Origin of the sequence: Actinomycetospora sp. NBRC 106378 (assembly GCF_030269685.1) — a bacterium.
Taxonomy (GTDB): Bacteria; Actinomycetota; Actinomycetes; order Mycobacteriales; family Pseudonocardiaceae; genus Actinomycetospora.
The window spans coordinates 1-57425 of record NZ_BSTT01000014.1 but is presented as its reverse complement, the minus strand read 5'-3'; the positions used below and the strand labels follow the sequence as shown (position 1 = coordinate 57425).

The window sequence follows — 57425 nt, the reverse complement described above, 5'->3', positions numbered from 1 at the left end:
GTCGGCGAAGGACTCCGCGGACTCCATCTCGGCCTTGGACCGGATGTCGGCGCCGAAGCCGAGGCCACCACGGCCGACCCGCTCGGCGATGATCTTCTCGAGGCCCGCGAAGGCGCCCGCCACGATGAACAGCACGTTCGTCGTGTCGATCTGGATGAACTCCTGGTGCGGGTGCTTGCGCCCGCCCTGCGGGGGCACGCTCGCCGTGGTGCCCTCGAGGATCTTCAGGAGTGCCTGCTGCACGCCCTCGCCGGAGACGTCACGCGTGATCGACGGGTTCTCCGACTTCCGCGCGATCTTGTCGACCTCGTCGATGTAGATGATGCCGGTCTCGGCGCGCTTGACGTCGTAGTCCGCGGCCTGGATCAGCTTCAGCAGGATGTTCTCGACGTCCTCGCCGACGTAGCCGGCCTCCGTGAGCGCCGTGGCGTCGGCGATCGCGAACGGGACGTTCAGCAGCTTCGCGAGCGTCTGGGCGAGGTAGGTCTTGCCGCAGCCCGTGGGGCCGAGCATGAGGATGTTCGACTTCGCGAGCTCGACGGTGTCGTCGCCGCGGGAGTTCTCGCGGTTCTTCTCCCCCGCCTGCACCCGCTTGTAGTGGTTGTAGACGGCGACCGAGAGCGTCTTCTTCGTGTCGTCCTGACCGATGACGTACTGGTCGAGGAACTCGTGGATCTCGGTCGGCTTCGGGAGCTCGTCGAGCTTGACCTCACCGGCCTCGGCGAGCTCCTCCTCGATGATCTCGTTGCAGAGGTCGATGCACTCGTCGCAGATGTACACGCCGGGACCGGCGATGAGCTTCTTGACCTGCTTCTGGCTCTTTCCGCAGAACGAGCACTTCAGCAGGTCCCCGCCATCACCGATGCGTGCCATCGCAGCAGACCCCGTGTCCCATCCGGCGCACCCGGACGGTGCGCGCTGTCGTGATTGACCGTACCCGTCCACTCCGCCACGGCGGGAGGCTTCGGGGTGCGGCGATCCTGCTGGTCGAGTGCCCGGGACGAGCGGCGACGCGCCGTCCCGGCCGGGCGACGCGGTGGACGGCCCCGATCGGGGACCGTCCACCGCGGAGCGCTACCGGTTCGCCGAGAGCTTCCGGCTCGCGACGACGTCGTCGATGATCCCGTACTCCTTGGCCTCGTCGGCCGTCAGGATCTTGTCGCGCTCGATGTCCGCACGAACCTGCTCCGCGCTGCGCGTGGTGTGGTTCGCGAGGGTGCTCTCGAGCAGCCGGCGCATGCGGGTGATCTCGTTGGCCTGGATCTCCAGGTCGGAGGCCTGCCCGTAGAAGCCCTCGGTGGCCGGCTGGTGGATCATCACGCGGGCGTTCGGCACGGCCAGGCGCTTGCCCGGCGCACCGGCGGCGAGCACGACCGCCGCGGCCGACGCGGCCTGCCCGAGGCAGACCGTGGCGATGTCGGGCCGGACGTACTGCATGGTGTCGTAGATCGCCATGAGCGCGGTGAACGAGCCGCCCGGCGAGTTGATGTACATGGTGATGTCGCGGTCCGGGTCGTTGGACTCCAGGAACAGCAACTGCGCCATGACGTCGTTCGCGGACGCGTCGTCGATCTGCACCCCGAGGAAGATGATGCGTTCCTCGAAGAGCTTGTTGTAGGGGTTCGACTCCTTGACGCCGTAGCTCGTCCGCTCGACGAACGACGGCAGGATGTAGCGGGCCTCCGGCGACGCCGAGGCACGCCCACCCGGAACGTGAAGCTCACTCATGGTGCGTCTCCTCAGGCGCTCGGGCCGGAACCGTTGCCGTTCGAGCTCGCGTCGCTCGCCCGGCTCACGACGTGGTCGATGAAGCCGTACTCCTTGGCCTCGTACGGGTCGAACCAGCGGTCGCGGTCGGAGTCGGCCGTGATCTGGTCGAAGGTCTGACCGGTGTGCTCCGCGATCAGCTCGGCGAGCTGACGCTTGAGCTTGCGCAGCGACTCCGCGCGGATGGTGATGTCGGTTTCCGTGCCGCCGAGACCACCCGACGGCTGGTGCATCATGATCTGCGCGTGCGGGAGCGCGAAGCGCTTCCCGGGGGCACCGGCCGAGAGCAGGAACTGCCCCATCGAGGCCGCGAGGCCCATCGCCACCGTGGACACGTCGGGCTCGATCCACTGCATGGTGTCGTAGATCGCCATGCCCGCGGAGACCGAGCCGCCCGGCGAGTTGATGTACAGCCGGATGTCGGACTTCGGGTCCTCCGCCGACAGCAGGAGGAGCTGCGCGGAGATCTGGTTCGCGATCGTGTCGTTGACCTCCTGGCCGAGAACGATGATCCGCTCCCGGAGAAGGCGCTCGTAGACCGAGTCGTTGAGCGTCATCGACCCGCCGGCGGAACGCATGACCGCCCCGGACGGGTCGGAGAGGTGCTGGCTCACCTGTCCCTGCTTTCCTTGGGTGTTGGGGGTACTTGACGCAGCGCTGCCATCGACCCTAACGATCGGGACGGGCCCGATCGTCCGTCACGGGGCCGTGTTCGCTGTGGGCACACGGACCCGGGACGGCCGGGGTGTCAGCTCTTCGCGGGGGCCGGCTCGACGACCGCGTCCTCGTCCTGGTCGGACCCCGAGGCGACGGTGGCGGTCTCGTCGGCCACCTCGGCGGCGTCGGCCGCCTCCTCGCCCTCCTCGGGCGTGGCCGTGCCGAACAGCTCCGACAGGTCGACCGGCTCGCCGTCGGGACCCAGCACGGTGGCGGCCTGCACGACGGAGGCCAGCGCCTTGCCGCGGCGCACGTCGGCGAAGATCGCGCCGAGCTGGTTGGCCTGCTGGGCCTGCTGGATGTACTCCTCGGGGCTGATGCCGAAGCGCTGGGCCTGCATGAAGATGCGCTCCATCAGCTCCTGCTGGTCGACCTGGATCTCGCCCTTCTCGGCGACCTCGTCGAGCAGCAGCTGGGTCTTCACGGCCTGCTCGGCCGCGGTGCGCAGCTCCGCGTCGAACTCCTCGCGCGTCTGCCCCTGGGACTCGACGTACGCGGTGAGCTTGTCCTCGTCGTGGTCGAACTCGTGGACCGCCTCGTGGGCGCGCACCTCGACCTCGGAGTCGACGACGCCCGACGGCGCGGGGATGTCGGCCGCCTCGAGCAGCGCCTCGAGGACCTTGTCCCGCGCCTGCCCGGCCTGCTCCATCTTCTTCACGCGACCGTGGCGCTCACGCAGGTCGGCCTTGAGCTCCTCCAGCGTGTCGAACTCGCTGGCGAGCTGGGCGAACTCGTCGTCGGCCTCGGGGAGCTGACGCTCCTTGACCTGCGAGACCGTGACGGTGACCTCGGCCTCCTCGCCGGCGTGGTCGCCCGCGACGAGCTGCGTGGTGAAGGTCTTCGTCTCGCCGGCCGACATGCCCTCGAGCGCCTCGTCCAGGCCCTCGATCAGCTGGCCGGAACCGATCTGGTGGCTCATCCCGGAGGTCTGCGCCTCCTCCACGGCCTCACCGTTCACGGTGGCGGAGAGGTCGATGACCACGAAGTCGTCGTTCGCGGCCGGGCGCTGGACGCCGGTGAGCGTGCCGAAGCGGGCCTGCAGACCCGTCAGCTGGTCGTCCACGTCCTCGTCGGTGACCTCGGCGGCGTCGACCGTCACCGAGATCGTCGAGAAGTCCGGGAGGGTGATCTCGGGGCGGACGTCGACCTCGGCGGTGAAGGCGATCTTGTCACCGTCGTCGATCGAGGTGACCTCGATCTCCGGCTGCCCCAGCGGGTTCAGCTCGGCCTCGCCGACCGCCTCGCCGTACTTCTGCGGGACGGCCGTGTTCACGACCTCCTCGAGCACGACGCCGCGCCCGAGCCGCTGGTCGAGGATGCGGGCGGGAGCCTTCCCCGGGCGGAAGCCGGGGACGCGGACCTGCTGGGCGATCTTCTTGTACGCCTGGTCGAAGGTCGGCTTGAGCTCGTCGAACGGCACCTCGACGGCGAGACGGACGCGCGTCGGCGACAGGTGCTCGACGGTGGACTTCACAGCTCGTTCTCCTCCGGGCGGGACTTCTGAGAGATCGCGACCCGGGGGTGTACGGCGGTGACCCGTACGGGCCTCGACGTCGACACCCGCCCGGGCGTTGTCCGCGAGTCTAGACGTGCCCCCCGACATCGTGCCGTGGCGGCCCTGACCAGCCCCGATGCGGCGGAGCTGGTCGATAGGCTGCGCACATGACCACGTTCGGCCTGGGTCTCGCCGCGCTCGGCCGCCCGACCTACGTCAACGTCGGCCGGGACGGTGTGCACCGCACCGTCGACGAGCTCCGGGCGCTCGCCCACGCGACGCTCGACGCCGCGTGGGAGGCGGGCGTCCGACGCGTCGACGCCGCCCGCTCCTACGGCCGGGCCGAGGAGTTCCTCGCGAGCTGGCTGGCGGGCGACCCCACCCGCCGTCGGGACGCGGTCGTCTCGAGCAAGTGGGGCTACCGCTACACCGCGGACTGGGATCCCGACGCCGAGGTCCACGAGGTCAAGGAGCACTCGCTCGCGCACTTCCGCACGCAGTGGACGCAGACCCGCGCGCTGCTCGGTGCGCCCGACCTCTACCAGGTGCACTCCCTCACCACCGACTCGCCGCTGTTCGACGACGGGCCGTTGCAGCGCGCGCTCGCCGACCTGCGGGACGACGGGGTGCGCCTCGGCTTCTCGACGTCGGGTCCCGACCAGCCCGACGCGGTCCGGCGCGGCCTCGCCCTCGAGATCGGCGGCGCGCCGCTGTTCACGGCCGTGCAGTCGACGTGGAACCTGCTCGAGACGTCGGTGGGCCCCGCGCTCGCCGAGGCGCACGACGCCGGGGCCCTCGTGCTGGTCAAGGAGGGCGTGGCGAACGGCCGGCTGGTGGTCGACCCGCCCGCGCCGCTCGCCGCCGTCGCCGCGGCGCACGGCGTCGGGCCGGACGCGGTGGCGCTCGCCGCGATCGCCGCGCAGCCGTTCGTCGACGTCGTGCTCTCCGGCGCGGCGGACCCGGACCAGCTGCGGTCCAACCTCGCTCCGGTGTCGCTGTCCGGCGACGACCTCGACGCGCTGGGGGCGCTGGCCGGTCCGGCGGACCGGTACTGGGCCGACCGGCGCGCGATGGCCTGGGTCTGAGCGAAGTCCCGGCGTCGATGTCGGACCCGTCGGGCACACTCCGGGGCATCGCAGTGATCACCGGGGAGGGACCGACGTTGCCCGGCATCGGCTCGTACGACTTCAGGAACACCTATCGGCACGGGTTCGCCCGCGTCGCGGCCGCGACGGTCCGCACCTCGCTGGCCGACCCGCCCGCGAACGCCGCGGCGGTGGTCGAGATGGCCCGCGTCTGCCACGACGACGGAGCGGCGCTGGTCGTGTTCCCCGAGCTCACGCTCTCGGGCTACTCCATCGAGGACCTCCTGCTGCAGGACACGCTGCTCGACGCGGTGGAGACGGCGTTGGGCACGGTGCTCGAGGAGACCGCCGCCCTGACGCCGGTGCTCGTCGTCGGCGCGCCCCTGCGCCACCGGCACCGCATGTACAACTGCGCGGTCGTGATCCACCGCGGCCGGGTGCTCGGGGTGGCGCCGAAGTCCTACCTGCCGACCTACCGCGAGTTCTACGAGCGCCGGCAGGCCGCCGCGGGGGACGACGAGCACGGCGGCACCACCCGGCTCCTCGGCGTCGACGTCCCGTTCGGGCCAGACCTGCTCTTCGCCGCGACCGACGTGCCGGGCCTCGTGCTGCACGCGGAGATCTGCGAGGACATGTTCGTCCCGGTGCCGCCGAGCGCGGAGGCCGCCCTCGCCGGGGCGACGGTGCTCGCGAACCTGAGCGGCAGCCCGATCACGGTGGGCCGCGCGGACGACCGGCAGCTGCTCGCCCGGTCGGCGTCCGCCCGGTGCGCCGCCGCGTACGTCTACGCGGCGGCCGGCGAGGGCGAGTCGACCACCGACCTCGCCTGGGACGGCCAGACCTCGATCCACGAGTTCGGGCGGCTGCTGGCCGAGACGCCGCGCTTCCCGCAGGGCCAGCAGCACGCGATCGCCGACGTCGACCTCGACCTGCTGGTGGCCGAGCGGCTGCGGACGGGCACGTTCGACGACAACCGGCGGGCGCACGCGGACCGCCTCGCCGGCTGGCGCACGGTCGAGTTCACGCTCGACCCCGCCGACGGCGACCTCGGGCTGCGCCGCGAGGTCGAGCGCTTCCCGTTCGTGCCAGCCGACCCGTCCCGGCTCGAGCAGGACTGCTACGAGGCCTACTCGATCCAGGTCTCGGGCCTCGAGCAGCGGCTCCGGGCGATCGGACAGCCGAAGATCGTGATCGGGGTGTCCGGAGGCCTCGATTCGACCCACGCCCTCATCGTCGCCGCGCGGGCGCTCGACCGGGCCGGGCGCCCGCGCACCGACATCCTCGCCTTCACGCTGCCGGGCTTCGCCACCGGCGAGCACACCAAGAGCAATGCGCAGCGGCTCTGCGAGGCCCTCGGCGTCACGTTCACCGAGATCGACATCACCGAGACCGCCCGGCTCATGCTGAAGAACCTGGACCACCCGTTCTCGCAGGGCGAGCCCGTCTACGACGTGACCTTCGAGAACGTCCAGGCGGGGCTGCGCACCGACTACCTCTTCCGGGCCGCCAACCAGCGCGGCGGGATCGTGCTCGGCACCGGCGACCTCTCCGAGATCGCGCTCGGGTGGTCGACCTACGGGGTCGGCGACCAGATGTCGCACTACAACGTCAACGGCGGGGTGCCGAAGACGCTGATGCAGCACCTGATCCGCTGGGTCATCTCGTCGGGCCAGTTCGACGACGAGGTCGGCGAGGTGCTGCAGTCGGTGCTCGACACCGAGATCACGCCGGAGCTCGTGCCGGCGACCGAGGACGCCCCGGTGCAGTCGAGCGAGCAGAAGATCGGCCCGTACAACCTGCAGGACTTCACGCTCTTCCAGATCCTGCGGCACGGGTCGCGGCCCTCGAAGGTCGCCTTCCTCGCCTGGCACGCCTGGCACGACGCCGAGCAGGGCGCCTGGCCCACCGGGTTCCCCGACGACGACCGGGTCGCCTACGACCTCCCCGAGATCCGGCGGTGGCTGGAGGTCTTCGCCCAGCGCTTCTTCCAGTTCGCGCAGTTCAAGCGCTCGGCGGTGCCCAACGGCCCCAAGGTCTCGGCGGGCGGCTCGCTCTCCCCGCGGGGCGACTGGCGGGCGCCGTCGGACTCGTCGGCCCGCATCTGGCTCGACGAGATCGCCCGCGAGGTGCCGGAGGCATGGCCGCACTGACCGACGCGTCGCCCGCCGTCTCGACCCCCGGCGGGCGGATCGTCGCGCTCGACGTGCTCCGCGGGGTCGCGCTCTGCGGGATCCTCGTGATCAACGTCTACCAGCAGCTGGTGTGGGTCCGGGGCACGGGCGAGCGGACGCTGCCGCTCCCCGTGCAGCTGATCTTCTTCGAACGCTTCCTGTCGCTGTTCGCCGTCCTGTTCGGCGTGGGGTTCGGCCTGTTCCTCGCCCGTGCCGCCGACCGGACCCCGCACCCGCGGGTCGTCCTCGCCCGGCGGCTGGTCGTCCTGGTGGTGATCGGCGGGCTCCACCAGTTCCTCCACCAGGGCGAGGTCCTGCTCCCCTACGCGCTGGTCGGGCTCGCTGTGCTGCTGCCGCTGTCGTTCGCGGGGCGGTGGGAGTGCCTCGTCATCGGGGTCGGGATGGTGCTCGTGCTCCCGCAGATCGAGGAGTCGCTCGGGCTCGTCGTGGCGCTGCTGGTCCTCGGCTTCGCCCTCGCCCGGGTGGGGGTCGCCGACCACCTCACCGACCGGCCCGGGCGGGTCGCGGTCGTCGGCGCCGTCGCCGCGGCCCTGACGTCGACCTGGGTCGTCCTCGCGCTCACCGGCACGCCGGTGCCCCGGGTCAACCTCATCGGCGGCGGGCTCGGCGGCACCCAGGATCTGCTGCCGTCGCTGGCCGCCGTCGCCACCGCGACGACCTGGTGCTGCGTCGTGCTCCTCGCGTTGCGCACGCCCGCGGCGCCCGCGGTGACCGCGGTCTTCGCCCCGATGGGGCGCATGGCGCTCAGCAACTACCTCGCCGCGACCGTCCTGATGCTCCTGATCGGTCCGCTGCTCGCCATCGACTCCCCCGCCGACGGCCCGGCCATCGCCGCGCTCACGGTCGGCGTCCTCGTCGGGCAGGTCGTCGTGAGCCGGCTGTGGCTGCAGCGGTTCGCCTACGGACCGGTCGAGTGGGCGTGGCGGTGCCTGACCTGGGGGCGTCGGGCGCCGCTGCGCCGATAGGAGCGCAGCGGCACCCGCCGTCGTCGGCTACTGGCGCTGCGCCAGGCCCTTGAGGCACCACGAGCCCTGCGCCTGCCCGAGCACGAGCTCGGAGGGCAGCGTCTGGGTCTGCCCCTGCGCGCTCAGGGTGAGGTCGATCGGCGTGCGCGCCTCGGTCTCGATGTAGGTGGTCGTCGGCCCGGTCGGCCGGACACCCCCGATGAGCTGCAGGACCTGCGGCGAGAGCTGGGAGACCGGCGCGCCGTCCGGCCCCTTGCAGGACAGCTGCGTGAGGGCACCCGCGTCCTTCGCGGCCAGCGCGGAGACGACCTGGTTCGCGGTGTCGTCGGGGCTGCCGGGCCCGCCCAGGTAGCCGGGGTAGACGAAGGCGCCGAGCAGCAGCGCGACGATGGCGCCCAGGACGAGCCCACCCGCCGTCCCGAACGCGAGGCCCTTGCGCAGCTCCTGCTTGTAGGCCCGGTCCTCGGCCTCGGCCCAGTCGTCGTCACCGCCGTCGGTCTCCGCGGCGCTGTGGCGGCCGTCGTCGGTGGCGTCGGCCGCGCCCGGCAGCGTCGCGGCCGCGACGGTGTCGCCCTCGCGCGGCGCGTCCCCGACGGCAGGTGCGGTCGCGTCCTCGGCGTGCTCGGACCCGGCGTGCTCGGTCTCGGTGTGTTCGGTCCCGGCGTGCTCGGACCCGGTGTGCTCCGTGTGCTCGGTGTGCTCCGTGTCCTCGGCGTGCTCGGTCCCGGCGTGCCCGGTCGTCTCCGGCGTCGAGGTGCGCTCGACCTCCGCGTCCGTCTCGCCGACGCTCGTGCGTCCCTCGGTCATCGCGGGTCCCTGCTCCCCTTCTCGCCGGTACGGCACGGGTACGTGCCGTGCGCCCGACCCTGCCTCATCGCCCGGGTCACCATCCCGGCGGGGGCCAGGTGGAGTAGACCAACGCCCGTGGATCCGAAGACGACGTTGCACCGCTATCTGACCCAGGCGCGCGACGCCGTCGTGTGGAAGCTGGAGGGGCTGGGCGAGTACGACGTCCGTCGTCCGCTCACCCCGACCGGCACCAACCTCCTCGGGCTGGTCAAGCACCTCGCGATCGTCGAGTCCGGCTATCTCGGCGAGGTGTTCGACCGGCCGTTCGCCGAGACCGTCGGCTGGTTCGAGGCGCACCCGGAGCCCGAGGCGGACCTGTGGGCGAGCGCCGAGGAGGCCCGGGACGACGTCCTCGGCCTCTACGCCCGGGCCGCCGCCCACGGCGACGCGACGATCGAGGCACTCGACCTCGACGCCGAGGGACACGTCGCCCACTGGCCCGAGGAGCGAGCGACGGTCACGCTGCACCAGATCCTGGTGCACGTGGTCGCCGAGACGAACCGGCACGGCGGCCACGCCGACGTCGTGCGTGAACTCGTCGACGGCGCGGCGGGGCTGCGCCGCGACAACGACAACCTGGGCAACCTGGCCGCGGCGCAGCGCCTCGGACACGTGGCCCGGCTCGAGCGCAGCGCCCGCCGCGCGGCCGAGCTCACCGGCTGAGGCGCGCCTCCAGCTCCGCGGGGTCGGCGACGAACCACAGGTCGCCGCCCCGGTTCGCCTCGCGGATCCAGTCCCCGACCGGGCCCTCCGTCGTCGTGGGCTCGCCCAGGACCACGAGCCGCACCCCGTACTGGACGAACTTCTGGGTGATCGCGCCCGCGACGCCGGTCCGCAGCACGAAGAAGGACGGGGCGAGGCGCCGGACGGGCACGACGACGGTGCGCGCGTCCGCGCCGAAGGCCTCGGCGAGAAGGTCGAGCGCCGCGCGCTCGCCGTCGAGCTGCGGCCCGTCGTCGGACAGGGTCAGGACGTTCGCCATGGGCGCCGATCCCAGTCCGGGACGGGTCGCCCGGCAACCGGGTTCCGCGTTCCCGACGGCGGGTCGGTCACCCGCGCGACCCGCCGTCAGGACGGGCGGGGCAGCAGCCGCGGCGTGGTGGCGGCGTACGCGGCGTAGCCGGGGAGCTCGCGGAGCAGCAGGGCGTCCTCGGCGTCCATCCGCTCGCGGTAGGCGGTGCCGACGGCCGCGAGGGTCAGCAGGGGCGCGAGCGCGTTGCGGGCGCTCGTCGCGGCGCCGAGCCAGAGCAGCAGCACGCTCGCGTAGCCCGGGTGCCGCACGTGGCGGTAGGGACCGGTCCGGACGACGGGCTGGTCGGGGACGACCCGGAGGGCGTGCGCGTAGTGGCCCTGCAGGGTGCGCATGGCCCACACCCGCAGGCCGACGGCGCCGAGCTGCAGCGCGAGTCCGGCCGGGCCGGTCCACCGAGGGAGGCGGACCCCACCCGCGACCAGCGGGCTCGCGGCGGTCACGCCGGCGGAGAAGAAGTAGGCCCGCGTGAGTTCGCCGATCCCGACCTGGTCCTCCGGCGCCCCGACGTCGTCCGCGCGGACGGGAGGGCGCAGCCGCTCGATCGCCCACATGGCGCCGAAGGCGCCGCCCACGCCGAGACCGGCCCACAGGGTGTCGGTCAGGGTGCGGCTCACGGGTCGGAGCGTAGGCCCGCGAGCACCACGAGGGCCGCGGACATCAAGATCTGATCGTGCGTAGCGAAGTGCTCGCTCAGCGATCACTTCGCTCGGCAGTTCCGGATCTTCACGGCGGACCCGGGTACACCCGCCTCCGCTGCCGGCGTTCGTGCTGGTCGAGTCTGGTCGGGGTGGCGGGATTCGAACCCACGGCCCCTCGCTCCCAAAGCGAGTGCGCTACCAAGCTGCGCTACACCCCGTCTGCGGACGAGTGTAGGGCGCGGGCCGCGCTGACCTGACGCCCGTTCGACGACGCCGACTCCGGAGGGTCGCCCCGGGGCGTCGGTCGGCGGTCGGTGGCCGCAGCGTGACGGGCCACCGGGTCCTCGACGGCCGGGCGACGGTCGCCACTCCGGCCGGAGATTCGTGCTGGGTCCTGCTCGACGGGCCGTGCGGACTTCGTCGTCCGCACCCGTCGTCGTTCCGGGGCTAGTCGAGCCCGCGGACGATGTGGTCCTCGTCGGTGTCGATGACCCTGGTGTCGCGCTCCGTGTCCATGCTCCGGTCCCTTCCGGTCACTCTCATCGGCCTGTGCCGCCATGGTTCCCGCATCGCCGGAGCTACCGTGAAGTACCAGGTGAGCGTCACACATCAACAACGTGTGCCGCACCCATCGCGTCCGTCGACCGCGCTTGTGTACCCGTTCACATGGCGTTCGGCCAAGTGCTGGACCGTGACAGAGCGTCTACTGAACGATCCAGAGACCCGAGATTCACACGCCCGGGCAACCACCTGGACGGAGCAACGTCTCGAGGGGCACGCCCGGCAGCGTGCGGCCGTCCGGGTATCGGCTACGGTGATTGCGGTCCGGGGTGCCGGACCGCACGCGGGCGTAGCTCAATGGTAGAGCCCCAGTCTTCCAAACTGGCTACGCGGGTTCGATTCCCGTCGCCCGCTCCACGCCTCCACAGGGGGCGGACGACACCGTCCGTCCCGCCCCGCCGGACCTGCTGTAGCCTCGTAGGCGTTGCAGTCTCGTTTTCCTCGCCGTGCGCGGTGCCGTGGATGATGTGACAACGGCCCGGTCAGCACCGCTGGAGGAACCTCTCCCGCATCCGTGCCCCGGCGTCGGGCAACGCTCGTGGACAGATCGCCCGCGAGGAGCTCGACCTGAAAGAGGATTCGTGGCTGAAGGAACTGTCAAGTGGTTCAACGCGGAGAAGGGCTTCGGCTTCATCGCGCCTGACGACGGTGGCAAGGACGTCTTCGTCCACTACTCGGCGATCACCGGCGGCGGCTTCCGCTCGCTCGACGAGAACCAGCGTGTGAGCTTCGAGTCCAGCCAGGGCGCGAAGGGCCCGCAGGCGGACCAGGTGCAGGCTCTCTAAGCCCGCACCCGACCTGGTCGGGCGCCGCCATCCAGGCGATGCCGCCCGATCCGCTGAGGGGCTGTGGACCCATGCCTCATACCCGTGGGCTCACAGCCCCTTCGTCGTCTCCGGGGGCCGATGCGCTCCCTCGGGACGGCGCCACCCGTCGTCAGGACAGCACCTCGTCGAGACGCTCGTAGCCCTGCACGACGCCCTCCTCCATCCCGGAGGCCAGCATCGCGTCGCGGCCCTCGAAGGAGCCGAAGAGCGAGAACCCCTCGAGACGGCAGCGGCCGCCCGGGAGCTCGGTGAACGTCACGATCTCCAGTGCCACCTGGTCGGCGAACGGTACGTAGGCGAACGTCTGGACGATGCGCTCGTCGCGCCGGACCTCGTGGAACGAGCCGAGGAAGTGGTGCTCGGTCCCGTCCTCGCCGACGTGGGTGTAGCGGTAGGCGCCACCGGTGCGGGCGTCCCAGTGCTGCAGCGTCATGGTCAGGCGGCGCGGGCCGAGCCACTGCACCACGAGCTCCGGGTCGACGTGGGCACGGAAGACCGCGGCCGGCGTCGCGTCGAACTCGCGCGTGATGCGGACGGCGGGCACGGTCGGGTCGGCCTCGATGGTGGTGGCGAGCGTGGTGGTCACGGGTTCCTCCGCAGGACGTCGTCGAGCCGCTGGTACCGGAGCTCGGCCCGGCGGCGGTAGGTGTCGATCCAGCCCGTCAGCAGGTCGAACACGTCGACCTCGAGATGCGCCCAGCGCTGCTGGCCGTCCCGTCGGCGGCTGACCAGGCCCGCGGTCTCGAGCACCCGCAGGTGCTTGGAGACGGCCTGGAGGCTCACGTCGTAGGACGACGCGATCTCCGTGACGGTCAGGTCGTCCGCGGTGAGGCGGGCGACGATGTCCCGTCGGATCGGGTCGGCCAGCGCGGCGAAGGCCCGGGAGAGCTCGTCCTCCACCGGCCGCTCCGATCGTCGTATTCAACCTTTCGGTTGAGTACGAAGATAGGACCAGGAACCTCGGTACGTCAACGAGGACGGCGGCGACGAGCAGGAATCACCAGCAGTGACTCCTCGGCGTCAGCTTCACCCGAAGAGACCAGTCGTCACCCGGTCGAGCGGCTCGACCGCCCGTTCGCCGGGCGCGGGAGGACCGAGAGGCGGCAGGTGGACCGCCGAACGGTTCACTGAGGGTCGGTTCAGTGAACGGGCCCTAGATGAGAGCGCCTCTCAGGTTCGGGAGAGAGTCCCCCCGTCCCAACGACGCCCCGACGGGGAAGGAACGCCGAGGTCGTCGTGACACCCACCGAGAAGGAGTTCTCATGAGCAGGATGACCAGCAGGTTCGCCGCCGCCACGATGCTGGCGGGCGTCGGCACGGTCGCGATGGCCGGCGCCGCGAACGCCACCGAGTCGCACTCCCACGACCACCCGCACGCCGCCCAGCACCAGACCAAGGGCCTCGTCGGGGGTCTCGTCGGCGCGGGCGGGGAGCTGCTCGGCGGGGTGACCGACCTCGTCGGCGGTGTCGTCGGCGGCGTGGACGGCGTCGCGGGCCCGCTCGTCGGCGGTGTGACGACCGGCGTGTTCGGCTCGTCGAGCTGACCGCGACCGGCCGACCCCCGAGCGGCCGGGACCCGTTGTCGGAGCTGGGGAGCACCGACGACGCGAGGACGGTGCGATCCGTGCGTGTCGGGGCGCGGAGGAGCACCAGGTGACGCGGGGCGGGTGGGTGATGCTGGAACCATCACCCACCCGCTCCGCCGATCCTCCCGCAGAGGGGAGACTGTCGGCCATGTCCGGCAGTCGGGCCGCCGCGAAGGCGCGCACCCACGAGAACCTCCTGGACGCGGCGGCGACGGTGTTCGCCGAGCGCGGCTACGGCGCCGCGTCGGTCGAGGAGATCGCGCGCACCGCCGGCACGTCCGTCGGGTCGGTGTACGCGCACTTCACCAGCAAGGAGAAACTGTTCGTCGCGCTCATGGAGCGGCGCTCCGCGCACGAGTTCGCCGCCGCGCAGGCCGAGCTCGTCGACGGCTTCGAGGCCGCGGTGCCGGCCCTGAACCGGCAGCTGCTCGCCGAGGCCGACTCGGACCACCTCGCGGAGCTCGGGGCGGAGGCATGGCTCTACGCCCTGCGCTCCCCCGCCTTCGGCGCGGAGCTCGCCGCCCACCACCGGCGGGTGCACGAGATCATCACCGACATGGTCGCGCAGGAGCGCACCCGGCGCGGGACCACACTGTCGATGTCCGACGCCGAGGTCGGCACGGTCGCATCGGCCCTCGCACGTGGTCTCGTGCAGTACCGACGGCTCAGCCCGGAGTCGGTGCCCGACGACCTGTTCGGGCGCACCCTCAGCGCTCTGCTGGCGGGTCTGGAGGCGTCTCCTGCGTCTCCGCCGGCATCGGGTCCGGACGCTGCGGCGTCAGTCGACGCATGAGGTGGTAGCCGGCGATCGCCACGACGGTGCCGAACGCGATACCCCCGAACTGCCCGCCGGCGAACTCCATCGTCACGTCGCCGACCCCGATGACGATGCCCGCGGCCAGCGGCACCAGCACCTCGGGCCGGGAGAAGTCGACCCGGTTCTCCACCCAGATCCGGGCCCCGAGCAGGCCGATCATCCCGTAGAGCACCACGGTGATCCCGCCGAGCACCCCGCCCGGGGTGGCCGCGACGACGGCGCCGAACTTCGGGCAGAAACCGATGAGCACCGCGACCACGGCAGCCACCCAGTACGCCGCGGTGGAGTACACGCGGGTCGCGGCCATGACGCCGATGTTCTCGGCGTAGGTGGTGGTCGGCGACCCGCCGACCCCGCCCGCGACCGCCGTGGCGATCCCGTCCGCGGCGAGAGCCCGTCCCAGGTAGGGGTCGAGGTCCTCCCGGGTCATCGAGGCGACGGCCTTGACGTGCCCGGTGTTCTCGGCGATCAGCGCGACCACGACCGGCACCACGAGGAGGATCGCCGTCGCGCTGAACGCCGGGAGGTGCAGCCCGGGGGCGTCGGGCGTCCCCAGCGGCAACCCGACCCACGGCGCGTCGGCCACCTTCGAGAAGTCGAGCCGCAGGTGGGTGGACACCACCCCGGAGGCGTCGGGCGCGGTGATCGGGCCCAGCACCGCGTCGAGCACCGCCGAGAGCACGTAGCCGACGACGAGCCCGACCAGCACGGCCAGCCGACCGAGCATCCCGCGGGCGGCCACGGCCACCACCATGACGACGAGCATGGTCACGAGGGCCACGCCCTGGTCCTGCGGCCAGTACGTCCCGGCGACGACCGGCGCGAGGTTGAAGCCGATCAGCAGCACCACCGCACCGGTGACGGCGGGCGGCAGGATCGCCGAGATGATGCGGGCGCCGCCGAGGTGCACGGCGAGCCCGACCAGCGCGAGCACCACGCCGGTGACGGCGATCGCCCCGGTGACCTCGGCGCTCGTCCCGCCGTCGGCCCGCACGGCGGCGACCACGCCGACGAACGACGCGCTCGTGCCGAGGTAGCTGGGCACGCGTCCGCGCGTCATGAGCAGGAACAGCATCGTCGCGAGCCCGGAGAGCAGGATCGCGAGGTTCGGGTCCAGGCCCATCAGCACGGGGAAGACGAAGGTCGCCCCGAACATGGCGAGGACGTGCTGCATCCCGAGACCGACGGTGCGGCCCCAGCTCATCCGCTCCTCGGGCCGCACCACCTCCCCCGGGCCGGGAGCACGGCCGTCGCCATGAACCGTCCAGCGCAGGGTTCCGGTCACTCGCGACTCCTGGTCGGGCATCCGAGCCGCTCGGCGACCTCGGCGCGCGGCGGTGGGTCGAGCGGGGGCAGGGAGGAGTACTCGGCGCGGGCGGCGAGTCCGTCGAGGAGCAGGGGGAGGTAGCGGTCCCAGGCACTCGGGTCGATGTCGGTGCCGAACGGTGCGGCGACCGACGCGAGCATGTGCGCGGTCGACGGGATGTCCCGGGCCTCCAGGTCGGAGCGCACGACGCCCTGCTCCTTCGCCCGCTCGACGAGGTCGTGCAGCGGGCCGATGAAGCGCAGCACGATCTCCGGGGTGAAGGCCCCGGCGTCCTTGGCGGCGCGCAGGATGCCGCGGCGGTGCACGAACGCGCGGGCGATGCCCTCGACGAGCACCGCGATGGCGCGCGCCGGGTCGGGCTCGGCGTCGACCCGGGCGAACAGCGGCTCGACGGCATCGGCGAAGTACTCCGCGAACACCGCCGTGACCAGTTCGTCCCGCCCGCCGAAGCGCCGGTAGAGCGTGGACGGGCCGACCCCCGCGCGCCGCGCCACCTCCTCGAGCGGCACGTCGGGGCCGACCTCCTCGAACGCCTCCCGCGCCGCGGCCACGATGGCGCGGTGGTTGCGCGCGGCGTCGGCGCGCAACGGTCGGGAGGACAGCTCGGTCACGGCCGGGACGCTAGCAGCGTGACGACGCGATCCGGACGTGTCGCGTGCGACCGGACGGCGTCGTCCACCTCGTCACGGGCGGGTCAGGACTCTCGCCGATGGTCGAGCTCCGCTGCGCTACGTCTCCTCGCCGATGGTCGAGCTCCGCTGCGCTACGTCTCCTCGATGGAGAGCGCCCCCGACGGGCACGACCCCACGGCGTTGCGCGCCGCCTCGGCGTCGGCGCCCTCCGGGGTCTCCTGCAGGACGACGACGATCGCGTCGTCGTCCTGGTCGAACACGTTCTCGGCGGCGAGCACGCAGTTGCCCGCCCCGATGCAGACGTCGCGGTCGGCTCGGATCTTCATGGTTCCCCTCCGGTGGTGGGCGAAAGGACGGTTGATCTCACCAGGTGACCGGCAGGTGCCGCAGTCCGTAGACCACGGCGGCCGACCGGAACTCCGGTTCCCCTGCGACGGCGAGCGACGGGAAGCGCCGCAGCAGGGCCGGGAACGCGGTGGCCATCTCCATGCGCGCCAGCGGTGCGCCCAGACAGTGGTGCACCCCGTGCCCGAAGGCGACGTGCGGGGCCGCGGCGCGCCCGACGTCGAGCCGTTCCGGGTCCTCCACGAGCGCGCGGTCCCGGTCCGCGGCGGGCAGCGAGACGACGACGAACTCCCCGGCGCGCAGCGGTGTCCCGCCCACCTCGGTGTCGCGCGTCACCCGCCGCGGCATCCCGGAGTGCACCACCGACAGGAACCGCATGAGTTCCTCCACGGCGGGGGCGGTCACGGTCGGGTCCTCGCGCAGGGCCGTCGCCTGGTCCGGGTGCTCCAGGAGCGCGAGCGTCCCGAGCGCGAGCATGTTCGCGGTGGTCTCGTGGCCGGCGATGAGCAGCAGTGACGCCACCCCGATCAGCTCGGCCCGGCTGAGCTCCCCGCCGTGCTCGCGCACGAGCATCCCGAGCAGGTCCTCGCCCGGGTCGGCCGTGGCCCGGTCGACCAGCGTCCCCATGTAGGCCCGCGACTCGGCGGCGATCGCGCCCCGCTCGGCCAGGGGACGGGTGAGGTCGAGCTGGATCGCGGCGCGTCGGTGGAAGTCACCGCGGTCGGCGTACGGCACGCCGAGCAGCTCGCAGATCACCAGGCTCGGGATCGGCAGCGCGAACCGCTCGACGAGGTCCGCCGGGGGCCCCGCCTGCTCCATGGCGTCGAGGTGCTCGGTGACGATCTGCTCGATCCGCGGCTGCAGCCGCCGGATGCGCCGGACCGTGAACTCCCCGGTGAGCAGCCGCCGCAGCCGCGTGTGGTCGGGCGGGTCCAGCGCGAGCAGGTTGCCCACCCGCTGGTCGGGCTCCGCCCCGGGCAGCGCCGGCATGCCCGCGGAGGAGAAGCGTTCGGCGTCGCCCAGGACCTCGCGGACGTCCTCGTACCGCGTGGCGAGGTGGGCGCGCAGCCCGAGCGGCGTGGTGATGGCCTCGAGGCCCGGCCGCTCCCGCAGCTCCGCCATGCGCACGGGCGGGTCGTACCGGTCACGCTGCATGTGGAGCGGGAGGGTGATCGCGCCGGCCATGCGCCCGACGTTAGCACCGGAAACGGTAGGGGGCTTTCAGATAGTCGGGCGCGTCCAGCGGGCACCCGACCGGATGAGTCGCACCGTCCTCGTCACCGGCGCGTCCCGGGGCCTCGGCACCGAGATCGCCCGTCAGCTGGCCGCCGCCGGGTGCACCGTCGTCGCCGGGACCCGCGACCCCGCCGACGGCGAACGCGTTGCCGCCGAGCTCGGTGTCCACGCCGTCGGGCTCGACGTCACCGACCAGGCCTCGGTCTACTCCGCGATCGCCTGGATCGGCGAGCACCTCGGCCGGCTCGACGCGGTGGTGAACAACGCCGCGACCCACTTCGACGCCGGGGCCGACCCGCTCACCGAGGATCTCGCCGTCGTCGACGAGGCGTGGCGCACGAACGTGCTCGCCGCCTGGCGGCTCATCCAGGCGGCCGCGCCCCTGCTGCGGGACGGGACCGAACCCGTCGTCGTGAACGTGACGAGCGAGCTCGGGTCGCTGGCCCGGATGCGGGCGTACTCGCCGGCCTACTCGGTGTCCAAGGCCGCGCTCAACGCGACGACGCGGGTGTTCGCGGACGCGCTCGCGCCGATCGTCGTGCAGTCGGTCTCGCCGGGCTGGACCGCGACCGACATGGGCGGGCGCGGCGGCCGCCCGGTGGCCGACGGTGCCGCCGGCATCGTCGCGACGGTGCTGCGCCCGACCGTGCACCCCAGCGGCTCGTTCCTCGCCGACGGTCGCACCGTCCCCTGGTGAGTCAGCCGGCCCCGGCGCACCTCTTCGCCGCCGCGACGAAGTGCGCGACGGCGGGTGAGCGGTCGCTGCGGCGGTAGGCGACCTGCAGCGCGACCTGCGGGACGTCGCCGTCCAACGGCAGGAACACCACGCCCGGGGGCCGCAGGTTCGCGTAGTAGGACGGCTGCAACGAGACCCCGAGCCCGGCCGCGACGAGGCCGAGCTGGGTCTCGATGTCGGCACCCTCGGCGACGATCCGCGGACTGAACCCGTGGCCGAGGCAGTAGCTCACGATGATGTCGAAGAACGCCCGTCCCAACGGCCGGGGCCAGAGCACGAAGGACTCGTCGGCGAGCTCGGCCGGGTCGACGGTGGGGCCGCCGGCGAGCCGGTGGTCCGAGGGCACCGCGCACAGCAGGGGTTCCGCGACGAGGTGCTCCACCGCCACCGCCTCGGTGGGCTGCGCGGCCCGCACGAGCCCGACGTCCATCCGCCCGTCGGCGAGAGCGACCAGCTGGGCCGAGGTGTCGTGCTGGCTCACCTCGAGCTGCAGGTCGGGGAACTCCGCACGCACCGACCGCAGGATGCGGGGCGCGATGGAGGCGAGCGCGGTCCCCACCGACCCGACGGTCAGCAGCCCGACCGCACCGCGCGCCGCCTGCGTCACGAGCGACTGGGCCCGCTCCGCCTCGTAGAGCACCCGCGGGGCCGCCTCGAAGAGCACCCGCCCGGCGGCGGTCAGCTCGGTGGCGCGGCTGGACCGGTCGAACAGCGCGGTGCCGAGGCTCTTCTCCAGCGCCCGGATCTGCTGGGAGAGCGCGGGCTGGCTCACGTGCAGGCGCCGCGCGGCCCGGCTGAAGTGCAGCTCCGAGGCGACCGCGAGGAACGCCCGCAGCTGGCGGAGCTCGAGGTCCATGGGGTCGATGGTGCACGCCCGGACCGCGGACGCGGTGGCCCCCCATCCATAAGGCCCGCCTTCTCAGACCAGTGGGGTTGCCGATCGCCCGCCGCCACCACGACCCCGCGGCGGGACGCAGGGTGGGTGCCAGACCCGTCGCATCCGACCCCGGGAATCCCCATGAGCTCCGAGCACCGCGTCATCGTCATCGGCTGCGGCGGCCCGGGCGCTGCCGCGCTCTACTGGACGGCGCGCGCGACCCGGGGCGGGGTGCTGGGACTCGACGCCGGCCGGGTCGGCGCCGTCCCCGAGCGGGGCCACGTGCTGAGCCGCACCCAGCCCCTCGACGTGCACGCCGCCCTCGCCCCCGCGGCGCTCGACGCCTGGGACGCCGTGGCGCGCGTGTCCGGCCAGCAGCTCGTCACGGACACCGGCGAGCTCGTCGTCGCCGAGGCCTCCCCCGTGCTCGACGGCTACCGCGCCGTCGCCGCCCGCCACCGGGTGCCGCTCGAGGAGCTCGACGCGGCCGCGCTGCACGCACGGTGGCCGCAGCTCCGGCCGACCGGCCACGAGCGGGCGCTCCACCAGCGCGGCGCGGGCGTGGTCGACGCCCGTCGGGCCGCCGCGGTGCACCTCGCCCTGGCCCGCGGGCAGGGGGCGCACGTCCTGGAGAACACGCCGGTCCGCGCGGTGCGGCCGGGCCGTGAGCACGTCGAGGTGGTCACCGACGACGCCGTGCACCGGGCCGAGCAGGTCGTCGTCACCGCCGACGCCGTGGCCGTCGACCTCCTCGCCGGGCTCGGCCGCCCGCTGCCGCTCACGACGCGCTTCGAGCAGGTCACCCGCTACGCCACCGCGAACCTGCTCGACCACTCCCCCGGGGCCCTCCCGGTGGTGCGCTGGCACGGGGCGGAGGAGCTCGTCGCCCTGCCGGTGGACGGCGCGATCGCGACGACGCTGGACCAGGAGCTGGACACCGCCCCCTCCTTCGAGGCCGACGCGCTGGCCCGCAAGCGCCGCGAGGAGTTCCTCGCCGAGCACCTCCCGGGGTTCGGCGGTCCCGAGCTGTCGAGCACGACCTCCCGGTCCGCCCTCGCGCCCGACCGCCACCTCGTCGTCGACACCGTGCCCGAGGCACCGTCCGTGCACGTCGCGGTGGGGACGGGGCACGCCGCCGCCTACGCGTCCCTGCTGGGCAGGGTCCTCGCCGAGTTCGCGACGGCGGGTCGGTCCCGGTTCCCGGTGGACACCTTCACCCTCGAGCGGCCGGCCCTGCAGGACGCCGACTTCGAGCGGCGGTTCGCCTTCTAGGAGGGCCCGCCGGGACCAAGCCCGGGCCGGGGAATGCGCCCGCGGGACCGGTTCGGTGCCCGACGGGCAGGGCGCACCGTGGGACCGCCCGGCAGCCGCCGGGACGTCACGGTGCACGACCGCCCCGGTGGAGGCCCTCCATGACCCTGATGCGATCCGACCTCGTTCCCCGAGGAGGAGACGCGACGACGAGCCTGCGCGACCGGGCCTGGGTGATCCCGCTGCGACTCGCGACCGGCGGTTACGTCCTCGACTCAGGACTCGCCAAGTGGGGCGCCGACGACGCCACCGCGGAGCAGCTGCACGGGTTCGCCCGCGGCGCGTACCCGTTCCTGGGGAAGGTCGATCCGGCCACGTTCACGACGGCGCTCGCCGCGGGCGAGGTGGGGCTCGGGGCAGCGCTGCTGGTCCCGCTCGTCCCGGACGTCGTCGCCGGGGTCGGCCTGCTCGGCTTCGGCGGGGCCCTGCTGGGGCTCTACGCGCGCACGCCCGGGATGCGTCGTCCGGGCAGTGTCTTCCCGACGCCCGACGGCATCCCGCTCGCCAAGGACGCGTGGCTCGTCGCGATCGGAGCGGCGCTGGCGCTGGCGCTGGGCGAGCGCACCCGCGATCGCCGGCGGCGTCCTTCCGTCACCCGCCGCCGGAGGCCTCTCGGCGGGTAGACGATCGTGGTCGGGTTCCGCAAACGGACCTTTCGGACACTCTGCGTAACGATCACCCGACCAGGGGTAGTGGCACTCCATGACGGAGACCCGCCGCGAAGCCCCCGCGACCCGGGCGGACGCGGGTCTGCGCAAGGACCTCGGCTTCTGGTCGCTGCTCGCGGCGGGGCTCGGGAGCGTGATCGGGTCGGGGTGGCTGTTCTCCTCGCTCTACGCCGCCCAGGACGCCGGACCGGCGGCGATGCTCGCCTGGGTGATCGGCGGCGCGCTCATGCTCTGCGTCGCGCTCGTGTTCGCCGAACTCGGGATGGCCAAGCCGGAGTCCGGCGGGCTCGTGCGCTACCCGATGTACAGCCACGGCGGGCTCGCCGCGGGCGTCGTCGGGTGGGCGAACTGGATCAGCTACGTCGGCAACCCCCCGACCGAGGCGGCCGGCGTGGTGCAGTACGCCGCCGCCTACCTGCCCGGGGTCTACGAGGGCGACCGGCTCACCGTCCCCGGCATCGCCCTCGCGGTGGTGCTGATGGCCGGGTTCGTGGCGCTGAACTGGTTCGGCGTGCGGCTCTTCGCCCGCTCCAACACGATCATCACCGCAATCAAGATCCTCATCCCGACGACGACCGTGGTCCTGCTCGTCGCGAGCGGCTTCGACTCGTCGAACCTCACCGACCACGGCGGCTTCGCGCCCTACGGCTGGAGCGCCGCGCTGGGCTCCATCGCGACGGCGGGGATGGTGTTCGCCTACACCGGCTTCCGCAACGTCGTCGAGCTCTCCGGGGAGGCCCGCGACCCCCGCCGCACCGTCCCCCGGGCCCTGATCATCACGATCCTCGTGACGATCGTGCTCTACCTCGGCCTGCAGCTCGCGTTCCTCGGCGCCGTCCCCGGCTCCGCGCTGCTCGGCGGCTGGCACGGCGTCAACTTCGACTCGCCCTTCGCCGACCTCGCGATGGTCCTCGGCCTGAGCTGGCTGTCGTGGACGCTGATCGCCGACTCGATGCTCTCGCCGTCCGGGTCCGGGATCGTGTTCACCGCCGCGAACGCCCGCAACGTGTTCGGGCTGGCGAAGAACGGGTTCTTCCCGTCCTGGCTGACCGGGCTCAACGCGCGGGGCGTCCCCGCCCGGGCCCTCGCGGTCAACTTCGTCATCGGTCTCGCCTACCTGCTGCCGCTGCCGAGCTGGCACTCGATCATCTCGGTGACCGGGTCGATCGCGGCGTTCACCTTCCAGATCGGCTCGGTCTCGCTCATCGCGTTCCGACGCTCGGGCCTGACCCGCCGGGACACGCGGCTGCGCGGCATGACCGTGGTGGCCCCGGTCGCGTTCGTGGTGTCGTCGCTGGTCATCTTCTGGGTCGCCTGGCCGAAGCTGCGCATCGCGATGGCCATCACGGTGATCGGCGTCGTCGTCTACGTCGTGGTCTGGCTGCGCTCGGGCCGACCGGCGGGTCAGCTCTCGGGCGGCTGGTGGCTCGTGGTCTACCTCGCCGGCATCACGGTGCTCTCCGCGCTCGGGAGCTTCGACGGCGCGGGCCTGCTCCCGGCCCCGTGGGACAGCGTGGTCGTCGCGGTCTTCGCGCTCGTGATCTACTCCTGGGGCGTGCGCAGCGGGGTGGCTCACATGCTCGCCCGGCCCGACATGGTGCGGGACCTGCGCGCGGAGGCCGACCACGACCGCGGTGACGCCCCCGAGGTCACAGCTGCGCGCTGAGGGTCCGGGGCGCGACGTGCCGGAAGGCGTCGGTGACGAGGCCCCGCAGCTCGTCGTCGTCGAGGGCGTCCTCGCCGGTCAGGTCGAGGCGCAGGCCGACCCACCCGCGGTGCCCGACGTAGGGCGGCCGGAAGAAGCGCGCCGGCTCGTCGTCGATCAGCTGCTGGGCGACGCCGGGCGAGGCGGCGGCCCAGAGCGCGACGTGCGGGTCGCCGTGGTGGTGGTCGGCGAACATGACGAACGTCTTCTTCCCACGCACGAACCAGCACGGCGTGCCGTGGCTCGGGCGCTCCACCACCTCGGGCAGGGCGAGGCAGGCGGCACGGACGCGGTCGAGCAGTTCCACGTCGCCTAGAAGAGCAGAGCACCCACCAGCAGCGACAGGATGAACACCGCGAGCACCACCAGGGTGACGACCTTCGTCCACGGCGCGTGGGTGGTGGTCGTGCCCTCGCGCTGGTCGTCGTCCACGGGAGCCCCTCGCGTCGTCCGGTTCGTCCGGATTCGAGGCTACCTGCCCGCTAGCCTGCGCGACGTCGTCCCGGTGCGACCGGCACGGCGTGGCGGGCCGCGCGGTTCGGCACGTCCTCGTCGTTCGGGGTGGCCAGTGCGGCGTGCCGACCGGACGACGGCTCGGGGACCGGGCCGCGGGGCGCCGGCGCCCACGCCTCGGGCGCGGGATCGGCAGGGACGGCGCCCGCGCCGAAGGTGAGGCTGCCGCCGAAGGGGGCCGTCTTCTCGGTCGCCGCGGGGGGCCCTTCCCGACGACGGGTCGGTGCGGGGCGTTCGGCTTGCTCGGCTCGCCGCGCTCGCTCGGCCGCGAGTGGCACATCAGGCATGCGGGCTGGCGCAGAATCCTGCCTGGTGTGCCTCTCGCGCGGGGCCTGCTCGCGCTCCCGCCGGGCCCGCGCACCGAGTGGCACGTCAGGCATCCGGGACGGCCCAGAATCCTGCCTGGTGTATCCCTCCCGGTCCTGCGCCGCGGTCCGGCGGGCGTGCGAGGACCGGCGGACCGTCGGCTCCTCCACCCGGCGACCGGGGGCCGGGCGGGGCTGCTCCACGCTCGGGGCCGGGCGGGGCGACGGCACGGCGTCGGCGGGGGCGGCACCCGCGGCGCGGGCCGGCGGCGCGACCCGCGGCTCCTGTGCGAGGCGTCGGCGTCCGCCGCCGGGACGAACCGCGGCGGCCTCGGAGCTCGCCGACGGTCGGGGCCGGACACGGCCGTCCCGGATCGCGACGGTCTCCGCCGTCATCCCCCGCTGGGCGACCTCGCGGCGGTCGGCCGCGTCGACGGCCTCGACGGAGACGGCGGGCACGGCGACCGGCCGCGACACCGACTCGACCGCGGCCACGGCGCGCACCGCGTGCCGGGAGGTGACCGCGACGGTGGCGGTCCGCTCCTCCGCCGCCCGCGACGGGCGCCAGGGCGGGGCGGGCCGCGGGGCGGACGCGATCCGTTCCCGGGACACGGAGGTGGTGGTGCGCTCCTCGCCCCCGCCCGCCCGCGCCGGTGCGGGCCGGGGTCGGACGGCCGTGGTCGGAGCCACCACCGGGTCGGTGGGCTCCCCCATCTCCGCCCGACCCTCCGTGCGACCGCGCGGACGGGCGGGACGGACGGGGACGGGGACGAACGGCGCCGGGTCCACGGGCGGCCGGGCGGGGGTGGCTGCACGCCGGCGGGCGCGGGCCCGACCGCCGAGGGCGGAGGCGACGAAGGCGACGCCGACCACGACCCAGAACACGACGACCGCGACCTGGTACCAGGGCGTCGGCGAGGAGAACAGCGCGGCCTGCACCCCGGCGGCGGCGAGCGACACCAGCGCGAGGACTGCCGACGTCGAGGGGCGGGTGGTGAGCTGCCACCAGGGCCGACCCGGACGGGTCCGCAGACGCACTACGGAACGCACAGGGCGACCTCCTCGGACGTCACCCGGACGAGTGACCCCGCCGTTATAGCACCTCGATCAGCCCGTGTTCTGACAGGACGGGCACCAGAACAGGTTCCGGGCGACGTGCGTACTCCGGACGATCTCCGTGCCGCACAGCAGACACGGCCGGCCGTCCCGCCGGTAGACGTACACCGGACGTTCCTGCGCGAGATCGGCGTGCTCGGGCCGGAGCGTACGGATGGACCCGCGCTTCACCCCGTCACGCAGGAGTTCCTGCAGGTCGTCCCACATCGCGAAGAACCGGAGCCGGCCCAGCGCCCGCCCCTCGAGCAGAGGGTCGAGCCCGTGCCGGAAGAGGACCTCGGCCCGGTAGACGTTGCCGACCCCGGCGATCACGGCCTGGTCCATCAGCAGCGTCGCGATCGGTGCCCGCGACCTCGAGACCCGCGCCCAGGCCCGCTCCGGGTCGCCGTCGGGCCGCAGCGGGTCCGCGCCGAGCCGCGCGTGCAGCGCCTCGACCTCACTCTCGGTGAGCACCTCGCAGGCCGTCGCCCCGCGCAGGTCGGCGAAGTGCGTCGGCCCGACCATCCGCATCCGCACCTGACCCACCGGCTCCGGCACCCCGTCGTCGGGAATGGGGCTCATCGAGAACTTGCCGTACAACCCGAGGTGGACGTGGACGACGAGGTCGTCCTCGTAGACGTGGAACAGGTGCTTGCCGTGCGCGTCGACGCCGCGCAGCACGCGACCGTCGACGAGCTCGGCGCCCGACAGGAAGCGGCCCTGCGGGGAGGAGATCGCGAGGGACTTCCCGCGGAAGCGGCGGGCGTGGACGTTGGCGAGCCGCCGGACCGTGTGGCCCTCAGGCACCCGTGATGTGCCCGGTCTTCTCGTACTCGGTGAGCATGTCGAGGCGACGCTGGTGCCGGCCGCCCTCGAACGCCGTGGCCAGGAAGGTCTCGACGATCGTCGTCGCCTCGTCGGCGGTGTGCATGCGCGCGCCGACCGCGACCACCTGGGCGTCGTTGTGCCTGCGCGCGAGCTCCGCGGTCTCCGTGTCGTACGCGAGCGCCGCGCGGATGCCGGTGACCTTGTTGGCCGCGATCTGCTCACCGTTGCCCGAGCCGCCGATGACGACGCCGAGCGAGCCGGGGTCGGCGACGACGCGCTCGCCGGTGGCGGTGCAGTAGGGCGGGTAGTCGTCGGCCGCGTCGTACTCGGCCGGCCCGACGTCGACCACCTCGTGCCCGGCGTCGGCCAGTGCCGAGAGCAGGTGGGCCTTGAGCTCGAAGCCGGCGTGGTCGGAGCCGATGTAGACGCGCACGGCCGCAGTCTCCCAGCTCCCTACCCCTTCCCGACGGCGGGTGCGCCCCGTTCGGGGGAAGGTCACGACCGCGACCCGTGAAACATCCCCGTGACACGGCCGATCTAGCGTGCTCACCATGGCGGAGGGACTGGCGGGCCCCGGTGACGCGAGCGGCGTCGTTCTCGGTGTCGAGGAGGAGTTCCACGTCGTGGACCTCGAATCGCGCTGCGCGGTCCCCCGGGTGCCGGAGATGCTCGACGAACTCGCGGCCCTGGACGCGGACGCGTTCGCGGCGGAGCTGAAGCCCTCGATCATCGAGACCAACTCCGACCCGACGGCGAGCCTGACCGACCTGCGGGCCGACCTCGTGCGGCTGCGCCGGATGCTCTCGTCGCTGGCCCAGGAACGCGGGCTGGGGATCGTCGGGGCGGGCAGCGTCCCGCTGGTGACCGGCTCGCCGTCGGAGATCACGCCGAACCCGCGCTACGAGCGGATGCGCGACGAGTACCAGATGCTCGTGTTCGAGCAGCAGATCTGCGGCACGCAGGTGCACGTCGACGTGCCCGACCGGGACGCCGCCGTCGCCGTCATGCAGCACTCCGCCCCGTGGCTGCCGGTCCTGCTCGCCCTGTCCGCGTCGAGCCCGTTCTGGGACTCCGAGGACACCGGGTACGCCAGCTCGCGCACCCTCGCCTGGCACCGCTGGCCGACGGCGGGCCCGCCCGCGCCCTTGCGCGACGCCGCCGAGTACGACGCCCTCATCGACGACCTGGTGCGCTCGGGGACGATGTCCGACCCCGGCATGGTCTATTTCGACATGCGCCCCTCGGCCCACCAGAAGACCGTCGAGCTGCGCATCTGCGACGCCTCCCCCACCGTCGACGGCGTCGTGCTCATCGCCGGTCTGGCCCGCGCGCTGACGACCCACGGCGTGCGGGCGCACCTGGAGGGACGTCCCCAGCCGCGCTACCGCCCGGAACTGCTGCGCGCCGCCTCGTGGCGGGCGGCGCGCTCCGGGGTGGAGGGCGACCTCGTCGACGTGACCGGCCGCGAGCTGGTGCCGCCGTCCCGGGCGGTGCGGCTGCTGCTCGACCACCTGCGCGACGACCTCGAGGAGGCCGGCGACTGGGACGTGGTCTCCGACCTCGCGCTCGAGGCGCTCGCCCGCGGGTCGAGCGCGGCGCGCCAGCGCCAGCGGTTCGCCCGTACCGGCACGCTCGAGGGCGTCGTCGACATGCTCGTCGGCGAGACCCGCGGCGAGCCGCAGGTCGAGATCGAGCTGCCGGTGCCGGAGGTGGCCGCGCCGGTGCTGCTCGGCGACTACCACCCGACGTCGTACGACGAGGCGGTCGACACGGAGGGCCACGTCCGGCCGACCTACGCGTGGATGGTGTCCGCCCTCGAGCGGATCGGCCCCGGTGGGCTCCTCGCCCACGAGAAGAGCCGGGACGCCGAGCAGCGGGCGCGGTCGATGTTCTTCCCGCAGCCCGACGACCCGGAGCGGCTCTTCCCGCTCGATCTCATCCCCCGCGTCATCACCCGCCACGACTGGGAGCAGCTCTCGACCGGGCTCGTGCAGCGCGCCCGCACGCTCGAGGCGCTGCTGCAGGACCTCCACGGCGAGCGGGCCGCGCTGGCCGACGGCATCCTGCCGCGCGCCGCGCTGCGGTGGCTGCCCGAGCCCGGCGACGCGTCGTCGATGATCCCTGCGGGACGGACACGAGCGCTGATCAGCGGGCTGGACGTGGTGTGCGACGGCGAGGGCCGCTGGAAGGTCCTCGAGGACAACCTCCGCATCCCGTCGGGCATCGCCTACGCGATGGCCGACCGTCGCGTGGTCCGCTCGGTGCTGCCGGAGCTGCAGGCGCCCGAGGGCGTCGTGGACTCCGACGAGGGCCCGGCGATGCTGCGCGACGCCCTGCTCTCCTGCGCGCCGTCCGCCGCCGGCGACGACCCGTCGCTCGTCGTGCTCACCGAGGGCCCGCACGACTCGGCCTACTTCGAGCACTCGATGCTCGCCGAGGAGATGGGCGTCCCGCTGCTCGAGCCCTCCGGGATCCGGGTGACCGACGACGGGACGATCACCGTCGCGGTGACCGGCCGACCGATCGACGTCGCCTACCGGCGCATCGACGAGGAGAAGCTCTACGCCTCGCCCGACGCCGACGGGCGGACGTTGCGCGACCCGCTGCAGGCCGCGGTCCGGGAGAACCGGTTCGCGCTGCTCAACACGCCCGGCAACGGGCTCGTGGACGACAAGGCCGTCTACCCGTTCGTGCGGGCGCTGACCGAGTACTACTTCGGCGAGAAGCCCCTGCTCGACGACGTCACGACCTACTCCTGCGCCGAGCCCGACCAGCTCGCGTACGTCCTCGAGCACCTGGACACGCTCGTGCTCAAGCCCGTGGACGGGTACGGCGGGGCGGGCATCGTCATCGGGCGCGACGCCTCGGAGCACGAGCTCGTCGCGGCCGCGGCGGACCTGCGCGCGAACCCGGCGAGCTACGTCGCGCAGGAGACGATCGAGATCTCGACGCACCCGACGTTCACCGGTGCGGAGCTCAGCCCGCGGGTGGTCGACCTGCGCGCGTTCGTGGTGCTCGGCGACACCCCGGCCGTGCTGCCGACCCCGCTCACACGGGTCGCGCCCCCCGGGAGCCTCGTGGTCAACTCCTCCCGCGGCGGCGGTTCGAAGGACACCTGGATCCTGCGCTGAAGCCCCCGGCGCGGGAGACGCAGCGGAGCGGAGCTCGACCCAGGGGTCGGGAGACGCAGCGGAGCGGAGCTCGACCCGAGCTCGAGTCGTGATGGGAGTCGACGCATGTGCGGCATCGCCGGTGAGTTCCGGTTCGACGGGAGCGCGGCACAGGTCGGGGCCGTCCTGGCGATGGCCCAGGTCCTCGAGCCACGCGGCCCCGACGGCTGGGGCGTCGTCGGCCACGGCCCGCTCGCCCTCGCCCACCAGCGGCTGAAGATCATCGACCTCACGGAGACCGGGGCGCAGCCCATGGTCGACGCCGAGCTCGGGCTGACCGCGGTGTTCAACGGGTGCATCTACAACTACCCGGAGCTGCGCGAGGAGCTGGGCCGCGAGGGCTACCGCTTCTTCTCCACCTCGGACACCGAGGTGATCATCAAGGCCTACCACCGGTGGGGCCAGCGGTGCGTGGAGCACTTCAAGGGCATGTTCGCGTTCGCGATCGCCGACCGCGCCACGGGCCGGCTCGTGCTGGGCCGCGACCGCCTCGGCATCAAGCCGCTCTACGTGGCCCCGGTGTCGGGGGCGCTGCGCTTCGCCTCGTCGCTGCCCGCGCTGCTCGCGCCCGGCGGGGTCGACACCTCGATCGACCAGGTGGCGCTGCACCACTACATGAGCTTCCACGCGGTGGTGCCCGCCCCGCGGACGATCCTCGCCGGGATCCGGAAGCTCCCGCCCGCCGTCGTCCGGACCGTCGAGCCGGACGGGTCGTCGAGCGACTGGACGTACTGGGAGCCGGAGTTCGTCCGGGGCGACCCGGAGCACTCGGAGGCCGACTGGGCCGACATCGCGCTGGAGTCGCTGCGCACGGCCGTCCGGCGCCGGATGGTCGCCGACGTCCCCGTCGGCGTGCTGCTCTCCGGCGGCATCGACTCCTCGATCGTGGTCGCCCTGCTCGCCGAGGAGGGTCAGAAGGACCTGAAGACCTTCTCCATCGGGTTCGAGTCCGAGGGAGGCCAGAGCGGCGACGAGTTCGACTACTCCGACCTGGTCGCGAAGACCTACGGCACCGACCACACGAAGATCGAGGTGCCGAAGCGCGAGACCGACGAGGCGCTGCCCGGCGCGGTCGCCGCGATGTCCGAGCCCATGACGAGCCACGACGTCGTCGCGTTCTACCTGCTCTCCCGCGAGGTCTCGAAGTCCATCAAGGTCGTGCAGTCCGGGCAGGGCGCCGACGAGGTGCTCGGCGGCTACGACTGGTACCCGCCGATCGCGCAGGTCGGCCGCGACGGGGCCGTCGACGCCTACCACCGGTCGTTCTTCGACCGGCCCTCCGCCGAGATCGCCGACCTGGTCGCGCCCGAGTTCCTGGTGTCGGGCGATCCCTCGCTGGACCTCGTCCGGGAGCACTTCGGCCGTCGCGGCGCGGACGAGGCGGTCGACGCCGCGCTGCGGCTCGACACCACGGTGATGCTCGTCGACGACCCGGTGAAGCGGGTCGACAACATGACGATGGCGTGGGGGCTCGAGGCCCGGGTGCCGTTCCTCGACCACGACTTCGTCGACACCATGGGCGCCTGCCCGCCGGCCTACAAGATGGCCGACGGCGGCAAGGGCGTGCTCAAGAACGCGTCCCGTGGGGTCCTGCCCGACGAGATCATCGACCGCAAGAAGGGCTACTTCCCGGTGCCCGCGATCCGGCAGCTCTCCGGCCCGGTGCTGGAGCGGGTGACGGCGGCCCTGACCGACCCCGCCGCGAGGCGTCGCGGCCTCTTCCGCGCCGACGCCGTCGCCACGATGCTCGACGACCCGAACTCCGGCCGGACCAACCTGGGCGCCAACGCACTGTGGCAGGTCGCACTCCTGGAGATGTGGTTGCAGGCCCACGAGATCGACTGACGTAGGTTCGTCCTTCCCGGCCCACCTGGGTGGCAGGAAAGCGTCGTTGCTGCCATCGGGTGGCAGGGGAACCACATCGTCAGGACGGAACCGGGAGGTCGGCAGCGGTGGACGAGTGGATCAGCGCCACCCGATGCTGGTCGCCCAGCCCGTCGCCCGACGGCACCACGATCGCCTTCGTGTGGGACGGCGACGGTCGGCCCGTCGTCCGGATGCACGAGCGACGCACCGGTCGGGAGTGGTCGATCGACACCGGCGACGAGCTCGTCTCGACGGTGCGCTGGTCCCCTGACGGCCACTGGCTCGGGGTCGAGGCGGCGGCCGACGGCGGGGAGCGCACGAACGTCTTCGTCGTCCGCCCCGACGGCACCGACATGCGCCCCGTCCGCGGGGTCGGCGACGACGACCGGGGCGCGGTCTCGCTCGACCGCTGGACCCACACCGGCGCCGTCCTCGCCATCACCGAGTCCGACATCGAGACGACGACGGCATGGCTGGTCGACGTCGACACCGACCTGCGGCAGCGGCTCGGCTCCGGCCACGCCCTGCAGATCCTCGACGTCTCGCGCGACCGGCGGCGGGTCCTGCTGCGCCGCGGTCGCCGCGGGTCCCGGCACGTCGGGATCGTCGACCTCGACGGCACCGAGGGCTGGCACGAGATCGACAGCGGCCGCGGCCCCGGGGGCCCGCCCGGCGCCGTCGAGCACCCCGTCGCGATCACCCGCGACTCGTCCGTGGTGGCCGCCCGCTTCACCCCCGACGGCAGCCGGATGCTCATCCTCACCGACGGCGGGCGGGAGCGGGCCGCGCTGGTCAGCGTGGACGTGGCGACCGACGCACGGCCGATGTTCCCCGAGGTGCTCGCCGAGCGGGAGGACGCCGAGCTCGAACGGTTCGCCCTCACCGAGGACGCGCAGACGGCCGCGCTCGTGTGGAACGTCGTGGGCCGCAGTGAAGTCGACCTGCTCGACCTCACCACCGGGAAGCCCGCGCACTACGCCCCGCCCGGGGACGTGGTCACCTCCGCGGTGTTCAGCCACGACGGCGACTCGCTGGTCCTCGGCATCCAGGCCCCGTCGGTCCCGTCGGCGGTGTGGTGCCACGAGCTGTCCTCGCAGACCACCGCGCTGATCTGCCCGCACGAGGAACCGCACGCGACGGTCGTCCACCCGACGCTGGAGACGGTGACGACCCCGGACGGGCTCGCGCTGCCCGGCTGGCTCTACCGCCCACGGGGGACGGTCGGGCCGATGCCGACCGTGATCTACCTGCACGGCGGGCCGGAGGCCCAGGAACGGCCGGTGTTCACCCCGCTCTACCAGGTGCTGCTGCAGCACGGGATCGCCGTCTACGCCGCCAACGTCCGCGGGTCGTCCGGCTTCGGACGGTCCTTCGTGAACGCGGACAACGGCGCCGGCCGGTTCGCCGCGATCCGCGACGTCGCCTCGTGCGTCGAGCACCTGGTCGGTTCGGGCGTCGCCGACCCCGCGCGCATCGGCGTGATGGGGCGCTCCTACGGCGGCTACCTCACGCTCGCCGCCCTGGTGAACCACCCCGAGCTGTTCGCGGTCGGGGTCGACGTGTGCGGGATGGCCGACTTCGAGACCTTCTTCGCCCGCACCGAGCCGTGGATCGCCGACGCCGCCGTCGGCGAGTACGGGCACCCCATCCACGACCGCAACCTGCTCCGCGAGCTCTCCCCGGTCCACCGGATGTCGCGGCTGGCCGCGCCCCTGCTCGTCGTCCACGGGCGCTACGACACGAACGTCCCCGTGCACGAGGCCGAGCTCGCGGTGCACGGCGCGAAGTCGGCGGGCGTCGACGTGCGCTACCTGCTCTTCGAGGACGAGGGCCACGAGATCCAGCGCCTGGACAACCGGCGCATCTTCATCCACGCCGTCACCGACTGGCTGACCGCGCACTTCGGGCTCCCGGGCCCGCGGTAGGGATTCCCGTCGGGTGAGGGGAACCCTCGGGCCACCAGAGCGCTCGAATCCTCCCCTCACGCCCCGCGGCGGCCGCCGAGGCCGAACACGTCCGGGGCTCTTCCCGACGCCGGGTCTGCGCCCCAAGGCCGGAGCGTCACCTCCCCCGTGGGCGTCGGGTCCTCGAACGGCTCCGGCAGCCACGGTTCGAGCGGCAGCGGGTCGGCGGCGTACGGGTCGGCCGCCGGCGTCCACGTCGCGACGGGCACCGGCCGCAGGGCACGCACGGGTGCGACGGCGGGGAACGGCGCTCCCTCTCGTGGCAGGAACGCGTCGTTGCCGTCATCGGGTGGCAGCAACGACGCGTTCCTGCCACGGGCACCGAGGCGGTCGCGCAGCGCCTCCAGGTCGACCAGCAGCGGCCCCGACCAGTGCTCCTCAAGCGCCCGGAGCCGCCACGTGCCCAGACCGAGGACGAGGCCGAAGACGACGTGCCCGAGGAAGGACAGCGTGACGGTGACCGGGGTCAGCGGGAACATCAGCTGCTGGCCGCGCGGGAGGAGCACCGTCGCCATCAGACCGCCCCACGTCGGGCCGACCGCGAAGAGCACCGCAGCGCCGACGGTCCATCGCGGGCCGAGGCGGCGCAGGCCCGTCGCGGCCGCCAGGGTCACGAAGACGACGCCGAGCCCGCCCCCGTCCCCGGCGTAGCGCCAGACGTAGCCCGCGACGCCACCGAGGACCTGCTCGGAGCGGTCGACGCCGAGGAGCCACGTCCCCATCGTCGGGATGAAGTCGTCCCACCAGCCGAGCAGCGCGACCGTGTCGAGGCGGAACACGTCGTAGACGACCGTCGCGATCAGCCCCCACCGCAGCCCGACGAGCACGAGCCGGTCCTGCGGGACGGGCGCGAAGACCGCCAGGAGCACGAGCACGGCGGCCGCGGGCACGATGACCAGGCCCGCCGAGACGTGCATCGGCACCAGCCCGCCGACGTGCGCGGTGATCGAGAGCAGCGGCAGCGCGGCGAGGACGAGGTGGACCGCCACCCGTGGCGTCATCGGTGCCCCCCGCCGTGCGCGACGCCGGCGTTCTTGTGCCCGGCCATCGCGGTCGCGAAGTTCTTCGAGACGGCGAGCTCGTCGCTGCGCCCGCGTGGTCCGGAGTCGGCGGTGTCGTCGTCGGGCCCCTGCTCGCAGCGCTGCGCCTCGTTGATGCAGTCCGCGCCCGCCTGGGCCCGCGACTCGGTGGACAGGTACTCGAGCAGGGCGTGATCGGTCACCGGGTCGTGCTGCTGCTCCGGGAAGCTGTCGATCGCGAACGACCGGCCCGGCGGCTGGTCGTAGGACACCGTGATCCGCAGGGCGGGCACGGGGATCAGGTCGTCGGCGCACTCCCCCGTCTCGTCGGGGTACTGCAGGTGGCTCACGAAGTCCTCCGACGAGAGGTCCTGGCCGTTCCAGCAGGACGGGAAGTCGTACACCCGTTGCAACTGCGACCCGGACGGGCAGATCGGGTAGCGCTCGGTGAGCCGGTCGGCGAACCCGGAGCAGGTGAACTTCGAGTTCGACCCCTCACCCGTGCTGCCCGCCTTCGCCGACCCGGTGATCAGCTGCATGTTCAGCGGCATCGGCTCGGTGCGCTGCGTGCCGTGCCCGTGGAACGTGTAGTCCACCGAGGCCGGCACCACGAACGACCCGATGTTCCCGTCGAGGCTGCCCCCGTCCGCGCCGACGTCGGGGCCGACGCCCTCGAGGTCACGCAGGACCGGCCAGAAGATCGGTGACCGGTCACCGTTCGTGCAGGTCGTCTCCGCCTGTTCGAGGGCGTCCTGGTTCTCCGACGACGCCGCGTTGGTGGACTCGTTGCCCGCGTAGTCGTGGGTGTGCTGGGCACCGTTGCGCTTGCCGGGCGCGACGATGAAGTTGTCGGAGTTGTGGTGGTCCGAGAGCGGGCACGAGAACGAGTAGCTGCCGCCGGAGAAGTCGCCGCCGTTCTTGATGTTGCCGTTCGGCTCGACGTCGGAGATGGTCACGTACTCCTGGGCGGATGCCCGGCCGATCTGGTCGCGCCCCTCGAAACCGCCCTCGCCCGCGGCGGCGCCGGACCCGTTCTCCTGACTGCCCGAGTCCTTGTCGCCCGAGTCCTTGTCGCCCGAGTCCTTGTCGCCCGAGTCCTTGTCGCCCGAGTCCTTGTCGCCCGAGTCCTTGTCGCCCGAGTCCTTGTCGCCCGAGTCCTTGTCGCCCGAGTCCTCGTCCTCGCCGGACTTGTCCTTGCCCGAGTCCTCGTCGTCGCCGGACCCGTCGTCGCCGTCGCCCTCGTCGTCCGTGTCCGCGACGAGCACCACCCCGACCGCGGCCGCCGCCTGCCGGGCCACCGTCCCGATCGCGCTCGCGAGTCCGAGCGGCACCCCGACGCCGAAGATCAGCACCAGCGCGACGAATACGGCCACGAGCTCCGCTCGTCGCCGGCCGGGCGCGGTCCGCCGCATCACCCACCTCCGCGAGCGGACGCTAGAGAAGCGGGCCGGGCCGTGGGTGCGCTTTGGACAAACTCGCGCCGCCGAGGTGCACACCACGCAGGTCCGAGCGCTACCGAACCTGCCCCACGTGACCCTCGGCGCCGCCGTCGCGGGCAGTCCGCGCCCGGGTCATCGGACTTCAGTGGCACGGCGACACCCTGACGGCGCTCCGTGCCACTGAAGTTCGCCGACCTGGACCCGCAGCAGCCGGGACTCCCCCGACACCATCCGAGTCACCACGACTCGGATCCGCAGACATGGATCGCGCCCCGGACGGCGCCCGCCCACCCCGAGATGCACACCACGCACGCCCACGCCGCCGAAAACCTGCCCCACGTGACCCTCGCGGCCGGCCCGGCCGTCGGGGCTCCCCCACACTGGGGCCCGTGCGACCCGGACCCGTGGCCCGCCTGATCGCCCTCGTCGTCCTGGTCGCCGCCGGCGCGGCGACCTTCCTCGGGCTCCGCCCGCCCGACCCGGTCCCCGCCGACACCCCGGCCAGCGAGTTCAGCGCCGAGCGGGCCTTCCCCGTGGTCGCCGACATCGCCCGCGAGCCCCGTCCCCTGGGCAGCGCCGCGAACGCGCGGGTCCGCGACGACCTCACCGACCGCCTCACCGGGCTGGGCTTGACGCCGCGGGTCGAGAGCCCGCTCGGCAACGTCGTCGCGACCCTCCCCGGCACCGCACCGACCGGGCAGGTCGTCCTCGCTGCGCACCTCGACTCCGTCCCGCAGGGACCGGGCGCCGCCGACGACGCCGCCGGGGTGGCCGCCGTCCTGGAGACCGTCCGCGCCCTGCGGGCGGGCCCACCCCTGCGCAACGACCTCACCGTCCTGCTCACCGACGGCGAGGAGGCCGGCCTCCGCGGCGCCCGGCAGTGGGTCCGCGACGGACTCGACCGGACGACTCCGACCGTCGTCCTCAACCACGAGGCCCGCGGCGTCTCCGGGCAGAGCCTGCTGTTCCGCACCTCACCGGGGAACGCCGGGCTGGTCCACGCGATGCGGGCCGTGCCGCATCCGGCGGGCAACTCCAGCCTGGTCGCGATCTTCCGCCTGCTGCCGAACGACACCGACCTGTCCGTCGTCATCGGCGCCGGCCGGCCCGGGATCGACTCGGCGTTCGTCGAGGAGCCGGAGAAGTACCACACGGCCGCCGACAGCCCGGCGAACCTCGACCCCGCGAGCGTCCAGAGCCAGGGGTCCACGATGCTCGCTCTCGCCCGCGAGCTCGGGGCCACCGACCTCGCCCCGCTCGACCCGACGGCGAGCGGCCTGCCCCCGCAACCCGACGCTGTCTACTTCCCCCTCGGCGACGTCCTGGTCACCTACCCGGTCGCCTGGGAGTGGCCGCTCGCGGGGCTCGCCGTCGTCGGCCTCGTCGTCGTCGCGGCTCTGGCCCGCCGCCGGGAGCTCCTGACCACCCGCGACGCCCTGCTCCCCGGCGCGACGAGCCCGCTGCCCCTCGTCGGCGCCGCGGCGCTCGCGATCGGACTCTGGCAGCTCCTGCTCGTGCTCCGCCCCGAGTACGCGGACCGCCCGTTCCTGGACCGGCCGGTGCCCTACGAGGTCGCCACCGTCGCGCTCGCCGTCCTCGCCGTCTCGGTCTGGCACGTCCGGGTGCGACGACGGGTCGGGCCGTGCGCCGCCGCCCTCGGTGCCGCCGCGCCGCTCGCCGTGCTCGGCCTCCTCGCCGCCGCGTTCGTCCCCGGCGCCGCCTTCCTGACGACGTGGCCCGCGCTCGGCCTCGTCATCGGGCAGGCGCTGTCGGTCGCGACGAGGAACAGCACGGCGGCCACCGTGCTCGCCGCCGTGCCGTCGGTCGTGTTCCTCGCCCCGTTCGCGGTCGCGGCGTTCGGGATCGGAGGTGTCGCCACTCCGATCCCGGCCGTCGCGTTCGCGCTGCTCGGCCTGCCCGTCGTCGCCGTCCTCGACCCGGTCGGCCGACGGGCCGCGGCCCTGCCCGCGCTCGCCCTCGTCGTCGCCGTCGGGGCGACCGCGGTGGGGCTGGCCTAGAGCTGGATCGACTTCACCTCGAGGAACTCCTCTAGCCCGTAGCGCCCGAGCTCGCGGCCCGTGCCGGACTGCTTGTAGCCGCCGAACGGGGCGAGCGGGTTGAAGGCGCCGCCGTTGACGTCGACCTGGCCGGTCCGCATCCGGCGCGCGACCTCGATCCCGCGCTCCTGCGACCCCGCGAACACCGCTCCGGCGAGCCCGTAGATCGTGTTGTTGGCGATCGACACGGCCTCGTCGACGTCGGAGTACGGCAGCACCGACAGGACCGGGCCGAAGATCTCCTCCTGCGCGATCGTCATGTCCGGACGCACCCCGGCGAAGATCGTCGGGCGCACGTAGGCGCCGCCGTCGAGCCCCTCGGGCGCGCCGGGCCCGCCGACCGCGAGCTCGGCACCCTCCTCGACGCCCCGCGTGATGTAGCCCTCGACGCGGGCCTGCTGCGCGGCCGACGACATCGGGCCGATGCGCACGGACTCGTCGGTCGGGTCGCCCACGGTGTACTTCGCCGCGGCCGCGACGAGCTGCTCGACCACCTCGTCGTGCAGCGCCGCGGGCACCAGCAGGCGGGTCCAGGCCGTGCAGGTCTGCCCGCCGTTGATGAAGCAGTTGCCGAGCCCGACCTTCACGGCCTTCGTCAGGTCCGCGTCGTCGAGCACGATGTTCGCCGACTTGCCGCCCAGCTCCAGCGCGACCCGCTTGATCGTCCCGGCCGCCACCTCCTGCACCCGGCGGCCCGCCGCGACCGACCCGGTGAACGAGACCATGTCCACGCCCGGGTGCGCCGCGAGCGCCTCGCCGGCCTCGGGGCCGGTGCCGTGCACGACGTTGAACACGCCGGCGGGCAGCCCCGCGTCGGCGGTGATCTCGGCGAGCACTCCCGCCGTCAGGGGCGCGACCTCGGAGGGCTTCAGCACCACGGTGCAGCCGGCGACCAGCGCCGGCGCGAGCTTCGCGACCACCTGGTGCAGCGGGTAGTTCCACGGCGTGATCGCGCCGACCACGCCGACCGGCTCGCGCACCACGAGGGAGTTGCCGATCTCCTCCGACCACGCGAAGTCCTCGGCGAGGCCCGCGACGCCCTTCGACGTCGCCATCGGCATGCCGAGCTGCACCGAGCGCGCGAACGTGATCGGCGAGCCCATCTCGGCCGTGATCGAGCGGGCCAGCTCCTCGTGGCGGCCCTTGATGCCCTCGCGGATGCGGAGCACCATCGCCGCGCGGTCGGCCACCGGCACCCGCGACCACGACACGAAGGCCTGCCGCGCCGCGAGCACGGCCGCGTCGATCTCGGCCGCGCCCCCGCGCGGCACCTCGGCGAGCACCGAGCCGTCGGCCGGGTTCACCACCTCGATCGTCCCGCTGCCCCCGCCCGCGCGGGCTCCGTCGATCCAGTGGTCGGTCAGCGTCCCGATGCTCGCGCTCATACCCCGGATTGTTCCCGACGCCGGGTCGCGCTGCCGGTCACGCGTGACGGTTTCCGTCCGCGGTATGTGATACACCGAGTCCGGCACACAGCAGCACCACCGCCGACCCCGAGGGAACCGCCGCATGCGCACCGCCCTGACCGAGCTGCTCGGCGTCGAGCACCCGCTCGTCGGCTTCAACCGATCCCCCGCCGTGGTCGCGGCGGTGACCAACGCCGGCGGGTACGGGGTGCTGGCCGCCAGCATGTACACCCCGGCCGAGCTGGACGCCCAGCTGCACTGGATCGAGGAGCAGGTGGCGGGTCGCCCGTACGGGGTGGACCTGCTGGTGCCGGAGAAGTTCGCCGTCGGGGACCCCGACCAGCTGGTCGCGAGCCTGCGCGCGCAGATCCCCGACGAGCACCGGGCGTTCGTCGACGCGCTGCTCGAGGAGTACGGGGTGCCCGCCGACGCCCACGACCCGCGGGAGGACACGAGCGACGAGATCGCCGCCGCGATCAACCCCGCAGGCGCGGAGGCCCTCCTCGACGTCGCGTTCTCCCACCGCATCTCGATGGTGGCCAACGCCCTGGGCCCGCCCCCGGCCGACCTGGTCGAACGCGCGCACGCCGCCGGGATCGTCGTCGCCTCCCTCGTCGGCGCCCGCAAGCACGCCGAGCGCCAGCTCGCGGCCGGCGTCGACGTGCTCGTCGCCCAGGGGACGGAGGCGGGCGGACACACCGGCACGGTGGCCACGACCGTCCTGACCCCGGAGGTCGTCGAGATCGCGGAGGGTCGCCCCGTCCTCGCCGCGGGCGGGATCGCGACCGGCGACCAGATGGCCGCCGCCCTCGCGCTCGGCGCCGCCGGAGTGTGGTGCGGTTCGGTGTGGCTGGGCAGCCACGAGGACATCACGCCGCTGCCGGTGAAGGAGAAGTTCCTGGCAGCCGGCAGCAGCGACACGCTGCGCTCGCGCACGATCACCGGCAAGCCCGCCCGTCAGCTGCGGTCGGCGTGGCACGACGCCTGGGACCGCCCCGACGCGCCCGCCCCGCTGCCGCTCCCGCTGCAGCCGATGCTGATCGGCCGCGTGTGGGACCGCGTGCACGACGCCGCGGCCGCGGGGAACCCCGGCGCGATCGCGCTGGACACGTACTTCATCGGGCAGGTCGTCGGCGGGTTCCGCGAGCTCCGCGGTGCCGGCGACATCACGCGCGACATGGTGGAGGGCTGCCGCGCCCGACTGCGCGCCCTCGGCGAGCTGGCCGGCACGTGAACCGCACCCCCGTCCTCGTCGGCGTCGGTCAGGTCTCCGAGCGGCTCGACGACCCCGACCACCGCGGCCTGTCCCCCGTCGCGCTGGGCGCCGAGGCCGCGCGGCGGGCCCTCGCTGACACCGGCGCCGACCCCACCGCCGTCGCCGCCCGCGTCGACCTCGTCGCCGCCGTCCGCCAGTTCGAGGCCTCGGCCCCCGGCGCGGTGGCCCCCCTCGGCGCCTCGGACAACGTGCCCCGCTCGATCGCCGCCCGCGTCGGCGCCGATCCGCGGACCGCGGTCCTCGCCGTGGTCGGGGGCCAGACCCCGCAGGCGCTGGTGACCGAGGCGGCGGGCCGGATCGCCGCCGGCGAGATCGACGTCGCCCTCCTCGTGGGTGCGGAGGCCATGTCGACGGCCCGTCACCTGCTCACGAAGGTCCCGGAGGACGAGCGCCCCGACTGGTCCGAGCACGTCGGCGGTCAGCTCGACGACCGCGGGCTCGGGCTGGAGACGTTCATCGTCCCCGAGCAGGTCGAGCACGACGTGCTCGCGCCGGTGGTGCAGTACGCGCTCTTCGAGCACGCCCGGCGGGGCCGACTGGGGCTCGACCGCGAGGCGTACCGGCGCGACATGGCGGCGCTGTTCGCGCCGTTCTCCGAGGTCGCGGCGAAGCACCCGCACGCGGCGGCCCCCACGGCGCGCGGCGTCGAGGAGCTGGCCACGCCGTCGGGCGACAACCGTCCCATCACCGACCCCTACCTGCGGTTCCTCGTCTCCCGGGACCAGGTCAACCAGGGTGCGGCCGTCGTCCTCGCGGCCACCGGCGCGGCCCGCAAGCTGGGCGTCCCGGACGACCGGTTCGTCCACCTGCACGGGCACGCGGACCTCGTCGAGCCCCCGGTGCTCGACCGGGCCGACCTCGGCACGAGTCCGGCGGCCGCGACCGCGGTCCGGCGCGCCCTCGCCCAGGCGGGGATCGGCGCGGACGACCTCACGACCATCGACCTCTACAGCTGCTTCCCGATCGCTGTCCGCGTGGTGACCGATGCGCTCGGCCTCGCCGCGGACGACCCGCGCGGCCTCACGGTGACCGGCGGCCTGCCGTTCTTCGGTGGCCCGGGCAACGACTACTCGATGCACGCCATCGCCGACACCGTGACCGCGCTGCGGGCCCGGCCGGGCACGTACGGGCTGGTCGGCGCCAACGGCGGAGCGATCCACAAGTACTCGGCCGGGGTCTACTCGACGAGCCCGGCCCCGTGGCACGGCGGTGACGACGCGGCCGCCCAGGCCGAGGTCGACGCGGGGCACGCTCGCGAGGCGCCCGGCAAGATCGCCCGTGCCGACGGCGCCGCGACCGTGGAGACCTACACCGTCGAGTACGCGCGGGACGGCTCCCCGCGCCGCGGGGTGGTCGTCGGACGTCTGCACGACGGGGGCCGGAGGTTCCTCGCACGGGCCGACGCCGACGTCCTGGACGTGCTGGCGACGACGGACCCCCTCGGGCGGACCGTGCAGGTCACCTCCGGGGAGGAGGGGAACCGCGTGGCGCTGTGAGGGTTCCCGCCGTGCGGGGACGGGCAGCCGGGACGATGGCTGACTTCAGCTCCACCACCACGGTCGACGCCTCACCCGACGACCTTTTCGCCTTCCTCTCCGACGTCGGCAACCTGCCCCGCTACTTCGCCCGCATGACCAGCGCCGAGTCGACCGGCGGCAACGCCGTGCACACCACGGCCGAGCTGCCCGACGGCTCGCAGGTCGAGGGTGAGGCCTGGTTCGAGGTCGACCGCGACGCCCAGCACATCAGCTGGGGCGCGGAGGGCAGCAGCGAGTACCACGGCTACCTCGACGTGCGGCCCGCCGAGCACGGCGCGACCGTCGAGGTCCACCTGCACACCACCCGCGTCGAGGCCGGGGACCACCAGGTCCAGAACGGCGTCGACGAGACCCTCGACCGGATCAAGACGCTCGTGGAGGAGCAGGGCGTCGCCGCCTGACCGGGCTCGACGGCGGGTGGCCGCGCCACCCGCCGTCGAGAAGGCTCCGATCGGACCCGGCGGCGGGGAGCCGACCCGCCGCCGGGTCGCCGGGGGATCGGCTCAGTCGAAGGAGAGCTCGGAGTCGCGGGTGCGCTTGAGCTCGTAGAAGTGTTCGTAGCCCGCGAGGAGCTTCGCGCCGTCCCAGACCTGGCCGGCCTGCTCGCCCTTGGGGATGCGCGTCATCACGGGGCCGAAGAAGGCCGAGCCCTCGACGTGGATGACCGGGGTGCCCACGTCCATGCCCACGGGGTCCATGCCCTCGTGGTGGGACTTCTTCAGGGCATCGTCGTAGTCGGTCGAGGTGGCCGCCTCGGCGAGCTCCGGCTCGAGGCCGACCTCCGAGAGCGCCTTCGCGATGACGTCGTCGAAGTCCTTGTTGCCCTGGTTGTGGATCTGCGTGCCCATCGCGGTGTAGAGCGGGGCCAGGATCTCGTCGCCGTGCTTCTGCGCGGCCGCGATGCAGACGCGGACGGGCTTCCAGCCCTCCTCCATCATCGCCTGGTACTTCTCGTCGAGGTCGCGGCCGGAGTTCAGCACGGACAGGCTCATCACGTGCCAGGCCACCTCGATGTCGCGGACCTTCTCGACCTCGAGGACCCAGCGCGAGGTGATCCACGCGAACGGACACAGCGGGTCGAACCAGAAATCGACGCATGCCTTCTCAGTGCTCATGGTTCCAGGCTTCCCTCGATCGACGGCAGGTATCCCGGAGCAACGGTTCGAGGTACAAGTGTCTTCCCGGCGGTCGGCGACGGGCCGCGCGGATAGGGTGCGGACGTGGCTGCTCCGAACCTGACCAGGGACGACGCGCGGACCCGCGCCGAGGCGCTCGAGGTCGACTCGTACCTGATCGCCCTCGACCTCACCGACGACGCCGCCGGACCCGGCGAGTCGACGTTCCGCTCGACCACCACCGTGCGGTTCCGGTCCACGACGCCGGGCGTGGCGAGCTGGATCGACATCGTCGCGGCGGGCGTGCGCAGCGCCGTCCTCAACGGGGTCGCCCTCGACGTCTCCGGCTACGACGAGGAGAAGGGCATCGCCCTGCCCGACCTCGCGGCGGAGAACGAGCTCGTCGTCGACGCCGACTGCCGGTACATGAACACCGGCGAGGGCCTGCACCGGTTCGTCGACCCGGTCGACGGCGCGGTGTACCTCTACAGCCAGTTCGAGACGGCGGACGCGAAGCGGATGTTCGCCTGCTTCGACCAGCCCGATCTCAAGGCCACGATCACGCTGACCGCGCTCGCGGCGCCGGACTGGCACGTCATCTCCAACGGGGCCCTCTCCACGACGACGACGCTGGACAACGGCGCGGTCCACCACGCCTTCGACACCACGGCGCGGATCTCGACCTACCTGGTCGCGCTGATCGCCGGACCGTACGCCCGCTGGACCGACACCTACGTCGACGAGCACGGCGAGATCCCGCTCGGCATCTACTGCCGGTCCTCGCTGGCCGAGCACATGGACGCCGACCGGCTGTTCACCGAGACCAAGCAGGGCTTCGGCTTCTACCACCGCAACTTCGGGGTGCCGTACCCCTTCGCGAAGTACGACCAGCTGTTCGTGCCCGAGTTCAACGCCGGCGCGATGGAGAACGTCGGCGCCGTGACGTTCCTCGAGGACTACGTCTTCCGCAGCCGCGTCACCCGCTACCTCTACGAGCGGCGCGCCGAGACCGTGCTGCACGAGATGGCGCACATGTGGTTCGGCGACCTCGTCACCATGCGCTGGTGGGACGACCTGTGGCTGAACGAGTCGTTCGCCACCTGGGCGTCGGTGGTCAGCCAGGCCGAGGCCACCGAGTACCGCAACGCGTGGACGACGTTCGCGAACGTCGAGAAGTCGTGGGCCTACCGCCAGGACCAGCTGCCCTCGACGCACCCCATCGCGGCGGACATCCCCGACCTGCAGGCCGTCGAGGTCAACTTCGACGGCATCACCTACGCCAAGGGCGCGTCGGTGCTCAAGCAGCTCGTGGCCTACGTGGGGCAGGACGAGTTCCTCGCCGGCCTGCGCCTGTACTTCTCCCGCCACGCCTACGGCAACGCCACCTTCGACGACCTGCTCGGCGCCCTGACCGAGTCCAGCGGCCGCGACCTGTCCGGCTGGTCGGCGGAATGGCTCCGGACGACGGGTCTCAACGCGCTCTCGCCGTCGTTCTCGGTGGGCGCCGACGGCACCTACGCCGAGTTCGCGGTGCTCCAGGGCGGCGCGAGGCCCGGCGCCGGCGAGACCCGCACGCACCGCATCGCCGTCGGGATCTACTCCCCCGACGAGGCCGGGAAGCTCGTGCGTGTGCACCGCACCGAGCTCGACGTCACCGGGGAGCGCACCGAGGTACCCGAGCTGGTCGGCGTCCCCGCCGGCGCGCTCGTGCTGGTCAACGACGACGACCTGACCTACTGCACGATGCGCCTCGACGAGCGCTCGCTCTCGACACTGATCGAGCGCATCGGCGACGTCGCCGAGCCGCTGCCGCGCACCCTGTGCTGGTCGGCGGCGTGGGAGATGACCCGCGAGGCCGAGCTGCGCGCCCGCGACTTCGTCGCGCTGGTCGTCGGCGGGGTCGCCGCCGAGACCGAGGTCGGCGTCGTGCAGCGGCTGCTGCTGCAGGCCCAGACCGCGCTGGCCTCCTACGCCGACCCGCAGTGGGCGGTGGAGCAGGGGTGGCCGTCGTTCGTAGCGACGCTGCTCGAGCTCGCCCGGACCGCCGAGCCCGGCTCCGACCACCAGCTCGCGATCGTGAACGCGCTGTCCGGCTCGGTGCTCACGCCCGAGGCGCTGACGACGCTCGCGGGGTGGCGGGACGGCTCCGCGCCCCTCGAGGGGCTCACGGTCGACACCGATCTGCGCTGGCGCCTCCTGCACGCCCTGGTGGCGCACGGCGCGGTCGGCGAGGCCGAGATCGAGGCCGAGCTGGCGCGGGACAACACCGCGACCGGGCTGCGCATGGCCGAGCGGGCCCGCGCGCTGGTGCCCACGCCCGAGGCGAAGGCGACCGCCTGGCAGCGGGCGGTCTACGACGACACCCTGCCCAACGCCATCAACATGGCGATCATCATGGGCTTCTCGCACCCGTCGCAGGGCGCCCTGCTCACCGACTACCGCGAGACGTACTTCGCGGCGGTCGACGAGGTGTGGGGCCGGCGCTCGAGCGAGCAGGCGCAGCCGACGGTGCAGGGGCTGTTCCCGTCGTGGGCCGTGGAGCGGGCGACTGTCGAGGCGGCCGACCGCTGGCTCGCCGACGAGCACCCCAGTGCCCTGACCCGCCTCGTCACCGAGGGCCGGGCCGGGATCGTCCGCGCCCTGGCGGCGCGGGAGGCGGACCGGGGCTAGGCCGTTCGGCCGCACCCCCCGAACGAGCGAACGGCACTCTCGCGCACATAGATGTTGCGAGAGTGCCGTTCGTGCAGGACGGGGCCTGGGCCGACCGGACTAGTGCTTCGACCCCGCGTGGTCGCCGAGCACCCGCAGGCCCTCGACGATGCCGCCGACCAGGTCGGACTCGCTGAACGACGAGACCATCGCCATGACACCGAGCTTGGCGCCCCGGTCGTCGACACGGCGGCAGGACTCCTCGCCGGTCACGACCTCGACGACCCGCTCGCCGGGCGACACCGCGATGAGCACCGCGTCGTCGGCCTGCTCGCCGAGGGCGGCGTGCAGCTCCTCGGCGCGCTCCCGGGAGCGCCCCCCGAGCTCGCCGACCCAGACGCTGAACAGCAGCCCGGTGTCGGCCGAGGTGCGGGTGAGCGCCTCGTCGATCCGGGAGAGCTGCGAGGACGAGAAGGGCACCTTCTGGTCGTCGGCGAGGACCTCGGTGGCCTCCGAGATGCGACCGGACGCGGTCGGCACCCGCGAGTGGCCGTAGACCGGGTCCTCGGCCAGCCCGGTCTCGTTGATCATCGGCGTCTCGCCGGGGCGCGCCTGCGGGCGCGCGAGTTCACCAGGTGCCACGTGCGCCTCCTCGGGCGGTGCGGGTCGCGGTCGCGCCGACGGCCTCCACGGTCGGCTCGGGCAGACCGGTCCCCTTGGGGTTGCCGATCCACCACAGCGCCTCGTGCGGCCAGTCGTCGCCGGCCCGGTAGGACGCTGCCTTCCCCTTGCCGCGGATCGCGGTCAGCGCGAAGAGCAGGAGCAGCGCGACGACCGGGATCACCGCGTAGATCAGGATCGTCTCGATCGGACTCACGGCCCGAACCGTAGTGGAAAGCAGCTCCGACGTCGTGTCGTAGGTCCTCCTCACCACACCGGGGGACGACGGTGCGCCCACGGCGTCGCGGCCTCGAGCTCCGCGCCCAGCGCCAGCAGCACGTCCTCCTCGCCGCGGCGGCCCCGCAGCGTCACCCCGACCGGGAGGGTCACCCCGTCGACCCTCGGCCACCCCGTGGGCAGGCCGAGGGCGGGCTCGCCGGTCATGTTCGCGATCGCCGTCCAGGGCGTGAACGCGACCTGCCGGGCGAAGTCGGTCTCCGGCCCGTCGGCGGAGAACCAGCCCACGGGGCGGGGCGGCAGGGCCACCGACGGGGTGAGCACCGCGTCCAGCCCGGCGCGGTCGGTGACGATCCGCCGGGTCGCGACCTGCACCGTCTGCAGGGCCCCGAGCGCCGCGATCCCGGAGACCTCGCGCCCGCGCGCCCGCAGCAGCCGGGTGAGCGGCTGCAGCCGGTCCTCGTCGGCGGGGTCCACGGGGTCGGCCAGCGCGAGGGTCGCCCAGAGCGTGAGGAACGCGGCGACCACCTCGTCGGGCAGCCGCACGTCCACCGGCTCGACCACGTGGCCGAGGGACTCCAGCACGCGCGCCGTGTCCTCCGCGGCGGCGACGCACACCGGGTCGACCGGCGCGCCGGTCCACACCGGGCCGAGCAGCCCGGCCAGGTCGCCGTAGGGCACCGTCGTGCAGAGTCCGATCCGGCGTCGCGGGCCGTCCCCGCGGCGCACGACGCCCAGGTACCCGTCCTCGGGAGGGCACCGCGGCACGAGCGGCTCACCCGGCCAGCTCCGGTCCCCGCAGAGGACGTCGAGCAGCGCCGCCGCGTCCGCGACCGTCCGCGCGAGCGGTCCCGCCACCGAGAGCCCTGCGGGGTCACCGGCCGCCGGGCCCGCCGGGACGCGCCCGCGGGTCGTCTTCAGACCGACCAGCCCGCACACCGACGCCGGGATGCGGATCGACCCGCCGCCGTCCGAGCCCTGCGCGACCGGCACCACCCCGGCGGCGACCGCCGCGGCCGCCCCGCCCGAGGAACCCCCGGCCGACCGCGTCACGTCCCACGGCGTCACCGCGGGCGCCGCGCCCGCCGGCTCGGTGTAGCAGGGCAGGCCGAACTCGGGCACGGCGGTCTTGCCGAGGCTCACCGTCCCCGCCGCGCGCAGCAGGCCGACGAGGTCGTCGTCCGTCTCGGGCACCCAGTCGCGGTAGATCACCGACCCGCGTCCCGTACGTACGCCCGCCGTCGCGGTGAGGTCCTTCACCGCGGTCGGGACGCCCCACAGGCTCCCCGACCTCGCCCCGTCCGCGACCGCCGGCTCCCGCGCGGCCTCCCGCGCCCGCTCCGGGGTGAGGAGCGCGAACGCCCCGAGGCGCGCGCCGAGGGTCTCGGCGCGCGCCAGGGCGTGGTCGACGACGTCGAGGACGGAGGTGTCCCCGCGCCGCACCGCCTCGGCCGTCTCCAGTGCCGTCAGCTCGTGCAGGTCGCTCACGTCGGCCGATCATGCACGCTCGACCGCTACGCCGCGCTCTCCCCCAGGTAGGGCAGCCACTGCGGGTCGGCGTCGACCAGGCCGGCGAGCAGCCGCCAGTGCCGCCCACGCGGCGCCGTCGGCATCGTCCGCAGCGGCCAGCCGAGCTCGGCGAGCAGCTTGTCGGCCTTCTTGTGGTTGCACCGCGCGCAGCACGCCACGGTGTTCTCCCAGGTGTGCGTGCCACCTCGGCTGCGCGGCACCACGTGGTCGATCGTCTCCGCCTTGCCCGAGCAGTAGGCGCAGCGGAAGCGGTCGCGGTGCATGAGAGCCGCCCGGGTGAGCGGCACCCGCGCCCGGTAGGGCACGCGCACGAAGACCCGGAGCCGGATCACCGAGGGGACCTCGACGGCGCCCGTCGCGGAGTGCAGGACGAGGCCGGAGGAGTCGCCGTGCACGACGTCGGCCTTGCCGCAGATGAGCAGGACGATGGCGCGCCGCAGCGGCAGCGCCGTGAGCGGTTCGTAGGTGGCGTTGAGGAGCAGGACCCGCCGGCGGCCCAGGAACGGGGCGGGCGCGACCGGGGCGGCGACCGTGACGTCCGGGTCCACCTCGGCGGGCGCCTCGGGGACGAGCGGGACGACATCGGGAGGTTCGGTCCGCACGCTCGGCCCCTCGACCCCGCTGACCAGCGGCGTCACGGTCCTGAGTTGTCGTTCGGCCACACGACCACCTCCCACCGGGATGTGGGCACAGTCGACCACATCCGGGGACGTCGTGCACCTGTGATAGAGGATCGTTCACCGGCCGGATCCATCGCGACCGAGATCCATCGCGGTCCGTATCGTGCCGGGACGTGCTGTTGCTTCCCGGCATGATCGACCAGACGCCCACCCCGACGCCGTCGCCGGGCTCCACCACCTCCGTGGTGCCCGGCGTCCCGGTGGACGCGCCCTCGTGCGCCGCCGACGTCGGCTCGTTGTGCGCGCGGGTGTTCCAGTACACCCACGCGTCGTGGCTCTCGCGCTCCGCGGACGCGATCGTCTCCCACGCGGTGACGACGATCGTGATCCTCGTGGTCGCCGTGGTGCTGCGATCGGCGCTGCACCGGGCCATCACGCGTGTCGTTGACGGCGCGAGCTCCGGGCGCGTGCCCCGGCTCCTGCGACCGCTGCGCGACCGCGCCGCGGCGAGCCTGCGGGAGTCCGCGCCGCAGATGGTCGAGCGGCGCTCGCAGCGCGCGCAGGCGATCGGCTCGGTCCTGCGCTCGTTCGTGACGCTGATCGTCTACGGCGTCGCGTTCACGCTGATCCTCGGCGAGTTCGGCGTGAACCTCGCCCCGATCATCGCCTCCGCCGGCATCCTCGGCGTCGCGATCGGCTTCGGCGCGCAGAACCTCGTGCGGGACTTCCTGTCCGGCATCTTCATGATGCTCGAGGACCAGTACGGGGTCGGCGACGTCGTCGACCTCGGGGAGGCCACCGGCACCGTCGAGGCCGTCGGCCTCCGGGTCACGACGTTGCGCGACATCGCCGGGACCGTCTGGTACGTCCGCAACGGCGAGGTCCTGCGCGTCGGCAACTCCAGTCAGGGCTACTCGGTCGCCGTCGTCGACATCCCGGTCGGGCACTCCGCGGACGTCGACGACACCTCCGAGCTCGCCCGGACCGCGGCCACCGAGGAGTGCACCGAACCCGCCATCGCCTCGAAGGTGCTGGCGCCGCCGGAGATGCTCGGGGTCCAGTCCGTGACCGCCGAGGGGATCCTGCTGCGACTGACGATCCGGACCCGGCCGGGTGAGCAGTGGGCCGTCCAGCGCGCGGTGGCGGGCGCGGTGAAGTCGGCCTTCGACGACGCCGGCGTCCCCGCCCCGACCCCCTTCGGCGCGAGCCCGACCGCAGCGACGGCGCACCGGTCCACCCGCCCGTGAGACGGTGGAACCCGTGAGCAGTCCCCAGACCTTCTACGACGCGGTCGGCGGCCACGACACCTTCCACCGGATCGTGCACCGCTTCTACGAGCAGGTCGCCGACGACCCGGTCCTGCGTCCGCTCTACCCCGAGGAGGACCTCGGGCCCGCCGAGGACCGCCTCCGCCTCTTCCTCGAGCAGTACTGGGGCGGCCCGCAGACCTACTCGCAGCAGCGTGGGCACCCCCGCCTGCGGATGCGGCACGCGCCGTTCCCGATCGGTCCGCTGGAGCGCGACGCGTGGCTGCGCTGCATGAAGGTGGCCGTCGACGAGGAGAACCTCGAGCCGGAGCGACACCGCCAGATCTGGGAGTACATGGAGATGGCCGCCATGTCGATGATGAACAAGTCCTTCTGAGCCTTCGCGCAGGACGACGCTGCGCCGCCCAGCCGTCGTCGCGCGTGGGCGCTGCGCGCGCGGGGAACTCGGTCGGCGATGACCGAGAACCCGCTCCAGAACGTCTCCTTCCCCTCCAACGGACGCACCGCCCACGGCTACCTGGCGCTCCCCGAGTCCGGCACCGGACCCGGCGTCGTGGTGATCCAGGAGTGGTGGGGGCTCACCTCCCACATCGCCGACGTGACCAACCGGCTCGCGGCCGAGGGCTTCGTCGCCCTCGCCCCCGACCTCTACGGCGGCACCACCACCCACGACTCCGACGAGGCCGGGCAGCTCATGCAGGAGCTCCCGGTCCAGCAGGCCGCGACCGACCTCGCGGGTGCCGTCGACTTCCTGCTCGAGCACGAGGCGGTCGTGGGCCGCAAGGTCGGCGCGGTCGGCTTCTGCATGGGCGGCGGGTTCGTGCTCGTCCTCGCCGCGCAGCAGGGCGACAAGATCGGTGCCGCGGTGCCGTTCTACGGCGTGCTGGGCGAGGACTACCCGAGCTTCGAGAAGCTCTCCGCGCCGCTGCTCGGCCACTTCGGCGAGCAGGACACGATGGCGACCCCCGACGCCGTGAAGTCCCTGGCCGACCGCATCGAGGCCGAGTCGGGCCACCGCCCCGACTTCCGGCTCTACCCGGCCGGCCACGCGTTCTTCAACGACGAGAACCACATGGGGACCTACGACCCCGAGCAGGCCACCATCGCCTGGAACGAGACGCTGAACTTCCTGCGGGCCAACCTCCGCTAGGTCCTCACAGCAGCGGCAGCTGCGCGCGGCGGCGTCGGACCACGGCGCCGCCGCGCGCGTCGAGCCGCAGCCACCCGCCGTCGGTCGACACGCGCACCACGTCGTCCCCGCCGACGCCGGACCCGACGAAGCCCATGCCCGACAGGGCGAACACGCACCGCATCGGCACCCGCACCTCGAGTCCCGACGCCTCGTCGGTCACGGTGAGCACGACCTGGTCGAGCAGCGCCGCCGAGGGCCGCCCGCTCGGGTCGCCGGACCGCGCGGCCGCGACGCCCTTCTCCGCGAGCCCGTCCACGACCTCCGACGGCACCTCGCCCACGACCTGCCAGCGCGCGTCGGGCCGCAGCGGCGGGAGCGGCCCGCGCCACCGCTCGTCCACCGACGTGCCCGGTTCCACCGACGGGCCGCCCGCGACGGCCAGCGCCGCCAGCAGGTCCGACCCGACCACGGTGACGTCGGACGGGTCGAGCGTGCCCGGTGCGCTGCGCGTGACGAGCGCGTCGAACGGCGTCGGCGCGAACGCCTCGACGGCCGTCCGCTCCCCCGGCCGCACCCGCAGGCGGACCACCACGGCGGGGTCCAGCCGCACCGCGCGCCCGATGAAGCCCGCGAGGTCCTCGCGCTGCGCCGCGTCCGGGATCGACAGCTCCGCCCCCGTCACCCGGGTCGAGCTCCGCTCCGCTGCGTCTCCCATCCCGATCATCCCGTGACCTCGTACCGCTCCAGGAAGGAACGCTCGTCCTCGGTGAGGCGGCGCGGACGTGCGGCGGCGAGGTCGTAGGGCACGAGCTGGGTGTCGGCGGTGACCGCGGGCTTCGGATCCCAGCCACTGCGGTCGTCGGGAAGCAGCAGTTCGTACCCGACCGTGAACGACGCCGCCCGCAGCGAGTGCGCCCACATCCGCGCCCGGACCCCGCGGCGGGTCCACGGGATCGGCCGCCGGTAGCGTACGTCCACCCGCGCCACGAGCAGCCCGGCCTCGAACGCCGCGACGCCCTCCCGCGCGGCGGCGTCGAAGAGCAGGGCCGTGCGCGCGTCCTCGAGCAGAGTGACGACCTTGGCGTGGTTGACGTGCCGGTACGGGTCCTGATCGGACCAGCGCACCGGGACGTCGACGTCGTAGGTCGTGCTCATCGCACCATGCTCCGGATCTGGCGGGCGGCCACGGACACCGTGGTCAGGTCGGTTCGTCCGGAGCGGGCGATCTCGGCCAGCGACGTGCGGGCACGCATCAGTCGCGAGGCGTTCGCCTGCTCCCAGTGCGCGATCTTCTCATCCGCCGACTCGCTCTCGTCGGTGTCCGCCAGCACGTCGAGCGTGACGGCCCGCAGCGAGGAGTAGAGCTCGTCGCGCAGCGAGAGCCGCGCCAGCGCGTCCCAGCGGTCCCGCCGCGACAGCGACGCGACCACCGTGAGCAGCCGGTCGATCCCCAGGTGGTCGGACACGGCGTAGTAGAGCTCCGCGACCGCCCGCAGGTCGTCAGGATCGTCGTCGTGGTCGGCTTCCGCGATCTCGGTGATCTCGGTGACGTCGAGCAGCCCGAACCCGTAGAGCCCGCCGACCACGCGCCCGGCCAGGTCGGCCGGTGCGCCGAGCGCGACCATCGCGTCGACGCGCTCGGCGAGCCCCTCGGCCTCGGTGCCGCGCAGCAGCCCGGCGACCTGCGGCCCCAGGGTCGCGACGGCGGGTGAGAAGCGCTGGATCTCGGCGCCCATCGCCAACGGCTGCGGCCGGTGGGTCAGCAGCCACCGCGCAGCCCGGTCGAGGACGCGCCGCGACGCGAGGGTCAGCCGGTCGGCCGCCCCGGTCGGGAGGCCCGCGGCCGTCGCGTCGGCGATGTCCGCGGCGAGCGTGTCGAGCCCGAACACCCGGGTCGCCACCTGGTGGGCGCGGACGGCGTCCGCGGGCGTCGCGGACACCTCCGCGACCAGGCGGTGCACGTAGGACAGCCCACCGCCGTCGACGACCTCGTTCGCGACCATCGTCGTGACGATCCGGCGGCGCAGCGGGTGCGCGGCGATCGCGGACGGGTAGGTCGAGGCGAGCACCGACGGGAAGTAGTGCGGCAGCCGCCGGGTGAACACCTCGGCGTCGGGCAGGTCGTCGGCGGCCAGCGCCTCGGTCAGGTCGAGCTTCACGTGCGCCATCAGCTGCGCGAGTTCCGGCCCCGTCAGTCCCTCCCCGGCCTGACGGCGGGCCTCGAAGCCCTCGGCGTCGGGCAGGACGTCGAGCTCCCGGTCGATCCGGCCGCGGGCCTCGAGCTCGGTCACCTGCGCCTCGTGGACGTTGAGCATGTCCGCGGCGTGCGCGCGGGCGACGCCGAGCACGTCGTTCTGCGCGACGTTGTCGGCGAGGACCAGCGCGGCCACGTCCTCGGTGGTGGCCGCGATCTGCTCGTCGCGCTGCTCCTCGGCGAGCTCACCGCGCTCCACGAGCGAGTCGAGCAGGATCTTGATGTTGACCTCGTGGTCGGAGCAGTCCACGCCTGCGGAGTTGTCGATCGCGTCGGTGTTCACGCGGCCGCCGGCCCGCGCGTACTCGATGCGCCCGCGCTGGGTCAGGCCGAGGTTCCCGCCCTCCCCGACGACCTTCACCCGCAGCTCGGCGCCGTTCACCCGGACCGCGTCGTTGCCCTTGTCGCCGGCGTCGGCGTTCGTCTCCTCCGTCGCCTTGACGTAGGTGCCGATCCCGCCGTTCCAGAGCAGGTCGACGGGGGCGCGCAGGATCGCGCGCATCAGTGCGGTCGGGTCGAGCGGCTCGGTGCTCCCCAGCCCCAGGGCCGCGGCGACCTGCTCGGAGATCGGGATCCGCTTGAGCGTCCGCGGGTACACCCCGCCCCCGGTGCTGATGAGCGACCCGTCGTAGTCGGCCCACGACGACCGGGGCAGCTCGAAGAGCCGGCGGCGCTCGGCGAAGGACGTCGCGGGGTCCGGGTCGGGGTCGAGGAACACGTGACGGTGGTCGAACGCGGCGACGATCCGCAGGTGCTCGGAGAGCAGCATCCCGTTGCCGAACACGTCGCCGGACATGTCCCCGACCCCGACGACGCTGATCTCGTCTCCTCCGACGTCGCGCCCGAGCTCGCGGAAGTGGCGCCGCACCGACTCCCAGGCGCCGCGGGCGGTGATGCCCATGGCCTTGTGGTCGTAGCCGACCGAGCCCCCGGAGGCGAACGCGTCGCCCAGCCAGAAGCCGCGCGAGATCGCGACCTCGTTGGCGATGTCGGAGAACGTCGCGGTGCCCTTGTCGGCGGCCACGACGAGGTAGGTGTCGTCGCCGTCGTAGCGCACGACGCGATCCGGCACGACGACCTCGGCGTCGGCCCCGTGGTTGCTGCGGTCGTCGACGAGATCGAGCAGGGCCCCGACGAACAGTCGGTAGCAGGCGACGCCCTCGGCGCGCTGGGCGTCGCGGTCGGCCGCGGGGTCGCCGGTAGGGGCCGGCGGGCGCTTGACCACGAAGCCGCCCTTCGCGCCGACCGGCACGATGACGGCGTTCTTCACGGCCTGCGCCTTCACCAGCCCGAGGATCTCGGTGCGGTAGTCCTGCAGCCGGTCCGACCAGCGCAGCCCGCCGCGGGCGATCGGCCCGAAGCGCAGGTGGACGCCCTCGACCCGGTTGGAGTGCACGAACGTCTCGATCGCCGGACGTGGCTCCGGCACCCCGGGGACCTGCGCCGGGTCGAGCTTGAAGGCGAGGACATCGCGCGGGGTCCCGTCGTCGTCGTGCAGGAAGTAGTTGGACCGCAACGTCCCGCGGACCAGGCCCAGCAGGGCCCGCAGGATGCGGTCGGCATCGAGACTCGTGACGGCGTCGATGGCGCCCTCGACCTGCGCGTCGAGCTCGGTGACCCGGGCTCCCCGGTCGGCGCCCTGCTCGGGGTCGAACCGCGCCTCGAACAGCCGGACGAGCCCGACCGCCACGTCGGGGTGCGCGACGACGACGTCGGTGATGTAGCTCTGCCCGTAGGTACCGGCGATCTGGCGCTGGTACCGGGCGAGGGCGCGCAGCAGGCCGGCCTGGCGCCAGGTCAGCCCGGCGGTGAGCACCAGGGCGTTGAAGCCGTCGGTGCCGACGCGGCCACGCCAGATCTCGGTGAAGGCCTCGGCGGCGCGCCGGGTGAGGTCGTCGTCCTGGGCCGCCGCGGCGCCGAGGCGCATCCGCAGCCCGAAGTCGTTGATCCACGCGGTCCGGCCGTCGCTGCGCCGCACCTCGTAGGGGCGCTCGTCGACGACCTCGACGCCCATCGACTGCAGCACCGGCAGCACGGTCGACAGGGTGATGCGGCGGTCGACGAGGTAGAGCTTGAGGCGCCGGTCGCCGCCCTCGGGGTCGAGCCCGTCATCTCCGTCGTCGCTGGGACGGTAGAGGCGCACCGCGAGGTCGTCGGGTCCGGAGAGACCGTCGAGCACCAGTAGGTCGGCGACGCCGCGCTCGGGTGGGAAGTCCTCCTGGTAGGCCTGGCTGAACGGCTCCCCCACCGCGGCGATCGCCGCCCGTTCACGGGGGCCGGCGGCGGCCCGCAGGCGGTCGTCCCAGGTCCGCGTGGCCTCGGCGAGCTCGGCGGTCAGGGCCGCGACGTCGGGGCGGACCGGCTCGCGCTGCCCGGTGTGCACCGTGACGTGCAGCAGGGCGAGCTGGTCCTCGGTGACCCGCGCCGTGTACTCGATGTCGGCGCCCTCGAGGCGGTCGCGCAGGAGCTGCTGCATCCGCAGGCGGGCCGCCGTCGTGTACCGGTCCCGTGGCAGGTAGACCATCGCGGAGAAGTACCGACCCCAGCGGTCCCGGCGCAGGAACAGCCGCACCCGTCGGCGTTCGGCGAGGGCGAGGACGCCGGTGACCGTCTCGTGGAGCGAGGCCCGGTCGGTGCAGAGCAGCTCGGCGCGCGGATAGGTCTGGAGCACCTCGAGCATCCGTTGGCCCGACCACGACTCGACCGGCAGTTCGATCCGGCTGATCACGTCGGTCACCCGCCGGGAGACGACGGGGATGCGGGTGACGTCGGCGCTGCGCGCGGCGACGGACAGGACACCGAGGAACCGGTGCTCACCGACGACGCGGCCGTCCTCGTAGTGCTTCACCCCGACGTAGAGGGGGTGGACCGGGGCACGGACCGTCGAGCGGGCACCGGCCCGGGTGAGGACCAGGAGCACCCCCTGCTCGCCGACCGTCTCCTCGCGTTCGGTGAGGTCGGGTCCGGCGGTGAGGGTGCGGGTGTAGTCGGTGTCGTGCCGCAGGATGCCGAGTCCGTCGGAGTCCGCCCCGCTCGCGGGACGGTAGCGGTGGCCGAGGAACGTCAGGTTGCCGTCGGCGAACCACCGCACCAGGGCGACGGTCTCGTCGGTGCGGTACCCGGCGACCGGCGGCGGCGTGGTCTCCAGCGCATCGGCCAGCCCACGCGCCCGGTCGAGCATCCGCTCGCCGTCCTCGACCACGGCGCGCACGTCGGCGAGCACCGACGTCAGCCGGTCGTGCAGGTCCCGGGACAGGTCCCGCACGGACTCCGACGTCGCGTCGGCCTCGAGCTCGAGGTTCATCCACGACTCGGCCACGGTTCCCGACGGCGGGTGGGTCGGGTCCGCGTCCGGGCACACCTCGAGCAGCGCGCCACTCGTGTCCCGTCGGACCACGACCACGGGGTGCACCACGCGGTGGACCGTCGCCCCGGTCCGCGAGAGCTCCGCGACCACCGAGTCGATGAGGAACGGCATGTCCTCGGTGACGACGAGGACCGCCACCCGGTCGGGGTCGGGTGCCTGCAGACCGGGTGCGAGTTCGGCGCCGGCTCCCAGGACCGCCGTGACCGGCCGGCCGGGGACACGCAGCCGGGCGAGGCTGCGATGCGCCCGGACCGTCGCGAGCGCGTCCTGCGGGTCCCCGGCGATCTCCCCGGGCCCGACCCCGGCGAAGTACAGCGCCGCGAGGTCACCGAGCTGCTCGTCGTCGCTCGCCGCCGCGCGCAACGCGTCGAGGTCGAGGGCCGGCGGGGTCATCGCGTCGGTCATCGGCGGGTCACCGCCGACGGCGGCGGACAGGGTCCACTCCACGGCGTGAGCACGTCGGCCACTGTAACGGCGCCGTGACGGCGTAGGCCGATCCGCCGGACGGTGGGCGGACGTCCAGGTGACGCCGCGAGTCGTCTCACGTGGCCCGTGGAGCAGCTCTCGACGCCACGACCCCCGGAAACACGAAATCCCCCGCAGTGTGCTGCGGGGGATGGTGTGTGGGGGTGGTTGGGTGTTCCGGCGGTGTCCTACTCTCCCACGACCTGGCGGTCGCAGTACCATCGGCGCTGGAGGGCTTAGCTTCCGGGTTCGGGATGGGACCGGGCGTTTCCCCTCCGCTGTG

51 protein-coding genes, 2 tRNA genes and 1 rRNA gene (1 of these 54 running past the window's edge) are annotated in these 57425 nt (G+C 73.4%); 23 read left to right on the top strand and 31 right to left on the bottom strand.

The features are described from left to right. The 4 genes from clpX to tig all read right to left on the bottom strand — a co-directional run. Positions 1 to 873 carry the 5' portion of an ATP-dependent Clp protease ATP-binding subunit ClpX gene (clpX, locus tag QSK00_RS24415; RefSeq protein WP_285595041.1) on the bottom strand. 414 nt of this gene lie to the left of the window's left edge, so only the first 873 of its 1287 coding nucleotides appear in the window; the start codon lies at positions 871 to 873; its stop codon lies beyond the left edge, outside the window. A gap of 201 nt (positions 874 to 1074) precedes the next feature. After that, the gene (locus QSK00_RS24410; RefSeq protein ID WP_285595038.1) at positions 1075 to 1728 is read right to left on the bottom strand and encodes an ATP-dependent Clp protease proteolytic subunit; all 654 of its coding nucleotides are present in this window, start codon (positions 1726 to 1728) and stop codon (positions 1075 to 1077) included. A gap of 11 nt (positions 1729 to 1739) precedes the next feature. Beyond that, positions 1740 to 2345, bottom strand: a complete 606-nt coding sequence (locus QSK00_RS24405) for an ATP-dependent Clp protease proteolytic subunit (protein ID WP_285595201.1) — start codon at positions 2343 to 2345, stop codon at positions 1740 to 1742. 170 nt (positions 2346 to 2515) lie between these two features. Further along, a complete protein-coding gene (gene tig, locus QSK00_RS24400) occupies positions 2516 to 3958 on the bottom strand; it encodes a trigger factor (RefSeq protein WP_285595036.1) in 1443 nt (480 codons plus the stop codon). Between the two features lie 188 nt (positions 3959 to 4146). Here tig and QSK00_RS24395 point away from each other — a divergent pair, with 188 nt between their 5' ends. The 3 genes from QSK00_RS24395 to QSK00_RS24385 are packed head-to-tail and all read left to right on the top strand — an operon-like array spanning position 4147 to position 8221. Further along, entirely contained in the window at positions 4147 to 5064 is a 918-nt protein-coding gene (locus tag QSK00_RS24395) for an aldo/keto reductase (protein WP_285595034.1), read from the top strand. A gap of 53 nt (positions 5065 to 5117) precedes the next feature. After that, a complete protein-coding gene (locus QSK00_RS24390; RefSeq protein ID WP_285595032.1) occupies positions 5118 to 7214 on the top strand; it encodes an NAD(+) synthase in 2097 nt (698 codons plus the stop codon). Beyond that, positions 7202 to 8221, top strand: a complete 1020-nt coding sequence (locus tag QSK00_RS24385) for a DUF418 domain-containing protein (protein WP_285595030.1) — start codon at positions 7202 to 7204, stop codon at positions 8219 to 8221. Before QSK00_RS24390 ends, QSK00_RS24385 begins: the two co-directional genes overlap by 13 nt. A gap of 27 nt (positions 8222 to 8248) precedes the next feature. Here QSK00_RS24385 and QSK00_RS24380 read toward each other — a convergent pair whose 3' ends face one another. Continuing rightward, the gene (locus tag QSK00_RS24380) at positions 8249 to 9028 is read right to left on the bottom strand and encodes a hypothetical protein (RefSeq protein ID WP_285595028.1); all 780 of its coding nucleotides are present in this window, start codon (positions 9026 to 9028) and stop codon (positions 8249 to 8251) included. A 117-nt stretch (positions 9029 to 9145) separates the two neighbouring features. Between QSK00_RS24380 and QSK00_RS24375 the strand changes: the two genes are divergently transcribed. Further along, positions 9146 to 9733: a DinB family protein gene (locus tag QSK00_RS24375; RefSeq protein ID WP_285595027.1), complete on the top strand. Its 588-nt coding sequence runs from the start codon at positions 9146 to 9148 to the stop codon at positions 9731 to 9733. Here QSK00_RS24375 and QSK00_RS24370 read toward each other — a convergent pair. From QSK00_RS24370 to QSK00_RS24360, 3 genes are all read right to left on the bottom strand, one after another. Beyond that, positions 9723 to 10052, bottom strand: coding sequence for a DUF4180 domain-containing protein (locus QSK00_RS24370; protein WP_285595024.1), 330 nt, complete (start codon positions 10050 to 10052; stop codon positions 9723 to 9725). The genes QSK00_RS24375 and QSK00_RS24370 overlap by 11 nt on opposite strands. 86 nt (positions 10053 to 10138) lie before the next feature. After that, positions 10139 to 10717, bottom strand: coding sequence for a methyltransferase family protein (locus QSK00_RS24365; RefSeq protein ID WP_285595022.1), 579 nt, complete (start codon positions 10715 to 10717; stop codon positions 10139 to 10141). A gap of 165 nt (positions 10718 to 10882) precedes the next feature. Next, positions 10883 to 10959: transfer RNA gene (locus QSK00_RS24360), tRNA-Pro, on the bottom strand. Positions 10960 to 11585: 626 nt separating this feature from the next. Here QSK00_RS24360 and QSK00_RS24355 point away from each other — a divergent pair. Further along, positions 11586 to 11659, top strand: a tRNA-Gly gene (locus QSK00_RS24355). Between the two features lie 224 nt (positions 11660 to 11883). Beyond that, positions 11884 to 12087: a cold-shock protein gene (locus tag QSK00_RS24350; protein ID WP_018335397.1), complete on the top strand. Its 204-nt coding sequence runs from the start codon at positions 11884 to 11886 to the stop codon at positions 12085 to 12087. A gap of 151 nt (positions 12088 to 12238) precedes the next feature. Here QSK00_RS24350 and QSK00_RS24345 read toward each other — a convergent pair whose 3' ends face one another. Together QSK00_RS24345 and QSK00_RS24340 are read right to left on the bottom strand one after the other, a co-directional pair. Continuing rightward, positions 12239 to 12715: an SRPBCC family protein gene (locus QSK00_RS24345; protein WP_285595019.1), complete on the bottom strand. Its 477-nt coding sequence runs from the start codon at positions 12713 to 12715 to the stop codon at positions 12239 to 12241. Then, positions 12712 to 13029, bottom strand: a complete 318-nt coding sequence (locus QSK00_RS24340) for an ArsR/SmtB family transcription factor (RefSeq protein ID WP_285595017.1) — start codon at positions 13027 to 13029, stop codon at positions 12712 to 12714. The genes QSK00_RS24345 and QSK00_RS24340 overlap by 4 nt, the downstream gene beginning before the upstream one ends. 362 nt (positions 13030 to 13391) lie before the next feature. On the opposite strand from QSK00_RS24340, the gene QSK00_RS24335 reads away from it, so the two are divergent. After that, positions 13392 to 13673: a hypothetical protein gene (locus QSK00_RS24335; protein ID WP_285595015.1), complete on the top strand. Its 282-nt coding sequence runs from the start codon at positions 13392 to 13394 to the stop codon at positions 13671 to 13673. 190 nt (positions 13674 to 13863) lie between these two features. Next, positions 13864 to 14508, top strand: coding sequence for a TetR/AcrR family transcriptional regulator (locus QSK00_RS24330; protein ID WP_285595013.1), 645 nt, complete (start codon positions 13864 to 13866; stop codon positions 14506 to 14508). Here QSK00_RS24330 and QSK00_RS24325 read toward each other — a convergent pair. The 4 genes from QSK00_RS24325 to QSK00_RS24310 form a co-directional block, all read right to left on the bottom strand. Continuing rightward, entirely contained in the window at positions 14423 to 15817 is a 1395-nt protein-coding gene (locus QSK00_RS24325; RefSeq protein WP_285595011.1) for a uracil-xanthine permease family protein, read from the bottom strand. The two genes, QSK00_RS24330 and QSK00_RS24325, sit on opposite strands and share 86 nt — an antisense overlap. Continuing rightward, positions 15814 to 16470: a TetR/AcrR family transcriptional regulator gene (locus tag QSK00_RS24320; protein ID WP_285595009.1), complete on the bottom strand. Its 657-nt coding sequence runs from the start codon at positions 16468 to 16470 to the stop codon at positions 15814 to 15816. The genes QSK00_RS24325 and QSK00_RS24320 overlap by 4 nt, the downstream gene beginning before the upstream one ends. Positions 16471 to 16622: 152 nt before the next feature. Further along, positions 16623 to 16817, bottom strand: a complete 195-nt coding sequence (locus QSK00_RS24315) for a ferredoxin (protein WP_179791960.1) — start codon at positions 16815 to 16817, stop codon at positions 16623 to 16625. 37 nt (positions 16818 to 16854) lie between these two features. Beyond that, the gene (locus tag QSK00_RS24310) at positions 16855 to 18021 is read right to left on the bottom strand and encodes a cytochrome P450 (protein ID WP_285595003.1); all 1167 of its coding nucleotides are present in this window, start codon (positions 18019 to 18021) and stop codon (positions 16855 to 16857) included. 73 nt (positions 18022 to 18094) lie between these two features. Between QSK00_RS24310 and QSK00_RS24305 the strand changes: the two genes are divergently transcribed. Beyond that, positions 18095 to 18769, top strand: a complete 675-nt coding sequence (locus tag QSK00_RS24305) for an SDR family NAD(P)-dependent oxidoreductase (protein WP_285595001.1) — start codon at positions 18095 to 18097, stop codon at positions 18767 to 18769. A 1-nt stretch (position 18770) separates the two neighbouring features. On the opposite strand, the gene QSK00_RS24300 is transcribed toward QSK00_RS24305, so the two are convergent. Beyond that, positions 18771 to 19664: a LysR family transcriptional regulator gene (locus QSK00_RS24300; RefSeq protein ID WP_285594999.1), complete on the bottom strand. Its 894-nt coding sequence runs from the start codon at positions 19662 to 19664 to the stop codon at positions 18771 to 18773. A gap of 162 nt (positions 19665 to 19826) precedes the next feature. Between QSK00_RS24300 and QSK00_RS24295 the strand changes: the two genes are divergently transcribed. The 3 genes from QSK00_RS24295 (at position 19827) to QSK00_RS24285 (ending at position 23330) form a co-directional block, all read left to right on the top strand. Then, positions 19827 to 20957 carry an FAD-dependent oxidoreductase gene (locus tag QSK00_RS24295; RefSeq protein WP_285594997.1) on the top strand — a complete coding sequence of 377 codons (1131 nt, stop codon included), beginning with the start codon at positions 19827 to 19829 and terminating at the stop codon, positions 20955 to 20957. A 140-nt stretch (positions 20958 to 21097) separates the two neighbouring features. Continuing rightward, entirely contained in the window at positions 21098 to 21619 is a 522-nt protein-coding gene (locus tag QSK00_RS24290) for a hypothetical protein (RefSeq protein ID WP_285594995.1), read from the top strand. A 79-nt stretch (positions 21620 to 21698) separates the two neighbouring features. After that, on the top strand, positions 21699 to 23330 hold the full coding sequence (locus tag QSK00_RS24285; RefSeq protein ID WP_285594993.1) for an APC family permease: 1632 nt from the start codon (positions 21699 to 21701) through the stop codon (positions 23328 to 23330). Here QSK00_RS24285 and QSK00_RS24280 read toward each other — a convergent pair. From QSK00_RS24280 to QSK00_RS24265, 4 genes are all read right to left on the bottom strand, one after another. After that, positions 23314 to 23676 carry an MmcQ/YjbR family DNA-binding protein gene (locus QSK00_RS24280; protein WP_285594990.1) on the bottom strand — a complete coding sequence of 121 codons (363 nt, stop codon included), beginning with the start codon at positions 23674 to 23676 and terminating at the stop codon, positions 23314 to 23316. The genes QSK00_RS24285 and QSK00_RS24280 overlap by 17 nt on opposite strands. Positions 23677 to 23851: 175 nt before the next feature. After that, positions 23852 to 25237 carry a hypothetical protein gene (locus QSK00_RS24275; protein WP_285594988.1) on the bottom strand — a complete coding sequence of 462 codons (1386 nt, stop codon included), beginning with the start codon at positions 25235 to 25237 and terminating at the stop codon, positions 23852 to 23854. A gap of 57 nt (positions 25238 to 25294) precedes the next feature. Next, complete coding sequence (locus tag QSK00_RS24270; protein WP_285594986.1) at positions 25295 to 26089, bottom strand: Fpg/Nei family DNA glycosylase; 795 nt, start codon at positions 26087 to 26089, stop codon at positions 25295 to 25297. After that, positions 26082 to 26543, bottom strand: coding sequence for a ribose-5-phosphate isomerase (locus tag QSK00_RS24265; protein WP_285594984.1), 462 nt, complete (start codon positions 26541 to 26543; stop codon positions 26082 to 26084). Before QSK00_RS24265 ends, QSK00_RS24270 begins: the two co-directional genes overlap by 8 nt. Positions 26544 to 26661: 118 nt before the next feature. On the opposite strand from QSK00_RS24265, the gene QSK00_RS24260 reads away from it, so the two are divergent. The 3 genes from QSK00_RS24260 to QSK00_RS24250 all read left to right on the top strand — a co-directional run bounded on the left by QSK00_RS24260 (position 26662) and on the right by QSK00_RS24250 (position 33071). Beyond that, positions 26662 to 29241, top strand: coding sequence for a glutamate--cysteine ligase (locus QSK00_RS24260; RefSeq protein ID WP_285594983.1), 2580 nt, complete (start codon positions 26662 to 26664; stop codon positions 29239 to 29241). Between the two features lie 105 nt (positions 29242 to 29346). Continuing rightward, positions 29347 to 31125 (top strand): N-acetylglutaminylglutamine amidotransferase, encoded by a 1779-nt coding sequence (locus QSK00_RS24255; protein WP_285594982.1) that lies wholly within the window; start codon positions 29347 to 29349, stop codon positions 31123 to 31125. Between the two features lie 107 nt (positions 31126 to 31232). Further along, positions 31233 to 33071, top strand: a complete 1839-nt coding sequence (locus QSK00_RS24250; protein WP_285594979.1) for a S9 family peptidase — start codon at positions 31233 to 31235, stop codon at positions 33069 to 33071. A 56-nt stretch (positions 33072 to 33127) separates the two neighbouring features. On the opposite strand, the gene QSK00_RS24245 is transcribed toward QSK00_RS24250, so the two are convergent. Together QSK00_RS24245 and QSK00_RS24240 are read right to left on the bottom strand one after the other, a co-directional pair. Continuing rightward, on the bottom strand, positions 33128 to 34111 hold the full coding sequence (locus QSK00_RS24245) for a hypothetical protein (protein WP_285594977.1): 984 nt from the start codon (positions 34109 to 34111) through the stop codon (positions 33128 to 33130). Next, positions 34108 to 35502: a DUF1996 domain-containing protein gene (locus QSK00_RS24240; protein WP_285594975.1), complete on the bottom strand. Its 1395-nt coding sequence runs from the start codon at positions 35500 to 35502 to the stop codon at positions 34108 to 34110. Before QSK00_RS24240 ends, QSK00_RS24245 begins: the two co-directional genes overlap by 4 nt. Before the next feature lie 455 nt (positions 35503 to 35957). Here QSK00_RS24240 and QSK00_RS24235 point away from each other — a divergent pair, with 455 nt between their 5' ends. Next, on the top strand, positions 35958 to 37586 hold the full coding sequence (locus QSK00_RS24235) for a M20/M25/M40 family metallo-hydrolase (RefSeq protein ID WP_285594973.1): 1629 nt from the start codon (positions 35958 to 35960) through the stop codon (positions 37584 to 37586). Here the strand turns inward: QSK00_RS24235 and QSK00_RS24230 are convergent. Continuing rightward, positions 37583 to 39010, bottom strand: coding sequence for an aldehyde dehydrogenase family protein (locus tag QSK00_RS24230; RefSeq protein WP_285594971.1), 1428 nt, complete (start codon positions 39008 to 39010; stop codon positions 37583 to 37585). The two genes, QSK00_RS24235 and QSK00_RS24230, sit on opposite strands and share 4 nt — an antisense overlap. A 124-nt stretch (positions 39011 to 39134) precedes the next feature. Here QSK00_RS24230 and QSK00_RS24225 point away from each other — a divergent pair, with 124 nt between their 5' ends. The 3 genes from QSK00_RS24225 to QSK00_RS24215 are packed head-to-tail and all read left to right on the top strand — an operon-like array spanning position 39135 to position 42246. Continuing rightward, the gene (locus QSK00_RS24225; RefSeq protein WP_285594969.1) at positions 39135 to 40265 is read left to right on the top strand and encodes a nitronate monooxygenase; all 1131 of its coding nucleotides are present in this window, start codon (positions 39135 to 39137) and stop codon (positions 40263 to 40265) included. Continuing rightward, entirely contained in the window at positions 40262 to 41803 is a 1542-nt protein-coding gene (locus tag QSK00_RS24220; RefSeq protein WP_285594968.1) for an acetyl-CoA acetyltransferase, read from the top strand. Before QSK00_RS24225 ends, QSK00_RS24220 begins: the two co-directional genes overlap by 4 nt. A gap of 35 nt (positions 41804 to 41838) precedes the next feature. Next, positions 41839 to 42246, top strand: a complete 408-nt coding sequence (locus QSK00_RS24215) for an SRPBCC family protein (protein ID WP_285594967.1) — start codon at positions 41839 to 41841, stop codon at positions 42244 to 42246. 102 nt (positions 42247 to 42348) lie between these two features. On the opposite strand, the gene QSK00_RS24210 is transcribed toward QSK00_RS24215, so the two are convergent. Beyond that, positions 42349 to 42960, bottom strand: a complete 612-nt coding sequence (locus tag QSK00_RS24210; protein ID WP_285594966.1) for a mycothiol-dependent nitroreductase Rv2466c family protein — start codon at positions 42958 to 42960, stop codon at positions 42349 to 42351. Between the two features lie 105 nt (positions 42961 to 43065). Between QSK00_RS24210 and pepN the strand changes: the two genes are divergently transcribed. After that, on the top strand, positions 43066 to 45630 hold the full coding sequence (gene pepN / locus QSK00_RS24205) for an aminopeptidase N (RefSeq protein WP_285594964.1): 2565 nt from the start codon (positions 43066 to 43068) through the stop codon (positions 45628 to 45630). Between the two features lie 99 nt (positions 45631 to 45729). Here the strand turns inward: pepN and QSK00_RS24200 are convergent, their stop codons facing one another. The 4 genes from QSK00_RS24200 to QSK00_RS24185 are packed head-to-tail and all read right to left on the bottom strand — an operon-like array spanning position 45730 to position 48698. Next, a complete protein-coding gene (locus QSK00_RS24200; RefSeq protein WP_285594962.1) occupies positions 45730 to 46251 on the bottom strand; it encodes a DUF5130 family protein in 522 nt (173 codons plus the stop codon). Then, on the bottom strand, positions 46238 to 46486 hold the full coding sequence (ctaJ, locus tag QSK00_RS24195) for an aa3-type cytochrome oxidase subunit CtaJ (RefSeq protein WP_285594960.1): 249 nt from the start codon (positions 46484 to 46486) through the stop codon (positions 46238 to 46240). The genes QSK00_RS24200 and ctaJ overlap by 14 nt, the downstream gene beginning before the upstream one ends. A gap of 50 nt (positions 46487 to 46536) precedes the next feature. Then, positions 46537 to 47994: an amidase gene (locus QSK00_RS24190; protein WP_285594958.1), complete on the bottom strand. Its 1458-nt coding sequence runs from the start codon at positions 47992 to 47994 to the stop codon at positions 46537 to 46539. Between the two features lie 26 nt (positions 47995 to 48020). Then, on the bottom strand, positions 48021 to 48698 hold the full coding sequence (locus QSK00_RS24185) for an HNH endonuclease (RefSeq protein WP_285594956.1): 678 nt from the start codon (positions 48696 to 48698) through the stop codon (positions 48021 to 48023). Positions 48699 to 48829: 131 nt separating this feature from the next. On the opposite strand from QSK00_RS24185, the gene QSK00_RS24180 reads away from it, so the two are divergent. The 3 genes from QSK00_RS24180 (at position 48830) to QSK00_RS24170 (ending at position 51074) form a co-directional block, all read left to right on the top strand. Then, on the top strand, positions 48830 to 49903 hold the full coding sequence (locus tag QSK00_RS24180) for a mechanosensitive ion channel family protein (RefSeq protein ID WP_285594955.1): 1074 nt from the start codon (positions 48830 to 48832) through the stop codon (positions 49901 to 49903). Positions 49904 to 49916: 13 nt separating this feature from the next. Continuing rightward, on the top strand, positions 49917 to 50300 hold the full coding sequence (locus QSK00_RS24175) for a globin (protein WP_285594954.1): 384 nt from the start codon (positions 49917 to 49919) through the stop codon (positions 50298 to 50300). Positions 50301 to 50378: 78 nt separating this feature from the next. Next, on the top strand, positions 50379 to 51074 hold the full coding sequence (locus QSK00_RS24170; RefSeq protein ID WP_285594951.1) for a dienelactone hydrolase family protein: 696 nt from the start codon (positions 50379 to 50381) through the stop codon (positions 51072 to 51074). 4 nt (positions 51075 to 51078) lie between these two features. Here the strand turns inward: QSK00_RS24170 and QSK00_RS24165 are convergent, their stop codons facing one another. The 4 genes from QSK00_RS24165 to rrf form a co-directional block, all read right to left on the bottom strand. Beyond that, positions 51079 to 51771, bottom strand: a complete 693-nt coding sequence (locus QSK00_RS24165) for a DUF8185 domain-containing protein (RefSeq protein WP_285594949.1) — start codon at positions 51769 to 51771, stop codon at positions 51079 to 51081. A 5-nt stretch (positions 51772 to 51776) separates the two neighbouring features. Further along, positions 51777 to 52211 carry an acyl-CoA thioesterase gene (locus tag QSK00_RS24160; RefSeq protein ID WP_285594947.1) on the bottom strand — a complete coding sequence of 145 codons (435 nt, stop codon included), beginning with the start codon at positions 52209 to 52211 and terminating at the stop codon, positions 51777 to 51779. After that, positions 52208 to 57070, bottom strand: a complete 4863-nt coding sequence (locus QSK00_RS24155; protein WP_502872076.1) for an NAD-glutamate dehydrogenase — start codon at positions 57068 to 57070, stop codon at positions 52208 to 52210. Before QSK00_RS24155 ends, QSK00_RS24160 begins: the two co-directional genes overlap by 4 nt. Positions 57071 to 57317: 247 nt before the next feature. Next, positions 57318 to 57425: ribosomal RNA gene (gene rrf / locus QSK00_RS24150) — 5S ribosomal RNA — on the bottom strand; the annotation flags it as partial.

Coding starts and splice junctions, on each gene's coding strand:
- QSK00_RS24305 (WP_285595001.1), top strand. CDS start 18,095: ATGAGTCGCACCGTCCTCGTCACCGGCGCGTCCCGGGGCCTCGGCACC.
- QSK00_RS24210 (WP_285594966.1), bottom strand. CDS start 42,960: ATGAGCACTGAGAAGGCATGCGTCGATTTCTGGTTCGACCCGCTGTGT.
- QSK00_RS24160 (WP_285594947.1), bottom strand. CDS start 52,211: ATGAGCACGACCTACGACGTCGACGTCCCGGTGCGCTGGTCCGATCAG.
- QSK00_RS24215 (WP_285594967.1), top strand. CDS start 41,839: ATGGCTGACTTCAGCTCCACCACCACGGTCGACGCCTCACCCGACGAC.
- QSK00_RS24255 (WP_285594982.1), top strand. CDS start 29,347: ATGTGCGGCATCGCCGGTGAGTTCCGGTTCGACGGGAGCGCGGCACAG.
- QSK00_RS24260 (WP_285594983.1), top strand. CDS start 26,662: ATGGCGGAGGGACTGGCGGGCCCCGGTGACGCGAGCGGCGTCGTTCTC.
- QSK00_RS24285 (WP_285594993.1), top strand. CDS start 21,699: ATGACGGAGACCCGCCGCGAAGCCCCCGCGACCCGGGCGGACGCGGGT.
- QSK00_RS24410 (WP_285595038.1), bottom strand. CDS start 1,728: ATGAGTGAGCTTCACGTTCCGGGTGGGCGTGCCTCGGCGTCGCCGGAG.
- QSK00_RS24230 (WP_285594971.1), bottom strand. CDS start 39,010: ATGAGCGCGAGCATCGGGACGCTGACCGACCACTGGATCGACGGAGCC.
- QSK00_RS24310 (WP_285595003.1), bottom strand. CDS start 18,021: ATGGCCGGCGCGATCACCCTCCCGCTCCACATGCAGCGTGACCGGTAC.
- QSK00_RS24165 (WP_285594949.1), bottom strand. CDS start 51,771: ATGGGAGACGCAGCGGAGCGGAGCTCGACCCGGGTGACGGGGGCGGAG.
- QSK00_RS24295 (WP_285594997.1), top strand. CDS start 19,827: ATGAGCTCCGAGCACCGCGTCATCGTCATCGGCTGCGGCGGCCCGGGC.
- QSK00_RS24380 (WP_285595028.1), bottom strand. CDS start 9,028: ATGACCGAGGGACGCACGAGCGTCGGCGAGACGGACGCGGAGGTCGAG.
- QSK00_RS24170 (WP_285594951.1), top strand. CDS start 50,379: ATGACCGAGAACCCGCTCCAGAACGTCTCCTTCCCCTCCAACGGACGC.
- QSK00_RS24405 (WP_285595201.1), bottom strand. CDS start 2,345: ATGCGTTCCGCCGGCGGGTCGATGACGCTCAACGACTCGGTCTACGAG.
- QSK00_RS24335 (WP_285595015.1), top strand. CDS start 13,392: ATGAGCAGGATGACCAGCAGGTTCGCCGCCGCCACGATGCTGGCGGGC.
- QSK00_RS24245 (WP_285594977.1), bottom strand. CDS start 34,111: ATGACGCCACGGGTGGCGGTCCACCTCGTCCTCGCCGCGCTGCCGCTG.
- QSK00_RS24315 (WP_179791960.1), bottom strand. CDS start 16,817: ATGAAGATCCGAGCCGACCGCGACGTCTGCATCGGGGCGGGCAACTGC.
- QSK00_RS24385 (WP_285595030.1), top strand. CDS start 7,202: ATGGCCGCACTGACCGACGCGTCGCCCGCCGTCTCGACCCCCGGCGGG.
- QSK00_RS24225 (WP_285594969.1), top strand. CDS start 39,135: ATGCGCACCGCCCTGACCGAGCTGCTCGGCGTCGAGCACCCGCTCGTC.
- QSK00_RS24290 (WP_285594995.1), top strand. CDS start 21,098: ATGACCCTGATGCGATCCGACCTCGTTCCCCGAGGAGGAGACGCGACG.
- QSK00_RS24300 (WP_285594999.1), bottom strand. CDS start 19,664: ATGGACCTCGAGCTCCGCCAGCTGCGGGCGTTCCTCGCGGTCGCCTCG.
- QSK00_RS24370 (WP_285595024.1), bottom strand. CDS start 10,052: ATGGCGAACGTCCTGACCCTGTCCGACGACGGGCCGCAGCTCGACGGC.
- QSK00_RS24395 (WP_285595034.1), top strand. CDS start 4,147: ATGACCACGTTCGGCCTGGGTCTCGCCGCGCTCGGCCGCCCGACCTAC.
- QSK00_RS24330 (WP_285595013.1), top strand. CDS start 13,864: ATGTCCGGCAGTCGGGCCGCCGCGAAGGCGCGCACCCACGAGAACCTC.
- QSK00_RS24155 (WP_502872076.1), bottom strand. CDS start 57,070: ATGACCCCGCCGGCCCTCGACCTCGACGCGTTGCGCGCGGCGGCGAGC.